This window comes from Streptomyces sp. NPDC006544, assembly GCF_040611715.1.
GTDB lineage: Bacteria > Actinomycetota > Actinomycetes > Streptomycetales > Streptomycetaceae > Streptomyces.
Genome location: NZ_JBEXOV010000015.1, coordinates 1 through 57,671 on the forward strand (window position 1 = coordinate 1; position 57,671 = coordinate 57,671).

Here is a 57,671-nt window from a genome sequence, read left to right on the forward strand (position 1 = left end):
CGTGGCGCCTGAGTACCCGTACTCAGGCGCCACGGCCGTTCCCGGGGCCAGGATCGGTGCATGCTCTGGTCAGACCCGAAGAACGAGCCTCCCGAGGACATGCGCGACGCGCAGGCGATGGTCCGGCGGATGACGGTGATCGTCGTCATCGCGATGGTCGTCGTCGTCTACGTGCTGGGCATCGGCGGCTTCTGAGCGGCTCTCCGGCGCCCCCGTGGGGCCGCCCTCCGCGGACCCGCCGACGGCCGGGGCGAGCGCCCCTACGATGTCTGGCATGACTGCCGACACCCGCCACGCCCTCGTCCTCGCCTCCGCCTCGCCCGCCCGGCTGAACCTGCTGCGGCAGGCCGGGCTCGCCCCGCACGTGATCGTCAGCGGCTTCGACGAGGACGCCCTCACCGCCGACTCCCCCGCCGAGCTGGCCCTCGCGCTGGCCGAGGCGAAGGCGGCCGTCGTGGCGGCCCTGGACGAGGCCGCGGGGGCCCTGGTGATCGGCTGCGACTCCGTGCTGGAACTGGACGGCGAGGCGCTGGGCAAGCCGGCCGACGCCGAGGAGGCCACGGCCCGCTGGAAGTCGATGCGCGGGCGCGCCGGGGTGCTGCGCACCGGGCACTGCGTGATCGACACGGCGACCGGCCGCCAGGTGTCGGCCACGGCGTCCACGACGGTCCGCTTCGGCGAGCCCTCGGACGCGGAGGTGGCGGCGTACGTGGCGAGCGGGGAGCCCCTCCACGTGGCGGGGGCCTTCACCCTGGACGGGCTGTCGGCGCCGTTCATCGACGGCATCGACGGGGATCACGGCAATGTGATCGGGATCTCCCTGCCGCTGCTGCGCTCGCTGCTGGCCGAACTGGGCTTCTCGATCACGGACTTGTGGGCTTGACGTCCCCGGATCCCTCGAGCGGCCGCGGCGCCGGCGGCGTGTCGCGCACGTCGTCGTCGGCCGGCCGGCCCGCGTCGTGGTCCCCGGCCGCCCCGTCCGCGCCCTTGGCCGCGTAGAGCGTCAGGCTCAGGACGAGCAGGCACAGGATCAGCATCATCACCGCGAAGGCCCCCCAGCCGACCAGGCCGACGACGAGGGCGCCGAGCAGCCCGTGGACGACGGCGGCGCTGACGAGGACCACGCGGGCGAAGGCGCCGGGGGCCCTGTCGCGGACCGCGGCGACGGCCAGGAGGGCGGCACAGAGCAGCAGGAAGGCGGCCGTACCGGCGCCCATCGCGTACGTCGCCGTGGACATGACGTCCGGGTCCATGCCCGCGATGGACATCGACTGGTTCGCGGTGGTGCGGCCCAGGACGATGTGGACGAAGCCGAGCACCGCCGCCTCCACGACGAGTACGACCGCGGTCGCTCCGGCCACGGATCTCCGCAGCACCACGCCACCCACACGACCCACGACGCCCCCACCCCCACAAGCACAAGCCTGTTCGACGCCTGGAGGCTACTAACGGGTAATCCTGCCGACAAGGGGCCGGGACCGCTTCGTTACGGTGGGACGCCTCGGGCGACGCCCACACGGCGGACAGGCAAAGAACGGATGGACCCTTCGTAGGGACTCGACAAAGAATCACCGGGGCCCGCTGACTCGCCGGACAGAGACCCGGGATGCGCGGCAGCGTTACTGTGCAGTCGGGGATCCCCCTTACGTGGGGCGCCACAAGGGTTTTTCGACTCCGGGTCGACTCGAGTCACACTGCGTGTGGGCAAGGTCACCATCGGGGAAGGGTCGAAAGGCCGTGTGGGCTGTCCCTAAACTCAGCTTGTTTCAAGGAGGGAGCCATCGTGCGCAAGGTGCTCATCGCCAACCGTGGCGAAATCGCAGTCCGCGTTGCTCGGGCCTGCCGGGATGCCGGGATCGCGAGCGTAGCCGTCTACGCCGACCCGGACCGGGACGCTCTGCACGTCCGAGCGGCCGACGAAGCTTTCGCGTTGGGCGGTGACACCCCGGCCGCGAGCTACTTGGACATCTCCAAGATCCTGCAGGCCGCCGCCGATTCCGGAGCGGACGCCATCCATCCCGGATACGGCTTCCTGTCCGAGAACGCCGACTTCGCCCAGGCCGTCATCGACGCGGGCCTGACCTGGATCGGCCCGCCGCCGCAGGCGATCCGCGACCTCGGCGACAAGGTCGCCGCCCGCCACATCGCGCTGCGCGCCGGCGCGCCGCTCGTGGCCGGCACGCCCGACCCGGTCTCCGGATCGGAAGAAGTCGTGGCGTTCGCCAAGGAGCACGGGCTGCCGATCGCGATCAAGGCCGCCTTCGGCGGTGGCGGTCGCGGCCTGAAGGTCGCCCGGAGCCTCGAAGAGATCCCGGAGCTCTACGACTCCGCCGTCCGCGAGGCCGTCGCCGCCTTCGGCCGCGGCGAGTGCTTCGTCGAGCAGTACCTCGACAAGCCGCGGCACGTGGAGACCCAGTGCCTGGCCGACTCCCACGGCAACGTGGTCGTCGTCTCCACCCGTGACTGCTCGCTGCAGCGCCGCCACCAGAAGCTGGTGGAGGAGGCCCCCGCGCCGTTCCTGAGCGAGGCCCAGAACGCGGAGCTGTACGCCGCCTCGAAGGCGATCCTGAAGGAGGCCGGCTACGTCGGCGCGGGAACCGTCGAGTTCCTCGTCTCCGCGGACGGCCTGATCTCCTTCCTGGAGGTCAACACCCGCCTCCAGGTCGAGCACCCGGTGACCGAGGAGGTCTCCGGCATCGACCTGGTCCGCGAGATGTTCCGCATCGCCGACGGCGAGGAGCTCGGCTACGGGGACCCCGTCCTGCGCGGTCACTCCTTCGAGTTCCGCATCAACGGCGAGGACCCGGGCCGCGGCTTCCTGCCGGCCCCGGGCACCGTCACCAAGTTCGACGCGCCGACCGGTCCGGGCGTCCGCCTCGACGCGGGCGTCGAGAGCGGCTCGGTCATCGGCCCCGCGTGGGACTCCCTGCTCGCCAAGCTCATCGTCACGGGTGCCACCCGCGAGCAGGCCCTGCAGCGGGCGGCGCGCGCGCTGGCCGAGTTCGAGGTGGAGGGCATGGCCACGGCCATCCCGTTCCACCGCGCGGTCGTCGCGGACCCGGCCTTCACGGCCGACCCGTTCACGATCCACACCCGCTGGATCGAGACCGAGTTCGTCAACGAGATCCCGGCGTTCGTGGTTCCCGCCGCGGAGGACGCCGAGGACGAGCCGGGCCGCGAGACGGTGGTCGTCGAGGTCGGCGGCAAGCGCCTCGAGGTCTCCCTGCCGTCGTCCCTGGGCATGACCCTGGCCCGTACGGCGGCCGCGGGCGGCGCGAAGCCGAAGCGCCGCGCGGCGAAGAAGTCGGGCCCGGCCGCCTCCGGCGACACGCTGGCCTCGCCCATGCAGGGCACGATCGTGAAGGTCGCGGTCGAGGAGGGCCAGCAGGTCAACGAGGGCGACCTGATCGTCGTCCTCGAGGCGATGAAGATGGAGCAGCCCCTGAACGCGCACCGTTCGGGCACGATCGTCGGCCTCTCCGCGGAGGTCGGCGCGTCGCTGACCTCGGGCGCCACGATCTGCGAGATCAAGGACTGATCCCCGCAGGCACGCGGGAACGCCGCAGGCCCCCAGGACCCGTTCGGGTCCTGGGGGCCTGCGGCGTGTGCGGGGTGAGCTGTCACCAGGTGCCGGGCGGCGCCGACCAGCTCTTCAGATAGTCCTCGAACCCTCCGTCCGCGCGGGCCTTGAACAGCATCGCCGTGCTGGTGCCCGTGGCGTAGTTGTACATGATCGCGAGGTCGTCGCGGCCGTCCTTGTTCCTGTCACCGGAGGTCAGGAGTCCGATGGAGCCGGCGTACCAGCTGCCTTCCGGGACGTCCCAGCTCTTGATGTCGTCGTTGACCCCGCCGTCGGGCCGGCCGGTCATCGTGAACAGGGCCGCGTGCCCGTTGGTGTAGTCGAACATGACGGCCACGTCGGCCCGGCCGTCACCGTTGTAGTCGCCCGAGCTGAGCTTGCTGAGGCTGTAGCTCCACTGCGCCGCGGTCCTGTTCCAGGACTTCAGGGGGGTCGCGAACCCGCCGTCGGGCTTGCCCAGCAGCGTGTACATCTCGACGGAACCGTCGCCGTGGCCGTACATGGCGAGCATGTCGTCGCGGCCGTCGCCGTTGAAGTCACCGGTGACGTGCTTGGACTCGTTCCAGCACCAGTTGCCGGCGCCGGAGCCCCAGCTGCCGAAGTGCGGGTTGAACGTGCCGTCCGCCTTCGCGAGGAAGGTGTAGCTGGCCGTGTTGCAGCCGCCGTGGTCGTACAGCATGCCCAGGTCGTCGCGGCCGTCACCGTTGAAGTCACCGGCGAAGAGCTTGGCCTTCTTCGCGTCCCAGTTGCCCGGACCGACGTACGCGCTGCGCGGCAGCTGGGTGAACGTCGCGTCGGCGTTGCCGAGGAACGTGAACATGCCGTTGGAGCCGTCGTCGTAGCCGTAGAGCGCGGCCAGGTCGTCGCGGCCGTCACCGTTGAAGTCACCGGCGACCCACTGCGCGTGGTCGTTGGCGAAGTTGTTCCAGCCGCTGTTGTACGCCAGGACGGGCGCGCTCAGCCCGCCGTTGGTCTTGGCGGGCGCGACGTAGAGCGCCGTGGTGCCGTAGCCGTAGTCGTAGACCGTGGCCATGTCCGCCCGGCCGTCACCGTTGAAGTCACCGCCCAGGTCTGTGCGCAGGTTCGCGGTGCGGTCGTTCGGCTTGTGCTCGGTGCTGACGCCCGTGGTGTGGTTGTGACGGATGTAGCCGCCCGAGAAGTCTTCGCGGGGGCCGCCGTAGACGTCGTACTCGTCCGACTGCGGGTAGCCCAGGAAGCTCTTCTCGGCGCCGAGGGCGACCCACTTCTGGCGGATCGTGCCGCGGACCGACCAGGCCTTGGCGGTGGTCGTCGTCCAGTAGATGGACGCCGTGTCGGAGGTCTGGCCCCGGTGACGGAAGTGGTTGTAGCGCCCGATGTTGTCGGTGTGCCTGATCTCGTCGGTGGTCGGGTAGCCGAGCGGGCCGCTGGGACCGCCGAGCGCGAGGTACTTCTTGTACACGGTGCCGAAGATGGACCAGGAGCCGAAGTCCGGCGTCCAGTAGATCGCGCCGCCGTCACTTCCGCTGAAGGTGCCGAACCAGCCGACGTTGTCGAAGGTCAGGCCCTCGTCGGAGGTCGGATAGCCCATGGAGCCCTTCTCGGCGCCCATGCTCATCCACTTCTCGCGGATGCCGTTCACGACCGTCCAGGCGCCGGTGCCCGGGTGCCAGTAGATGGACCCGGTGTCGCTGCCCGAACCCTCTCGGCGCAGGTGCACGAAGCGCCCCACGCCGTCGGTCGACTCGGTGATGTCGGTGGTCGGGTAGCCGAGGATCGCGGCGCCGCCCTTGGCGAGGTACTTGGCCAGGACCGGACCGCACAGCTTGCGGGCGGTGGTGGTGCCCGGCGCCGTGAAGTCCTGGCACTGGGACCACGGCGTACCGCCGAAGACCAGCTTCTTGCCGGGGCCGAAGGCCGAGCCGTTGGTCAGGACGCGGCCCGGGAACTCCCAGCTGTCGCCGTTTCCGTCGCGCGACCAGAGGTCGGCGTAGCCGTCCTTCTCGAAGTCGCCGTTGCTGGTGAGGTGGGGGTAGGCGGACCCGGTGAATCCGGTGCCGATGGAGGTCGTCCGGACGGCCGCGTCCCCGTAGACGGTCAGGTCGATCAGCGCGGGAGACGTGGTGTCGGTGGTCTTCTTGCTGGTGTACTGGTGGATCTTGCCGCTGACCGTGTCGCGGGCCCAGATCTCGGGCAGCGTGTCACCGTTGAGGTCGCCCGGGGCGATGACGGTCATGTTCTGCCAGTCGAGGTTGCCGAGCCGCTTCGGCTCGAGACCGGGCAGGTCGACCATGCCGTCCGGCTGACCGAAGTACAGCCACAGCTCGGCGCCGGCCTTGACGAGCAGGTCGGGCTTGTCGGTGTCGTCGACCTTGCCGTCACCGTTGTCGTCGTTGACGCTGCCGGTCACCACCACCTGGTCGGCCTGGTCCCAGTGCCGGTTCTCCTCGGTGTAGGTGCCCATCTCGAAGGCGTTGGCGTCGAGGGGCTCGAGGTCGCCGTCGCCCTTGCCGGGGTAGACCCACACGGTGTTGTGGCTGGCGTCGTTGTTGACCGGCCGCAGGGCGACGAGGTCCTCGTAGTAGTCCCCTTCGTTCCAGCTGCCGCGGTGGCTCAGCGACTTGGCGTTGGAGAAGGAGCCCCGCTCCAGCTTCCTCGACAGGTCGAACTGGCCGTCGCCCTTGCCGGGGTGCATCCACAGCTGGCCCGAGCCCGGGTCGACGCTCCAGATGTCGACGGAGCCGTCGCCGTTGAGGTCACCGGGCTTGTCGCGGACCGGCTGGCGCTTGGCGTAGAAGAAGTACGACTTCAGGTCGGACCGGTTGCCGGAGGCGTCCACGCTGCGGACGTACAGCATCTGCGGGCCGGCCGTGGTCGGCGTGTACTTGACGTCCACCGAGCCGCCCGGGGCCGCCGGGGCGACCTCCCGGACCTTCGGGTCGGACTCGGTCCACCACTGGTACTTGGTGATGTCCGGCTCGCCGCCCGCGTTCAGCGTGAACGTGCCCTCGGTGCGGGCGTAGGCGGTGTTGTCCGGCTGGTTCTCGGGGAACTGCGTCGAGGACACGCCCGGCAGCTGGCCGGGGCGGGTCCGGTCGATGGTGAACAGGCACTGACCGGCCCAGGGGCCGTCCGCGGCGCCGTCGTTGCCCCGCACGTCCCACCGGTAGGTAGCGCTGCCGAGCGGCGCGGCCGGGATGACGAGCTGGGCGACGTTGCCGCTGGTGACCGCGACCCGGGCCGTCTTCAGCGTGCCGTAGTCGGCGGCGTTCCAGTAGTGGAACTCGGCGGACAGCGAGTTGTCCTCGTTGTCGGCGATGCGGGCGCGCAGCACGATCTGGTCGGTCGTGCCGATCTGGCCGCCGGAGCACGGGACCGACGGGTCGGACGTGCGGTCGTACGGGGTGGCGGGCAGCGTGTTGTACCTCGTCGAGATGCGGGCGCTGTCCGGGTTGAACTTGCGCCAGGACACGTCGACGGTGTCGTTGGCGGACTTCAGACCCATGGTCCAGGCGGGCCAGTGCCAGCGGGCGGCGTCGGCGACCGCGGAGGTCACGTTCAGCTCGATGGTGTCGCCGTCACCGGGGCAGTTGCGGCCGCCGAAGGACTGGCCGGAGGAATCCACCATGCGCTTCCAGGCGGGCTGGTTGTTCCAGGTGGTGCCGCCGCCGATGGCGTCGGTGTCCCAGATCTGGAGCTCACCGGACTTGCAGCTCCAGGAACCCGCGTACTTCTGCTGGATGCGGAAGGTGGATTCGAGGATCTGCTTGTCCCACAGGGCGCCCGTGCCGACCTGGAAGAAGGTCTTGGCACAGACGGTGCCGCCGTTGGCGCCGTCCTTGGCGCAGCCGACGCGGGCGTCCTTGCTGAGCGTGCCGCCGTTCCAGTAGTTGGTGTTGGCGGAGTTGGCGAAGGCGGTGTGCTTGTAGGCGATCGCCCAGCTGGACTTCCAGTCGTCCCGCCACACCGGGTCGATGACGACCGGGTACGTGGTCTCCGGCGCCGCGAGCAGCTTGCGGTCGGGGGTGAGGGTCAGCTTGGAACCCTTGAGGTCGACGCCGAGGTCGGCCTCCTTGGTGCCGTTGGAGATGCCGTCCACGGCCGCCACCGGGTCGGCGGGGGCGGGCGCGGCCGGGGCCGGCGCGGCGGGGGCGGCCGGCGCGTCGGCGCCGGACAGGGCCTGCGGGGCGGAGGTCTTGGGGGGCGCGGCCTTGGGGGCCGCGGCCTTCGCGTCCGGGGTCGGCGTCACCGCCGTGGCTGCGGCGGCCGTCTCCGGGGTCACCGGCTTCTCGGCGCCGGAGTCCCACATCTGCGGCTTGGCCGCGCTGAAGAGGGTCTTGCCGGCGGGGTCCAGGGCGCGCAGCTCGCCGTTCGCCTCCTTCCGGAGGGTGACTCCCTTGCCTTCCAGGCCGAAGTCGAGGGAGGCGAGGGCCGGGTTGTCGGCCGCCTTGCGCGTCTTGACGACGATCTGGTGGGAGAAGCCGTTCACGTCGGCGACGACCCGGAGGTCCACGCCTTCCAGGATCTCCGCGTACGTCGCGCTGTTCCCCTGGAGCTTCGGCGCGGGCAGCGCCTTCGGCCAGGTGAGGGAGACGTCCCGGCCGTCCTTGTGCATGGTGACCAGCGGGGCCGTGCCGCCACCGGAGAAGCTGAGGCCGACGGCGGTCGCCGCGGGGGCTATCCGCCCGTTCGACTGCTTCGCCAGGGTGGTGTCCGCGTCGACGAGCTTCCCGTTGCGGTAGACGCGTACGGGCACCAGCGCGTGGTTCGCGGTGAGCGTTCCGTCCGGATTGGCCCAGACGTCGTCCGTCATCGTGCGCTTGGAGGTGAGCTCGACGGGCTTGCCCGACTTCTTCGCGTCACTCTTCGCCGTCGCCTGCGCGGCCGCCTCGGTCAGCGGCTCGTTGGCCTTGCCGGCAGCGGCGGCGGCCGGGGTCGCCGCGCCCGCGGGGGCGGCGCCGAGCAGCGTGGCAGTCAGCGCGGCGGTCAGCACGGTCGCCGTGGCGAGCGTCGGCGTCCTGCGGGAGGGCGGATCGTCGACGCGGGCGCGCGTCGGGAGTGGTCTCACTGACAGGTCCTCAAGAGTTGGTTCGGCGGCCGCGTCGGGGCGGCCTGCCCATGGACGGGACGACTTCGCACAGGCGGCTCGAGTTCGGCCTTCCCGGCGATCGGTCTCCAGTTGTTCGAATGATTTGTAGCAGCCCGGGGAAGTGGATCCGCAGGGGAGTCCCCGAGCGCTCCGACCTTGATCATTTCCCACAACTCGCGGCCGGGAAGTTCATCAGCTCAGCTGTACAACCTTTTTGTGAGTTTCCAGTCGGCATATTTTTGTCAGACTTTGCCCGCTCTTTGACCCGGGGTCACGCACAGCGAGTCCTTACGCGCTTGTTAAGTTCAGCCTTCGCTCACCAGCGCGGTGGCTCTCCACCGCGCGCGACGGCTTGGAGTGTTCGAATTTTGAGAAGATCCAAGGCGCACACCTTGCGTGCGCCTCTGAGGCGTGTCTGGCGGTGGCCCATACCAGTCCTGGCGCTCACCATGCTGACCGCCGGGCTCACCGCCACCCCCGCCATGGCGGGCGAATCCGACCTGAAACGCCCGGGCTTGCAGAAGCTCACCAAGGTCGGCGGAGCACCCGTCACCGGCAAGCCCGCGGCGGGTCCCGCCGAATCGCAGAAGAACGCGTGGAAGAATTCCGCGCCCAAGTCGGCCTGGCCGAAGGCCGGTTCGGCCGAGATCGCGCTTCCGGCCGCGTCCGCACCGCCGGTCGTCAGCCTGAAGTCGGGCCCCCAGGGCGCGGCCGGGGCCTTCGCCCTCGGCCCGGCGAACACCCCGGGCAACCCCGTCAAGGCGGGCGCGCTCCCCGTGAAGTTCGCCGCGCTCCCCGCCGCGCACGGGACGGGCCCGCAGTCCGCCCCGAAGAGCGCCGGCCGCCAGGACCCCGCGTCCGCGCCGGCGGCCGAAAGCGCACCCGCGCCGGCCGCCGGGCCGGTGAAGCTGAAGGTCGACCTGCTCGACCAGGGGGCCGCGAAGAAGGCCGGCCTGGCGAACAGCCTGCTGCTGTCCGTCAAGCGCACCGACGCCGGTACCGCGCCCGCTCCCGTCTCCGTGGAGCTGGACTACGACGCCTTCAAGAACGCGTACGGCGGCAGCTGGGGTTCCCGGCTGCGCTTCACGGCCGTTCCCGCGTGTGCGGTGACCACTCCGGACAAGCCGGAGTGCAAGGGCAGCGTCCCGGTCACCACCAAGAACGACCCGGTGACCGGCAAGCTCGTCGCCGAGTTCACGGCGCCCGCCTCGGCCCCGGCCCCGGTCACCCCCGCCGGCGACGCCGACATGAAGCTGTCCGCGGCGTCTTCCGTCACCGCGGCCGGCTCGGGCACCTCGGGCATGATGCTGGCCGCGAGCCCGGGCGCCGACGGCGCGAACGGCACGTTCAAGGCCACCTCGCTGAGCGCGTCGGGTTCCTGGCAGGCCGGCGGCTCCGCCGGTGACTTCTCCTGGTCCTACCCGATGGACATCCCCGCCTCGCTCGGCGGCCCGAGCCCCTCGCTCTCCCTCGGCTACTCCAGCGCGCAGATCGACGGCCGCACCTCGGCCTCGGCGCAGCAGACCTCCTGGGTCGGCGACGGCTGGGACCTGGCCTCGAACTACATCGAGCGGGGCTTCGTCCCGTGCAGCCAGGACAAGAAGGAGGGCTCCGGGTTCAACAACCCGAAGGACGACACCGGCGACCTCTGCCACGGCGCGCCGATGGTCACCCTGTCGCTGAACGGCGGCTCCACCCAGCTGGTCCTGGACGACACCACCAAGAAGTGGCGTCCGGCCAAGGACGACGGCTCGCGGGTCGAACTGCTCCAGGGCGCCCAGAACGGTGACAAGGAGGGTGACCACTGGAGGTTCACCAACCCCCAGGGCATCCAGTTCTACTTCGGCCTGAACAAGCTCTCCGGCTGGGCGACGGGCAAGCCCGTCACCAACTCCGCCTGGACCGTCCCGGTCTACGGCAACCAGCCGGGCGAGCCCTGCTACAACGCGGTGTTTGCCGACGCGGTCTGCGACCAGGCGTACCGCTGGAACCTCGACTACGTCGTGGACCCGCGCGGCAACGCGATGACCTACTGGTACCAGAAGGAGGTCAACCACTACGGGTCGAACTACAAGATCGCGGGCGGTTCGACCGCCCGGGCGTACGACCGTTCCGGCTGGCTGGACCACATCTCGTACGGCCTGCGCAACGACAACCTGTTCGCCGAGGCCCCGGCCCAGGTGAACTTCACCGTCGCCGAGCGCTGCCTCGTCACGGCGGACTTCAACTGCGACCCCGCGAAGCTGAAGCCGGAGGTCGCCTGGGACATCGCCAAGATGTGGCCCGACACCCCCGGTGACCAGCTCTGCGCCGCCGGCGAGGAGTGCAAGGGCCGGTTCACGCCGACCTTCTTCACCCGCAAGCGCCTGACCGAGGTCAGCACCTCGGTCTGGAACGGCACCAAGCGCAACCCGGTGGACTCCTGGCAGCTGACCCAGGACTTCCCGATGACCGGCGACGGCACGGACTACCCGTTGTGGCTCGGCGAGATCAAGCACACCGGCAAGAACGGGGCCGACACCCCGATGCCGCCGGTGAAGTTCCGCGGCAAGCAGCTCCCGAACCGCGTGGACGGCCTGGGCGACGGCAAGCCGCCGTACCTGCGCTACCGCATCGAGGCCATCGACAGCGAGACCGGCTCGACGATCCTGGCGCACTACGCCGAGCCGGAGTGCCGCGCGGCCAACCCCCGCGTGATGCCGGCCTCGCCGGAGTCGAACACGCTGCGCTGCTACCCGGTGGTCTCCGAGATCCCGGACCCGAACGACCCGAAGCGCGAGAAGAAGCTCTACGTCACCGACTGGTTCCACAAGCACATCGTGGACTGGGTCCAAGAGGAGGACCGCAACGGCAACTCGCCGACGCGGCGCACCGAGTACCAGTTCCTCGGCAACCCGGCGTGGGCCTTCGACGACGAGACCGAGACCATGCGGCCGAAGACCCGCACCTGGTCCCAGTGGCGCGGCTACGAGCGGGTCCGCACCTTCATCGGCTCGGCGCCGGACAAGCGCTCGCAGACCGAGACGCTGTTCTTCCGGGGTCTCGACGGTGACCGGCTCGCCCCCTCGGGCGGCAAGAAGTCGGTCAAGGTCAAGGACTCCGAGGGCAACGAGATCGCGGACCACCGCCTCTACGCCGGCCAGACCCGCGAGGTCCTGGCCTACAACGGCGAGGGCGGCGCCCTCGAGGCGGCGACCACGTACACCCCGTGGATCTACGGCCCCACGGCCACGCGCCTGCGCAAGGGCGCGACGGCCGACGAGGACCTGGAGCCGCAGCAGGCGTTCGTCCAGCAGACGACGAACGTCAACTCCCGGATCCTGCTGTCGGAGGGGCGCGGGTGGCGCCGGACGGCGATGGAGACCAAGTACGACAACCGCGGCTTCGCCGAATGGGTGTCGAACAAGGGCGACGTCGCCGACCCGTCGGACGACAGTTGCACCCGTTACGAGTACGACTCGGACGAGACGCGCTGGATCATCGCGCGGCAGAAGCGGGTGGAGAACGTCGCCAAGGCGTGCGACGCGGCGACCGTGCAGCGTCCTGCGGACGTGACGTCGGACTCCCGGATGTACTACGACGCGGCCGGCAACCTGAAATCCGCTGAGTCGCTGTCCGGGTACTCCGGCGGCAACCCGGTCTACACAACGGACGGCAGCGCGACCTTCGACGTCTACGGGCGAATGAAGTCCTCGACGGACGTGTTCGGCAAGACCTCGAAGGTGGACTACACGCCCGCCTCGGGTCAGATCGTCACCAAGGTCGTCACCACCAACTCCGCCGGTCACACCTCGACGACGGAGACCGACCAGGGCCGCGGTTCGGTCCTGGTCAAGCAGGACACCAACGGCCGCCGCCAGGTGATGCAGTACGACGGCCTCGGCCGGCTGCTGAAGGTCTGGTCCCCGGACCGCGACCCGCTCTCGAAGTCGCCGGACGGCGAGTTCTCGTACGACGTCCGCACCGACGGCCCGGTCGTCATCTCCACCAAGAGTCTGCTGGACGACGGTACCTACCGCACCAGCTACGACATCTACGACAGCAGCCTGCGCATCCGCCAGACCCAGATGGAGGCGCTGGGAGGCGGTCGGCTCATCTCCGACACCTTCTACAACAGCCTCGGCCAGGTCTGGAAGAGCAACGGCGCCTACTACACGGCCGGTGAACCCTCGGGCGTCCAGTGGGCCCCGAAGGACAACGAGGTCACGTCTTCGACGGTGACCGAGTACGACGGCTCCGGCCGCTCGACCGCGCAGATCTCGCGCAAGTTCGGCCTGGAGACCTCCCGTACGACCACCTCGTACGGCGGCGACAACATCACCGTCGACCCTCCGAAGGGCGAGACCCCGACCCGGGCCTTCCTGGACGGTGAGGGCCGCAAGACGGAGCTTCGTTTCTTCCGCTCGGACTCACCGACGGGCGCATACGACAAGACCTCGTACGCCTACAACCAGCGCGGAATGCTGGAGTCCGTCGTCAGCCAGGCCGGCGACAAGTGGAGCTTCGAGTACGACATCCGCGGTCGCCAGACCAAGCAGACGGACCCCGACAAGGGCACGTCGACGATGACGTACGGCCAGGGTGACCGACTGGCGACTCTCACGGACGGCAGGGGCAAGGTCACAGCCCCGGAGTACGACGATCTGGGACGCGTCATCGCCACCCATGAGGGTTCGGCGACGGGCCCGAAGCTGACCTCGACCACGTACGACACCCTGCCGGGTGCCGTCGGCCTTCCGGTCGCTTCGACCCGCTATGTCAACGGCAACGCCTACACGCAGGAGGTGACCGGCTACGACAGCGAGTACCGCCCGACGGGGTCGAAGATCACCATTCCTGCCTCGGAGGGTGCCCTGGCCGGTTCGTACAGTTTCACCAGTGGATACCGGCCCAACACCGGCCTGACCGCCTGGTCGAGCCAGCCTGCCGTCGGTGGCCTGCCCGCCGAGATGACCACCATGAAGTACAACCACCTCGAACTGCCCACCATCATGGGTGTTCAGGGGAAGACCTTCGTCGGCAAGGTCGACTACTCGCCCATGGGCGACGTGCTGCGCACGGAGTCCGGCCCGGCCGGATCCCAGGTCTACTCGACCAACTTCTTCGACGAGCAGACACGCCGACTCACCCGGACGGTCAACGACCGGGAGAAGTCGCCGAGCCGGATCAACGACACGTCGTTCGACTACGACGCCGTCGGCAACATCTTGAAGGTCACTGACAAGGAGGGTTCGGAGGCCACTCCGACCACCGACGTCCAGTGCTTCGCGTACGACTACCTGCGCCGTATGAACGACGCGTGGACCGCGACGGACGACTGCGCGGCTCAGCCGGGCGCAAACGGTCCCGACTCGAAGCCCCAGGTCGGCGGTCCGAGCGCGTACTGGAGCTCGTACAGCTTCGACGCGGCGGGCAACCGCACCAAGGAGGTCCAGCACTCCCCCACCGGTGACCTCACCAAGGACGTCACCCGTGCGTACACCTACGGCACGCCCGGCCAGGCCGGCGCCAACGGTCTGAAGAAGGTTGACACCACCGGACCCGGTGGATCCCGCACCGAGTCCTACTCGTACGACGAGGCGGGCAACACCAAGACCCGCACCATTCAGGGCGAGACACAGAACCTGGAGTGGGACGCCGCGGGCCAGGTGTCGAAGGTAACCAAGGGCGCGGAGACGACGGAATTCGTCTACGACTCCGAGGGCAACCGGCTGATCAAGCGCGAGCCGTCCGGTACCACGCTCTACCTGCCGGGCACCGAGGTGAAGCTCACAGTGGCGGGCAAGTTGGAGAGCACCCGCTACTACGCCCACCCGTCCGGCCCGACGATGGTCAAGACGGCCAAGGACGGCGTCGTCACGACTTCGTACCTGCTGTCCGACAAGAACGGCACGGCGACCACGGCCGTGGACGCCACCACCTCCGCTGTCACTCGCCGCAAGTTCACGCCGTACGGAGAGGCCCGCGGTGCGGTCCCGTCCGTCTGGCCGGGCAAGAAGGGGTTCATCGGCGGAGAGAGCGACGAATCCATAGGGACCGTCCATCTCGGCGCTCGTGAGTACGACCCGGCCACTGGCCGGTTCCTGTCGGTCGACCCCATAGTCGACTACAGCGAGCCCAAGCAGATGAACGCCTACGTCTACGCGAACAACTCGCCGGTGACGTTCAGCGACCCCACTGGCCTGTCGATCTCGCCGCCCACAATGCCGATCAAGGACTTCTCGGACGCCGAGGCGGCCTGGGCGAACATGATCCAGGGCAAGAGTGCACTGGACATCGCGCTCGAAGTCGCGATGGGCATCCTGAAGGACGCGTCGGGCTACAACGACATCCGCGACTGCCTGGGCGGCGACTGGGGCGCGTGCGCCGGACTTGCCCTGGACGCGGCACTGCCGTTCGCGGGACGCGCCAAGCGCATCATCAAGGCGCTGGACCGCGCGTGGGACGCCTTCAACAGCTGGTCGCACAAGCTCGCGTTGGCGCGAGACATCCTCAGGCGCGTCGAGCGCTTCCAGCAAGCGATGGCCAAGTACGCCGAGGACCTGGCCGAGTGGAAACGCCAGATAGAGGAAGCCGCCGAACGCGCGAGAAAGCTGGAGGAGGAAGCCGCGGCGGCCCGCAGAGCCCTCCAGGAGGCAGCAGCCGCAGCCGCCAAGAAGGCCGACGAAGCCAAGGCGACGGCGGCCAGGCAGGGCAAGGCCTCCGCGGCGAAGGCCAAGAAGGCCGACGGCGACGGCAAGGCCTCGAAGTCTTCTGAGACGAAGAAGGGTGACGGCCCCAAGAAGTCGGACGGCGGGGACGGCGATTCCGGCGAGACGATGCACTCCGGCGGGAACTCGGGACGCTCCGGGAACTCCGAAGCGGCATCGGGCTGCAGCACCAACAGCTTCGTGCCCGGTACGCAGGTCCTCATGGCGGACGGCAGCTCCAAGCCGATCGAGGAGGTCCGGATCGGCGACAGTGTCTTGGCCACCGACCCGGAGACGGGCGAGAGCAAGGCCGAAGCGGTCGTGGCCGAGATCAAGGGCCAGGGTGTCAAGCACCTGGTCGAGGTCACCGTGGACACCGACGGCCCCCAGGGAGCCGCCGAGGCGTCGGTCACCGCGACCGAAGGCCACCCCTTCTGGATCCAGGAGCTCGGTGAGTGGGTCGACGCGACAGACTTGAAGTCGGGTGAACGGCTCCAGACCAGCTCTGGCAGCCACCTCCAGATCACCGGGCTCAAGCGGTGGACGGTCCCTACGGCCACGGTCTACAACCTGACCATCGCCACCCTCCACACCTACTACGTGCTGACTGGGCCTGACCCGGTCCTGGTGCACAACAGCAGCAACAACTGCAATTCCATGCCTCGGAACCAGGCCGAGGACATTGCCAAGTACCTGGGCTACACCAACACCAAGAAGAAGTCGGCCGCAGGCCCGATGATCTGGGAGAACAAGAAGGCCGGTGGCGGGCAGCCCCGCTACATCACCTACGACAAGATGGGCCACAAGGGGGGCATCTTCAAGGGCGCAAACTTCAAGGACCCGTTCAAGTCGACCAAGGACACCGCGCGGGACGGGACGTACGATTTGGATGTGTCCCCCACCGGAGATGTCCTCGGCCTCAAATGGGTCGCGAAATGACCTCGGAACTCACCGTCACTCCTCGCGACGAAATGGTGGCCTCGGAACTCTCGGAGGCGCACGGCTGGGACGGCTACGCGGCAGAGCTGCGCGATCTGGTCCTCACGGCAATCGAGGCCAGCGGTGTCGACACTCTGGAAGTCAGCGAATTGCTGGTGGGCGAGCCGCTGCCCGACAAGTACTCGGGAATCCGCAACGGCCTGAACATCGCTCCGACGCCGGCAGTCGAACTCGTCCTGCGCATGGTCGCCGGATACGGGCCCTACTGCCGACTGGTCAACGGTGCAAAGCTGCACATCCAGACCGGATGGGATGGTGCCGTGTACCTCTACATGGCTCCGGAGGCGAGCGCGCGTCTGATGGAGTGGCAAGGCGATGCTTCGCGCCTCGAATGGGCCTCGGTTGGACCAGATCTCTCCGAGGTTTCGAAACCTGTCGATACCGTCGCGGATGACGCCTTCTGGGCCTCCGTGGCGGCATCGACGGGCGGTTTGGTCCTCTTGTGTGAGCGTTGGGCACACGGATCGCACGGCTGCCGATGGTTCCTTGTGACAGAGGAGAACATCGCGGAGATCGCCGAGACCGTCCGGCCCCGGTCCCTCCTGTCCGCGGTCGCCGACCCGGACCTGGGGTCCGGACCGCATCTGGTGGACGCCGACTTCACTGCCTTCAGATCGCCCCTACTGCCCGGAGAGCTGGCGTACCTGGCCTATCCGGGTGGTATCGACGATCCAGCGGACGAGTTGAGGGAGGGCTACTCGCTCGCCCTCAGGGACTCGGTGCCGGCTGAGTGGTGCGCGGTCGTACCGGACTCAGATGGAGTGGCCCGAGGGGTCTGGGAGGACCCCCGGGACGTGTAGCACGGCCATGAAGCCCCGAAGCCCCGTCAGGCAAAGCCTGGCGGGGCTTCGGCGTAACCACAGCGACGTCGCGCCGGGCTGCGGCATGACAGCGACTCGACGCAGGCGGGCGGCCCTCACCGCCGCCGCAGGTCCGCCACCCTCGCCCGCTCCCGTTCCCCCGGCTGCGCGTCGTGCAGCGCACCCGCGCTGCGCAGCTGCGCCGTCGGGCCGCCGCGGCGCTGGACCGGGAGGGGGGACTCGCGGCGGGGGCGGCGGCCCGCCATGCCGTCGCCGGACGCGCCGGGGGCCGCCGCGCCGCCCGCCACCGTGATCTGGACGCCCTGGTCCGCCAGTGCCTGGAGTTCCGTGCCCGCGCGGTCGTCGTGCGGCGGGGGCTCGTCCGTCACCAGGCGGGTCATCACATCGGTCGGCACCGTCTGGAACATGGTGTCCGTGCCGAGCTTCGTGTGGTCCGCCAGGACCACGACCTCGGCGGCCGCCTGGACCAGCGCCCGGTCCACGCTCGCGGAGAGCATGTTGGACGTGGACAGCCCGCGCTCGGCGGTGAGGCCGCTCCCGGACAGGAAGGCCCGCGAGACCCGCAGCCCCTGGAGGGACTGCTCGGCGCCGCTGCCCACCAGGGCGTAGTTGGACCCGCGCAGGGTTCCGCCGGTCATCACCACCTCCACCCGGTTGGCGTGGGCCAGCGCCTGGGCGACCAGGAGGGAGTTGGTCACCACGGTCAGGCCGGGCACCCGGGCGAGCCGGCGGGCCAGCTCCTGGGTCGTGGTGCCCGCGCCGACGACGATGGCCTCGCCCTCTTCGACGAGGGAGGCCGCGACATCGGCGATGGCGGTCTTCTCCGCCGTCGCGAGATGGGACTTTTGCGGAAAGCCGGACTCTCGCGTGAAACCGCCCGGTAGTACCGCACCGCCGTGCCGGCGGTCGAGGAGTCCTTCTGCCTCCAGTGCCCGCACGTCCCGACGTACGGTCACTTCGGAGGTCTGGACGACGCGGGCGAGCTCCCGGAGCGACACCGCTCCGTTGGCCCGCACCATTTCGAGGATCAATTGGCGACGTTCTGCAGCGAACACGAAACTGACAGTAACCCCAACGACCGTCTTCTTTCAGCTCCTTGCATCGGAATACCGAAGTTGTCCGTACTGCGACCCCGCTAGTGGTATACGCCGTCGGCCCGCCGCGCCCCTGCTCCGCGACGGGCCGGCGGCCCACTCCAAAGCCCTTGCTCAGAAGGGCCGTTACCGGTACTTAGGCCTCGCCGGCGGCCTTGCGCGTGTGCAGCTGGCGCGCGACCTCGGCGATCGAGCCCGACAGCGAGGGGTACACGGTGAACGCGTTTGCGATCTGCTCGACGGTCAGGTTGTTGTCCACGGCGATCGAAATGGGGTGGATGAGCTCGCTCGCGCGCGGCGCGACGACCACGCCGCCCACGACGATCCCGGTCCCGGGCCGGCAGAACAGCTTCACGAAGCCGTCCCGGATGCCCTGCATCTTGGCGCGCGGGTTGCGCAGCAGCGGAAGCTTCACGCAGCGGGCGTCGATCTTGCCGGAGTCCACGTCGGCCTGGGTGTAGCCGACGGTGGCGATCTCGGGGTCGGTGAAGACGTTCGACGAGACCGTCTTCAGGTTCAGCGGGGTCACCGCGTCGCCGAGGAAGTGGTACATCGCGATGCGCCCCTGCATGGCGGCCACGGACGCCAGGGCGAAGATCCCGGTCACGTCACCGGCCGCGTACACGCCGGGCGAGGAGGTGCGCGAGACCTTGTCGGTCCAGATGTGCCCGGAGTCCTTGAGCCTGACCCCGGACTCCTCCAGGTTCATGCCGGTGGTGTTGGGGACCGCGCCGACCGCCATCAGGCAGTGCGTGCCCGTGATGACCCGGCCGTCGGAGAGGGTCACCTCGACCCGGTCGCCCACCCGCTTGGCGGACTCGGCGCGGGAGCGGCCGATGACGTTCATGCCGCGGCGGCGGAAGACGTCCTCGAGGACGGCGGCGGCGTCCGGGTCCTCGCCGGGCAGCACGCGGTCGCGGGAGGACACGAGGGTCACCCGGGAGCCGAGGGCCTGGTAGGCGCCGGCGAACTCGGCGCCGGTCACGCCGGAGCCGACCACGATGAGCTCCTCGGGGAGCTCGTCGAGGTCGTAGACCTGGGTCCAGTTCAGGATCCGCTCGCCGTCGGGCATCGCGTCGGGGATCTCGCGGGGGTGCCCGCCGGTCGCGATGAGCACGGCGTCGGCCGTCAGGATCGTCTCGCTGCCGTCGGCCGCGGTGACGATGACGTCGCGCGTGCCGTCGATGCCCTGCGGGCCGCCGAGCTTGCCGCGGCCCCGGACGACGCGGGCGCCGGCCCGGGTGACGGAGGCGGTGATGTCGTGCGACTGGGCGAGCGCGAGCCGCTTGACGCGCCGGTTCACCTTGCCGAGGTCCACGCCGACGACCCGCGCGGCCTGCTCGATGTGCGGGGTGTCGTCGGCGACGACGATGCCGAGCTCCTCGTACGACGAGTCGAAGGTCGTCATGACCTCGGCGGTCGCGATGAGGGTCTTGGAGGGGACGCAGTCGGTGAGCACCGACGCCCCGCCCAGGCCGTCGCAGTCCACGACGGTCACCTCCGCGCCGAGCTGGGCCCCCACGAGGGCCGCCTCATACCCGCCTGGTCCGCCGCCGATGATCACGATCCGGGTCACGAAAACTCCGCCTCACGTCTACCCGGCCGGCTGCCGCCCCGGCCGGGGCTTCCGGGGGTCTCCCCGGGGGATGCATTCCGTGCCCCATTGTCCCGCACGCATCAAGGTGCTTCACCCCCAGGCCGCCGTACGGGCGCCGGCACGGCCCCGGCGCGGCCCCGGCGCGCGCAAGGCCAGGCCAGGGGCCTGCCGGCCGGTGGCGGGGCCCGCCGGTGTCCGGAGGGCGGGCCCGGCGGCCCGTCCCGGATGCCGGGCCCGGACCCGGCCGGACACGCGGCGGAGGTTGTCCCTCCCGTACTCTCGACCTCATGTCGCTCTACGCCGCGTACGCCGGCAACCTCGACCCGCGGCTGATGACGCGCCGCGCCCCCCATTCGCCGCTGCGCGGCACGGGCTGGATCAACGACTGGCGGCTGACCTTCGGCGGCGAGCAGATGGGCTGGGAGGGCGCGCTGGCGACGATCGTCGAGGCGCCGCGCCACCAGGTCTTCGTGGCGCTGTACGACGTCGCGCCGCTGGACGAGGACTCCCTGGACCGCTGGGAGGGCGTCGGGCTCGACATCTACCGCCGCATGCGGGTACGGGTGCACACGCTGGACGGCGAGGAAGCGGCCTGGATCTACGTCCTGAACGGCTACGAGGGCGGCCTGCCGTCCGCGCGCTACCTGGGCGAGCTGGCCGACGCCGCCGAGTCCGCGGGCGCGCCCCACGACTACGTGATGGAACTGCGCAAGCGCCCCTGCTGACGCCGGTCCGGGGCGGAGCCCCTCACGGGCCCCCGGCGACGGCGCCGCACGGCCCGCACGCCCTCGGGGGACTATTCGGCGGAAACGACAAGACAACGATCCGAACACCGTGAGCTGCGCCATCTACGCGCGTAGGCCCGGAGCGGCTACGCTCTTCCGCGTGAACGCATCTGTTACCGACCCCTTCGCCGCCGCCGACGCCGCCGCCGCCCGCCTGATCGAGCTGACCGGCGCCGAGACCCACGATGTCGCCCTCGTGATGGGCTCCGGCTGGGCCCCCGCCGCAGAGGCGCTCGGTGCGCCCGAGGCCGAGTTCCCGGTCACCGAGCTCCCCGGCTTCCCGCCCCCCGCCGTCGAGGGCCACGGCGGCAAGATCCGCTCGTACAAGATCGGCGACAAGCGCGCGCTGCTCTTCCTCGGCCGGACCCACTACTACGAGGGCCGCGGCGTCGCCGCCGTCGCCCACGGCGTGCGCACCGCCGTCGCCGCCGGCTGCAAGACCGTCGTCCTGACCAACGGCTGCGGCGGTCTGCGCGAGGGCATGAAGCCCGGTCAGCCCGTGCTGATCAGCGACCACCTCAACCTGACGGCGACCTCGCCGATCGTCGGCGCGAACTTCGTGGACCTGACCGACCTGTACTCGCCGCGCCTGCGCGCGATGTGCAAGGAGATCGACGAGACCCTCGAAGAGGGCGTCTACGTGCAGTTCCCCGGCCCGCACTACGAGACCCCGGCCGAGATCAACATGATCCGCGTCATGGGCGCCGACCTGGTCGGCATGTCCACCGTGCTGGAGGCCATCGCCGCCCGTGAGGCCGGCGCCGAGGTGCTCGGCATCTCCCTGGTCACCAACCTGGCGGCCGGCATCTCCGGCGAGCCGCTCAACCACGAAGAGGTGCTCCAGGCCGGCCGCGACTCGGCCGCGCGCATGGGCACGCTGCTGACCCAGGTCCTCGCCCGGATCTGACGAGCGAACCGACCGACCGACGAGAGGTAGTGCAGGACGTGCAGGACGCGCAGGACGATCTGATCGCACGGGCCCGGGCCTGGCTGGCCGAGGACCCGGACCCGGAGACGGCGGCCGAGCTCGCCGCACTCCTCGACGCCGGTGACACGGCCGAGCTCGCGGACCGCTTCCGCGGCCTGCTGCAGTTCGGCACCGCCGGGCTCCGCGGCGAGCTGGGCGCGGGCCCGATGCGGATGAACCGGAGCGTGGTCATCCGGGCCGCGGCGGGTCTCGCGGCCTACCTCAAGGCCCAGGGCCACGCCGGCGGCCTGGTCGTCGTCGGCTACGACGCGCGCCACAAGTCGGCGGACTTCGCCCGTGACACCGCCGCCGTCATGACCGGCGCCGGGCTGCGCGCGGCCGTCCTGCCCCGCCCGCTGCCCACGCCCGTCCTCGCGTTCGCCATAAGGCACCTGGGCGCCGTCGCCGGCGTCGAGGTGACCGCGAGCCACAACCCTCCCCGGGACAACGGCTACAAGGTCTACCTCGGCGACGGTTCGCAGATCGTCTCCCCGGCCGACGCCGAGATCGCGGCGCAGATCGACGCGATCGCCGCGCTGGCCGACGTACCGCGCCCCGACAGCGGCTGGCAGGACCTCGGCGAGGAGGTCCTGGAGGCCTACCTGGAGCGCACGGACGCCGTCCTGACCCCCGGTTCCCCCCGGGGCGTGCGGACCGTCTACACGGCCATGCACGGCGTCGGCAAGGACGTGGTCCTGGCCGCCTTCGCCCGCGCCGGCTTCCCGGCCCCGGTCCTGGTGGCCGAGCAGGCCGAGCCGGACCCGGCCTTCCCGACGGTCGCCTTCCCCAATCCGGAGGAGCCGGGCGCGATGGACCTGTCCTTCGCGACGGCCGCCCGGGCCGAGCCGGACATCGTCATCGCGAACGACCCGGACGCCGACCGCTGCGCGGTGGCCGTCCCGGACGACGCCTCGGCCTCCGGCTGGCGGATGCTGCGCGGCGACGAGGTCGGCGCGCTGCTCGCCGCCCACCTGGTGCACAAGGGCGCCGAGGGCGTCTTCGCCGAGTCCATCGTCTCCTCCTCCCTCCTCGGGCGGATCGCGCGGGCGGCGGGCGTCGGCTACGAGGAGACCCTCACCGGATTCAAGTGGATCTCCCGCGTCGAGGGCCTGCGCTACGGGTACGAGGAGGCGCTCGGCTACTGCGTGGACCCCGAGGGCGTCCGCGACAAGGACGGCGTCACGGCCGCCCTGCTCGTCGCCGAACTGGCCTCGGAGCTCAAGGAGCAGGGCCGGACCCTGACCGATCTGCTGGACGACCTGGCGATGGCCCACGGGCTGCACGCCACGGACCAGCTGTCGGTCCGCGTCGAGGACCTGTCGGTGATCGCCTCGGCGATGGCGGCGCTGCGCGCGCAGCCGCCTCTCTCGCTGGCGGGCCTGCGGGTCGCCTCGGCGGAGGACCTGAACCGGGGCACGGCCACGCTCCCGCCCACGGACGGGCTGCGCTATTACCTCGAGGGCGACTACACGGCACGGGTGATCGTCCGCCCGTCGGGTACGGAGCCCAAGCTGAAGTGCTACCTGGAGGTCGTGGTCCCGGTGGCGGACGCCGCGGACCTCGCCCCGGCCCGCGCCCGCGGCCGGGAGGTCCTCGAGGCGATCAAGAAGGACCTGGCGGCCGCGGCGGGCATCTGACCCGTCCGGCGCCCCCGCACGGCCCACCGGCCCCGGACCTCTCGGCCTCTCGGCCTCTCGGTCCGGGGCCGGTCGCCGTCCGGCGCCCCGGGGTGGGGCGCCGCCTCAGGAGCGGCCGGTGACGTGGCCGCCGTCCACGCGCAGGACGTGGCCCGTGACGAACTCCGCGTCCGCGAGGTAGAGGACCGCCTGCGAGATCTCCGCGACCTCGCCGACCCGGTCGAGCAGCGCGAGCCCCCCGAACGCGTCCACGTCGGCGCCCTCGTGCAGCGGCGTGCGCACGATGCCGGGCGCCACGAGGTTGACGCGGATGCCGTCGGCCGCGAGCTCCGCCGCCAGGCTCACCGTCAGCCCGTGCACACCGGCCTTGCTCGCCACCGGCGCCGAGGCCGGGAAGCCGGCCAGGCCGTGGTCCACCAGGACGGTGCCGATGTTGACCACCGCGGCGCCGCGCCCCTGCGTGCGCACCCCCCGTACAAAGGCCTGGGTGGTGAGGTAGGTGCCCTTGAGGTTGTGGGTCAGGAAGCCGTCCAGTTCCTCCTCGGTGACCTCGGTGAAGGGCTTGGACGCGAAGGTCCCGGCGTTGTTCACGAGGACGTCGACGGTTCCGAAGCGGTCGAGGGCGGTGCGCACGAGCGCCTCGCCGGTGCCCGGGTCGGCGATGTCGCCCGCGGCCCAGGCGGTGCGCTCCGGCCTGCCGAGGGCGGCCGCGGCCTTGGCGAGGCGGTCGGCGTCGCGGCCGTTGAGGACGACGTTGGCGCCGGCCTCCAGGAAGGCGCGGGCGATGTCCAGGCCGATGCCGCTGGACGAGCCCGTGACGAGGGCGGTACGGGCGCCGTGGACGGCGGTGGCGTGGGTCGTGACATCGGACATGGTGGAGGTGCCTTTCGTATCCGACCGGTTCGACCGGTCGGCGCGTCTCGCTGACACCGGAAACGTACGGCCCGTCAACTCATCACACCACGACCGATTTTGAAGCATGTGATAATCCACGGTTATGGATGTCGACCTGCGAGACCTGGAGCTCCTGGAGGCGATGGCCGAGACCGGCTCGCTGACCGCCGCCGCCTCACGGCTCTACGTGAGCCAGCCCGCCCTCAGCCAGCGCCTGACCCGGCTGGAGGACCGGCTGGGGATGCGGCTCTTCGAGCGCGCGGGCCGCAGGCTGGTGCCGAACCCGGCCGGCCGCAGGATGCTCGTCGCCGCGCGGCACGTCCTCGGTGAACTGGAGTCGGCCACCCGTGACCTGCGGGACATCCGTGACGGCAGGGACCGCCGGGTGCGCTTCGCCGCGCAGTGCAGCACCACTTTCCCGTGGCTGCCCCCCGTACTGCGCGCCTTCCGCGCACGGGAGCCGGACACCGAGGTGCGGATCGTCACGGTCCCCGACGACGCGCCGATCCCGGCCCTCCTCGCCGACCTCGTCGACGTCGCCCTGGTCACCAAGCAGGACGTGCAGATGGACCGGGTGCGGCTGAGCCCGCTGTTCGAGGACGAGATGGTGGCCGTGGTGCCCGCCGGGCACCCCTGGGCGTCCCGCACGCACGTGACGGCCCGCGACTTCACGGGCGTGGACCTGGTCCTCTACGACGTCTACGACCAGAGCCGCGCCCCCGCGCAACCGCTGCCGATCCCCCCGGGTGCCCGGCCCGCCCGCATCACCACCATGCCCCTGGTGACCGACCTGGTCATCGAGATGGCGGCGGGCGGACAGGGCGTGGCGATCCTGCCGAACTGGGTGGCCGCGCCGTACTCCTCCTCGCACGGCCTCGCCCTGGTCCGCATCGGGGCCCGGCCCCTGACCCGCACGTGGTTCTGCGCCACCCGCCCCGGCCCCCTTCCGCCCCGGCAGGCCGCCTTCGTGGAGGAGCTGACGGCCCACCTCACGGGCCCGCGCCTCCCCTGAAGGGGACGAGGCCGACGCCCCGGGGCGCGACCCGGCCGGGCCGGAGCTCCCCGCCCTCGCGATCCGTCAGGAAGGAGTCGGCAGGACCACGTCGCCCAGGGTCGGCACCGCTTCCGGGCGGGAGCGGACGGCTTCGCTGCACTCCCAGGCCCTCGGCGGGTCCGAGTCCGGGCCGCCCAGGACCACCGGCCCCGTTCCCGCGGACACGGCTTCGCTGTCCGACAGCGTGCACACGATCTGCGACAGGGCCACCGGCGGCAGGTCCTCCGGCTTGCGGCTGAGGCGGACCGTCCCGGCCGGGTCCCCGGGCCGCGGCGCGGCCGCCGTCAGCCCGGCCGGGACGCCGGTCGTGAAGCCCGCGTCCCGTTCCTGCGGCGACGGCTCCCGCTGCAGCGCCTCCAGCAGGGCCTGGCTGACCAGCACCACCACGTCCCGGGACGGCTTCTTCTCCGGCATCGGCACCACCCGCTCGACGCCGACCAGCTGGGCTCCGCAGACCAGTTCCACCGTGGCCCGGATGCCCTGCACCGCGGCCGACCCGGTCGACGGCTTGGCCGGGGTGTCGCAGGACACCCGCGAGGGCGCCGCGCCCACGTCCACCGGCACGGTGGACGCCTGGATGCCGCACCCGGCGAGGGCCAGCCCCGAAAGGGCGAGACCGCCCAGGGCCGCGACCGCCGGACCGCGCACCCGGCCACGGCTGCCACTGCGACTGCCACTGCCACTGCCACTGCGACTAAGACTCGTCTTCATGCGCGATCACCTTCCCCACGTCCATCGGCAGCCGCAGGGTGAACAGCGCACCGCCCTCCGCCCTGTTCGCGGCGGTGATGTCGCCGCCGTGGATGTGCGCGTTCTCCCTCGCGATGGACAGGCCCAGCCCGCTGCCGTCCGACTTGGGCCGCGAGGCGCTCGCCTTGTAGAAGCGGTCGAAGACGTGCGGCAGCACGGCCTGGGGGATGCCCGGACCGTTGTCCCGCACCGCGATGACCAGCCACTCCCCCTCGACCAGCACGGAGACCCGTACCGGCGAACCGCCGTGCTTGAGGGCGTTGCCGATCAGGTTGGCCAGGATCACGTCCAGACGCCGGGGGTCGAGGCGCGCCACGATCCCGCGCTCCGCGTCCAGTTCGACGGCGTCGAGCCAGGCCCGCGCGTCGATGCAGGCCGTCACCTGGTCGGCGACGTCCACGTCGTCCAGCACCAGCCGCGCCGTCCCCGCGTCGAAGCGGGTGACCTCCATCAGGTTCTCGACCAGGTTGTTCAGCCGCCGGGTCTCGCTCACGACCAGCGCGACCGCCGGTGCGATCATCGGGTCGAGGTCGTCGACCTCTTCCTCCAGCACCTCGGCGACCGCCGTCAGGGCCGTCAGCGGCGTGCGCAGTTCGTGGGACATGTCCGCGACGAACCGCCGGCTGGACTCCTCCCGCGCGCTCATGTCGGCCACCTTCTTCTCCAGCGCCTCCGCCGTCTTGTTGAAGGTGTGCGCCAGGTCGGCGAGTTCGTCCGTCCCCGACACCTCCAGGCGGTGGTCCAGCTCCCCCTCGCCGAGCCGCCGCGCCGCGTCGCCCAGCCGCTGTACGGGCTTGAGCACGGTCCGGGCCGCGGCCTGCGCGAGCAGCGCGGAGCCGAGCAGCGCGAGGCCGGTGGCGATGGTCAGCGACCAGGCCAGGGCGTTGAGGTCGTCGCGCTCCTGGGCGAGGGACTTGTACATGTAGCCGGTGGGGCCGCCGCCCACGATCCGGGTGCCGCCGACCAGGTACGGGTTGCCGTGCGGCTTCGTCCGCTGCCAGTACATGTGGTACTCGGCGTCGTTGACCGCCGTCGTCTTCTGCCGGTCGTTGACCGCGCGCTGGAGCGACTTCGGCACGTCGGACAACCCGAAGGCGTCGGGCCCGGCCGCGCCGGTCACCTTCGTGCCGTCCTTGCGCTCGCCCAGGAGCAGCACGCTGTAGCCGGGGCTGCTGCCCGCCATCATCTCGGCGGTGCGCTGCAGTTCCTCCTGTGTCGGATCGGCGGGCAGCGCGGCGGCCCGGTTCTGCATCTCCTGCCGGAAGTCGCCGAGGGCGGCGTCCTGGGTACGGTCCAGGACGGCCTGGCGGTTGAGCCAGTACGCGATCCCGGACGCGGAGACGGCGGTGGTCAGCGCGACCAGGGCGAACACGATGAGGAGCCTCAGCCGCAGGCTGGTCCAGCGCCGGCCCGCGAAGAGGGCTCTGATCACTGAGGGGAGTCCAGTCGGTAGCCGACGCCCCGCACCGTGCGGATCAGGGTGGGCGACGAGGGCACTTCCTCGACCTTGGCGCGCAGCCTCTGCACGCACGCGTCGACGAGGCGCGAGTCGCCCAGGTAGTCGTGCTCCCAGACGAGCCGCAGCAGTTGCTGCCGGGAGAGCGCCTGGCCGGGCCTGCGGCTGAGTTCCAGCAGCAGCCGCAGCTCGGTCGGGGTGAGCTGGAGGTCCTCCCCGTTCTTCGTCACCGTCATGGCGGACCGGTCGATGACCAGCGGGCCGAACACGGCGGTGTCGGTGGACTCCCGCTCGCCGCGGCGCAGCACGGCCCGGATGCGGGCGTCGAGCACCCGGCCCTGGACGGGCTTGACGACGTAGTCGTCGGCTCCGGACTCCAGGCCCACGACCACGTCGATGTCGTCGTTGCGCGCGGTCAGCAGGATGATCGGCAGCTGGTCGGTACGGCGGATCCGCCGGCACACCTCGAAGCCGTCGATCCCGGGCAGCATGACGTCCAGGACGATCAGGTCCGGCCGCTGCTCGCGCAGCAGTTTGAGGCCGTCCTCTCCCGTCGCCGCGGTGGCCACACGGTGGCCCTGGCGTGACAGGGAGAGTTCGAGGGCCGTGCGGATGGCGTCGTCGTCCTCGATGAGCAACAGGAAGGGCACGCGCTCATTCTGTCCCATCGCCCGTCGGGACTTCGACCGCCCTGCGGGCCCAATCCCGGACGGGGCACGCTCCGGGCGCTGGCGGGTGCGCGGCGCACGACGGGGCGGACGTCCGGCGCGCGCCCGTCCCGGTCCCTGTGACAGGCCTGTGACAGTCGAAGGACACCCCGGTTATCTCGGGGGGGCAGTCTTCTACCAACGAACGGACAGACTCCACGACGGGGGGCGCGAGATGAGCACGCTGCACGGAACCAAGACCAGCGCGGTTGTCACGCGGCTGCACGATGTGAACCGCCGGACGGCAGTCCGTACGGCGACGGCCCCTTCCCGGCGGCCGGCGCACGTGGTGGCCATCGACGCGAAGACCTACCAGCGCCCCTCCGTCCCCGTGCAGCGCACGGCGGACTCCGCGGACCGCGCGGACTCCTCCAACGAGGCCGAGTTCACTGCGTACGTACAGGAGCGGCGGGCCGCCCTCTACGCGACGGCCTTCCACCTGACCGGCGACCGCTACGAGGCCGAGGACCTGCTGCAGACCGCGCTGTTCTCCACGTACCGCGCCTGGGACCGCATCAGCGACAAGGCCGCCGTGGGCGGTTACCTGCGGCGCACGATGACGAACCTGCACATCAGCGCCTGGCGCCGGCGCAAGCTCAACGAGTACCCGACCGAGGAGCTGCCGGAGACGGCCTCGGACACCGACGCGATGGGCGGTACGGAGCTGCGCGCGGTGCTGTGGCAGGCGCTCACCCGGATCCCGGAACCGCAGCGCACCATGCTGGTGCTCCGGTACTACGAGGGCCGCACGGACCCGGAGATCGCCGAGATCCTGGGCATCAGCGTCGGCACGGTGAAGTCGAGCATCTGGCGCTCGCTGCGCCGCATGCGCGAGGACGAGGCCCTGAGCTTCGGCCGCGACGAGTCGGAGTCCTTCGAGGACCTGGTGGCGTAGGCCCCCTCCGGGCGGGCGCGGCCACCACGACGGGCACGGCACGACCACACAGACCATGGGGCCGGGGGGCCCGTCCCGCGGGGGTGGGACGGGGTCACGGGGGGCAAGGGGCGGGATCAAGCGGCCGGGGGTCCGTTTGATCCCGCCTTTTGGCGTTCACGGCGGCCGCGGGTCTCCGGGCCGGACCGGGCCCGGCCGGAGGCTACGCCGGGGCCGTGGTGCGGTGGCGGCCGGCCGCCGCGGCGGCGAGCCGGCCCAGGGCCTCGTCACGGCCGCACGGGTGGGCGCCCAGCGCGGTGTGGCGGGCCACGATGCCCCGCTCGGCGCGCATCAGCCGCCATCCCCTGCGCAGCAGGAACGGCACGGACTTGCGGCCCTCCCGCAGGTCCCGCGCCAGGCGCCGGCGGAACGTCGTCGACGGGCGGCCCCGCAGGCAGAGCGCGTCCGCCAGCAGCCCCCGCTCCTGACACCGGGCCACGATGTCCGCGGCGAAGATCCCCTCCGCTATGAACAGGGGCGTCCGGGAGATGTCCAGCGCCTCCGTCCCGGTCCGCGCGGAGGCCGCGATGTCGTAGACGGGCACCTCGGCGCGGCCGGCCGAGCACAGGTGCGCGATCGCGTCCACCGCCGCCTCCGCGTCCCAGGACAGCGGGGAGTCCCAGTCGATGTCGGCGGTGCCGTCGACGAGCGGGAGGGTGGGGTCGTCGCCGTCCTTGTAGAAGTCGTCCAGGCGCAGCACGGGCAGCCCGGAACGGGCCGCCAGCGACGACTTGCCGGACCCCGAGGGGCCGGTCAGCAGCACGACACGCGTAGGCAAAGGAGAGGAGCAGCTCACGGGACATCAGTGTGAACCATTACCTCGCGCAGGGGACCCATCCAGAGGCCCGTTGGTATCCAGGATCACACCTCCACTACGCTGCGTGCGCACGCGACTACCACTCCGTACGAGCCCACAGGCGGGAATCCATGGCACGTCACGCAGCCCCCAAAGCAGACCACTCCAAGGCGTTGCGCACCGCAGGCCTGACCCTCTCGATGGCCGGCGCGGCGCTCGCGATGGCCGCCGGCGGAGCCCAGGCGGGCGAGCTCTCGGTCCCGGCGGCGCTGTCCGGGGTGGCCGACCCGATCGCGAACCTGAAGGTGAACCCGCTGGCCAACACCGGGGTGGACCCGCTGGACAACGGCCTGGCCACGAAGGTCGCGGACTTCCCCGCGGTCGGCACGAGCATGGTCACGGGCAGTCTGACGCGCGGCTCGTCGGTCGGTGAACTGCCCACCGCGGCGGCGTCCTCGCTGCTCGGTCCGCTGCTGCCGGGCGCGGTGAAGTAGCGCCCTTGCCTCCACCGGGCTCGCGGGCCCCGCAGGGCCCGCGAGCCCGCGGAGCCCGCGCAGGACACGAAGGGCCCCGGCAGTGCGGGGGACACTGCCGGGGCCGGTCTTCGGGGGCCGGGTCTCGTACGGCCGGACGCGCTGGTGCGCGTCAGTACGAGGAGCCGCCCGCGCCCAGCGACCCGGTCGGGTGCCAGACGGTCTTGGTCTCCAGGAAGGCCGTCATGCGCGACGTTCCCGGGTCGGCGCTCCAGTCGTCCACAGGCTGTGGACGCAGGACGCGCTTGAGGTTGTCCGCCGCCGCGATCTCCAGCTCCTTGGCGAGCGCCACGTCGGCGCCCGCGAGGTCGATGGCGTTGACGTCCTGGTGCGAGGCCAGGTGCGGGCCGATCTCGGAGGCCTTGCCCGACAGGATGTTGACCACGCCGCCCGGCAGGTCGGAGGTGGCCAGCACCTCGCCGAGGGAGAGCGCCGGGAGGGGCGCCTGCTCGGAGGCGATGACCACGACGGTGTTGCCGGTGGCGATCACCGGGGCGATCACGGAGACCAGCCCGAGGAAGGACGACGCCTGCGGGGCGACGACCGTGACGACACCGGTCGGCTCGGGGGTGGAGAGGTTGAAGAACGGGCCCGCGACCGGGTTGGCCCCGCCCACGATCTGTCCGATCTTGTCGGTCCAGCCCGCGTACCAGACCCAGCGGTCGACGGCCGCGTCCACGACCGCCGCGGCCTTGGTCTTGGACAGCCCCTCGGCGTCGCCGACCTCGCGGACGAACTGGTCCCGGCGGCCCTCCAGCATCTCGGCGATGCGGTAGAGGATCTGGCCCCGGTTGTAGGCCGTCGCGCCCGACCAGCCACCGAAGGCCTTCCGGGCCGCGACGACCGCGTCACGGCCGTCCTTGCGGGAGGACAGCGGGGCGTTGGCCAGCCACTTGCCCTTCGAGTCGCTCACCTCGTACACCCGGCCGCTCTCGGATCGCGGGAACTTGCCCCCGACGTACAGCTTGTAGGTCTTGAAGACGCTCAGACGCCCGGCGGCGGAGCCGCCCTTTTCGACACTTCGCTCAGACATCGAGGTAGCCCTCCAGGCCGTGACGGCCGCCTTCGCGCCCGAAGCCCGACTCCTTGTAACCGCCGAAGGGCGAGGTCGGGTCGAACTTGTTGAACGTGTTGGCCCAGACGACACCGGCGCGGAGCTTGTTCGCGACCGCGAGGATGCGCGAGCCCTTCTCCGTCCAGATGCCGGCCGACAGGCCGTACTGGCTGTTGTTGGCCTTGGCGACGGCCTCGTCGGGCGTGCGGAAGCTCAGCACGGACAGCACCGGGCCGAAGATCTCGTCACGGGCGACGGTGTGCGCCTGGGAGACGTTCGTGAAGAGCGTCGGGGCGAACCAGTACCCGGAGGACGGCAGCTCGCACGGCGCGGACCAGCGCTCGGCGCCCTCGGCCTCGCCGGTCTCCGCGAGCGCGGTGATCCGGGCGAGCTGGGCGGCGGAGTTGATCGCACCGATGTCGGTGTTCTTGTCGAGCGGGTCGCCGAGGCGCAGCGTGGACAGGCGGCGCTTGAGCGAGTCGATCAGCTCGTCCTGGATCGACTCCTGGACCAGGAGGCGCGAGCCCGCGCAGCAGACCTGGCCCTGGTTGAAGAAGATGCCGCTGACGATGCCCTCGACGGCCTGGTCGATGGGGGCGTCGTCGAAGACGATGTTGGCGCCCTTGCCGCCCAGCTCCAGGGTGACCTTCTTGTCCGTACCGGCGACCTGGCGCGCGATGGCCTTGCCGACGGCGGTGGAGCCGGTGAAGGCGACCTTGTTCACGTCCGGGTGCTCGACGAGGGCCGCGCCCGCGTCTCCGTACCCGGTGAGGATGTTGACGACGCCCTTGGGCAGGCCCGCCTGGCGGCAGATGTCCGCGAAGAACAGCGCGGAGAGCGGGGTCGTCTCGGCCGGCTTCAGCACGACGGTGTTGCCGGTGGCGAGCGCCGGGGCGATCTTCCACGCGAGCATCATCAGCGGGAAGTTCCACGGGATGACCTGGCCGGCCACGCCCAGCGGGCGGGGGTTCGCGCCGTAGCCGGCGTGGTCGAGCTTGTCGGCCCAGCCCGCGTAGTAGAAGAAGTGCGCGGCGACCAGCGGAAGGTCCGCGTCGCGGGTCTCCCTGATCGGCTTGCCGTTGTCGAGGGTCTCCAGGACGGCCAGCTCGCGGCTGCGCTCCTGGATGATCCGGGCGATGCGGAAGAGGTACTTGGCGCGCTCGGAGCCGGGCAGCGCGGACCACTTCTCGAAGGCCTTGCGGGCGGCCTTCACGGCACGGTCCACGTCGGCGGCGCCGGCCTGCGCGATCTCGGCGAGGACCTCTTCGGAGGACGGGGAGACGGTCTTGAAGACCTTGCCGTCCGCCGCGTCGGTGAACTCGCCGTCGATGAACAGCCCGTAGGAGGGCGCGATGTCGACGACGGAACGCGACTCGGGGGCGGGTGCGTAATCGAATACAGATGCCATGGTGATCAGTCCACCGTCACGTAGTCGGGACCGGAGTAACGGCCGGTGCTCAGCTTCTGGCGCTGCATCAGCAGGTCGTTGAGCAGGCTGGAGGCGCCGAAGCGGAACCAGTGGTTGCTCAGCCAGTCCTCACCCGCGGTCTCGTTGACCAGGACCAGGAACTTGATCGCGTCCTTGGTGGTCCGGATGCCGCCGGCCGGCTTCACGCCGATCTGGATTCCAGTCTGCGCCTTGAAGTCGCGGACGGCCTCGAGCATGAGGAGCGTGTTCGCGGGGGTCGCGTTGACGCCGACCTTGCCGGTGGAGGTCTTGATGAAGTCGGCCCCGGCCATCATGCCGATCCACGAGGCGCGGCGGATGTTGTCGTACGTGGACAGCTCGCCGGTCTCGAAGATCACCTTGAGGCGGGCCGCGCTGCCGTCGGGGCGGACGCAGGCCTCCTTGACCGAGCGGATCAGCTCGTAGGTCTCGAGGTAGCGGCCGGCGAGGAAGGCGCCACGGTCGATGACCATGTCGATCTCGTCGGCGCCGGCGGCCACGGCGTCGGCCGTGTCGGCGAGCTTGACGGGCAGCGCGGCGCGGCCCGCCGGGAAGGCGGTGGCGACGGAGGCGACCTTGACGTCGGCGCCGTTCAGGGCCGCCTTGGCGGTGGCCACCATGTCGGGGTACACGCAGACGGCGGCCGTCGTGGGCGTGGTGCGGTCGGTCGGATCGGGATGCACGGCCTTGGCGGAGAGCGCCCGGACCTTGCCCGGGGTGTCCGCGCCTTCCAGCGTCGTCAGGTCGATCATCGAGATGGCCAGGTCGATGGCGTACGCCTTGGCCGTCGTCTTGATCGAGCGGGTGCCGAGGGAGGCCGCGCGGGCCTCCAGGCCGACAGCGTCGACGCCGGGCAGCCCGTGCAGGAAGCGGCGCAGCGCACTGTCGGACGTCGTCACGTCAGCGAATGCGGTGAGGGTGGTGGGCATGGTCACCACATGAGCATATCTACGCGCGTAGCGACCTGTCACCCCCTCCCCCCGATTCCACCTGATCCGCTATGGAATCGACACCTCCACTCCCTGTTACGCGGCCATGACAGGAAGCAAACGATCCGCACGCACGTGGTCCATACATTTGTTCCCAGCAGCCCCGCCCGAACCTCACCCGGACGACAACCCGACAGAGACAACGCGGCATGCGGCTCTCCTTCCTCATCCCTCGCCCCATCGCTCCAGGAGTCGTCATGCGTACCGCCGCCCGCACCGCCCTCGCCACCGCCGTGCTCGCCGGGGCCCTCCTCGCCCCCGCCGGAGCCGCCTTCGCCGCCACCGGGTCGGCGGCCGCGGCCGCGTCGTCCTCCGGGGCCGCGTCGCCCTCCGTCCCCGACCGCTACGCGGGCACCCCCGTCTCCATCGACAAGGGGATCGTCGCGGTGCTGCGCTACAGGTCCGAGGGCCCCGAGGCCTGGATCCGCGCGGTCTCCCCCGACTGGAAGCCCGGCGACACCTACACGGGTGACGTCCTGCTCACGCTGGACGACGAGCACCGCACCGGTTCGGTCGAGGGTCTGCAGCTGAAGCTCGTGGAAGGCGAAGAGATCCACGTCCAGAGCCTCGTCGTGACCAAGAACGGCAAGACCAGTTCCTACGAGCTGCCGCACGGCCAGGGTTCGGAGTGCGGGAGCGAGCCCGTTTCGCAGCCCATCGGGGCGGGCGCACTGGCCCGGCTCATGATGACCCCGAACGGCCCGGTCGCCCAGCTGGAGTTCGCCGAGGAAGGCCCCGATGCGGAGCACACGAGCCTGACGCGCGCCGTGCCCTCCCTGCCGGAGGGCGCCGGGATCATCGCCCGCATCCTGAACCCGAGCTCCGCCGAGCCGGTCTTCGAGTGGAAGACCCAGGGCGGCGACATGCCGTACGGCCACGCGGCCTTCCCGAAGCTGCCCAAGGGCTGCACGTTCGACTACACGTTCCAGAAGCCGACCCAGAAGCCGCAGCCGGACCCCAAGCCGTCCGCGAAGCCGTCCACGAAGCCGTCCGTCGCGCCCGTCGCGCCCAGGCCGCAGACCGGCGGCCAGACCACCGTCGTGCCCAAGGGCCCCGTGGCCGCGGGCGCCGAGATCACCGCCGACGACGACAACAGCATCACGACGGCCGCCGGCGCCGGGCTGGTCGCGATCCTCCTCGCGCTCGGCACCACCTTCATGGTCCGCGCCCGCAAGGCCCGCTCCCGCGGCTGACCCCGGCCCGCACAACCCGGCCTCGCGCCCCGGCGGGCCACCCACGCGGTGGCCCGCCCTTGCGCGTTCGCCGGGCCACCCGCCGTCCTTCCGCCGGCCCCGGCCGCGCGGCATCAGGGCGAACCTCGCCCCCGGGCCCCTGAAGCATGAGCAGATCTGCGCGTGGAGCCGTGTCACCCCCCTCCCCCGATTCAGGGCATTCCTTAGGGAATGCCCACTTCCGTTCCGACACCCGTTCGCCCGTTACACGCCCATGACAGGAGGCGGATCATCCGGCCGAACAAGATCAATAGATTTCTCTTCAGCAGCCCGCCACACCTGACCCGGCCGAAAGAGACCGACCAGACTCGACGCGGCATGCGACTCTCCTCCACCTTCCTGCCGATCAGGGCCCACCGGGCCGACCACGCGCTCCAGGAGTCGTTATGCGTTCCGCCCTTTCCCTCCGCACTTCGATCGTGACCGCGGCCCTCGCGGGCGCGATGCTCGTACCGGCCGCCGGCGCCGCGTTCGCCGCGCCCGCCGCGGCGCCGCAGGCGGTGACATCGACGGAGGCGGCCGCGTCCGAGACCACGAAGGTCGTCATCAGCGAGCACCTGGTCGCGCTCATGAGCAACTCCGTGGCGGACGGGCCCTCCGTGGAGATCCGGGTCGTGGACGCGGACGGCACGACGCACCCGAAGCCCCTGGCCTCGCTGAACCGGTCGCACGCGCAGGCGTCGGAACAAGGGATGGTCTTCACCCTCGCCAAGGCGGACACCGCCGAGGCGGTGCTCACCGTGTGGGATCAGCACGTCACCAAGTCGTTCCCGCTGCCGAAGGCCACGGGGCCGGCCGCCACGTGCATCTCCGCAGTCGAACGGGTCGACATCGGTGAGGGCAGCGTCGCCGACCTGACGATGTCGCCGGAGGGACCCCAGGCCGTCGCGCACTCCGCCGACCCCTCCCAGACCTGGTCACTGACGCTGACCCGCACCGACCCCACGGGCCGCGACCTGCGCATCGTGAACCCGAACGGCGCCCACCCGGTCCTGGAGTGGTGGCACCCCCAGGGCGGCGTCCACGCCCCCGTCCCGCTCGGTCACGCCGGCTTCCCCGCGCTCCCCGCGGGCTGCACGCCCACCTACAAGGTGCACGACGACGAACCCGCCCCGAAGCCCATCCCCTCAGCCGCCACCCCGGCCGCCCCGAAGCCCGCCGCGTCCGCCGCGTCCGCCGCCACCCCGGCCGCTCCGAAGCCGCAGACCGGCGGCCAGACCACCGTCGTGCCCAGGGGCGGGGTCGCGGCGGGTGCCGAGATCGCCGTCGAGGACACCGACGACACCACCACCGTGGCGGCCGGCGCCGGACTGATGGCGATCTTCGGGGCGCTCGGAGCCGTCATGGTCCTGCGCCGCCGCGCCCAGGACTGACGCCCCCCTGTTCCTCGCCTCGCCTGCGGCGGGCCACCCCTCCCGGGTGGCCCGCCCGAACACGTTCCCGGAGTGTCCCCATGGCCCACCGTGCCGCCCACCCGCTGCTCCCCGCCGTCCTCTTCGCCGCCGTCGCCGTCCTCCTGACCGGGTGCGGCGGCGGCGCCCACACCACCGGCGCCCCGCCCGCGGTCTCCGCCCCGCCCGCCGTCACCCCCACGGCCGCTCTCCCGCCCCCGGCGGCCGCCGCCCCCCTGCCCGCCTCCGAGCCGGTCCGCGTCCGGATCGCCTCGGCCGGGGTGGACACCTCCCCGGTACTGAAGCTCGGCCTGGCCGCCGACGGCACCGTCGAGGTTCCCTCCGTACCCGAGGCGGACAAGATCGGCTGGTACACCAAGGGCGTCACGCCCGGCGAGACCGGTCCCGCGGTACTGATCGGCCACTTCGACACCGCGCGCGGCCCGGCCGTGCTCAAGGACGTCTCGCGGGTCCACGCCGGCGACGAGATCAGCGTCTCCCGGGCGGACGGGAGCACCGCCGTCTTCAGGGTCCGCGAGCTGGAGCAGGTGGACAAGAAGAGCTTCCCGACCGCCAAGGTCTACGGGGACACCCCGCGCCCCGAGCTGCGCGTCATCACCTGCGGCGGCGAGATCACCTCGGGCCACCGCCCCGACAACATCATCCTGTACGCCGATCTCGTGGGCTGAGACGACGTGAGGCAGAATCGGGCGCATGAGCAGCGAGCAGCCCCATGACGAACCGGTGTACGACGACCGGGTCTACCGCTCACCCATGGCGACCGTCACGGGCGTGGTGATGCTCGCGCTGCTCGGATGGCTCTGCGGGGACGCCGTGGTCCGGGGCAGCGGCAACGCTCCCTGGCTGGCCCTCGCCGTGGCGCTGTTCCTCGCGCCGCTCATCGTGGCCTTCACCATCCGTCCGGCGGTCTTCGCCAACGCCGACCGGATGCGCGTGCGGAACCCGTTCCGGATCATCGAGCTGCCCTGGGCCGCGGTGGACGCCGTCCGCGCCCGGTTCTCCGCCGAGGTACTGGCCGAGGGGGCGAAGTACCAGCTGTGGTCCGTCCCCGTCTCACTGCGGGAACGCAAGAAGGCCAACCGGGTCCAGAACCGCCCGAACGGCCGGCTCGGCGGCATCATGGGCCGGGGCACGGCCGCACCCGCCCCGGGCGGCCGGACCCCGAACACCGAGAACCCCCAGCGGGCCGCCGCGGACCAGACCGTGGACGAACTGCGCGAACTGCAGGAGCGCGGGGCCTCGCGGCCCGGCGCCCAGGGCTCCGTGAAGGTCGCCTGGTCGTACGAGATCATCGTGCCGGCCCTGACCGGTGCGCTCATCCTGATCGTGCTGCTCGCCACGGGCTGACCGGCGCCCGACCCGGAACCGAGGACACCGGACGCTGCGTCTCCCCTGACGTGCACCGTCTCAAGGGCAGCGGCAACGCCGCCATTCACCTGCGGATCCGGTTCTTCTCCGGAGTCCTGCTGACCGCGCATCTCCTCCTCGTCGGCTGGCTGATGCTGCGCCCACTGGACGTCCCGTGGGCGGCGGCGGCCAATCTGACCCCGCTGGAGGGGATCCGGGCGGACCTCGCCTACGGGCCCCTGGAGGCGGCGCGCCGGATCGGCGGCGGGCTGGCCCTGCTGGCTCCGCTCGGGGTGCTGCTGCCGATGATCAGCGGGCGCGTGCAACTGTCTCCACTGGCCGCGTGGTCCTCGCTGGCCCGGACCGGGGCCGCCGGCGCGCTGGTCTCGGTGGGCGTCGAGATGCTTCAGACCGCGGTCCCGGGGCAAGTGGTCGACGTGGATTCGGTGCTGTTGAACACCCTCGGCGTGGTCGTGGCGCACGCGGCCGTCGTGCCGCTGCTGCGGGCGCGGCTGCGGCATGCCGGGACGGTCTCGCCCGCGGGTGCGCCGACCGGTGGCCACCTCGCCCCGGGGCTTTCCCGTCCGGGCGCTGCGACTCCGTTGCGGAGCCGCTCCCAGAGCCCCTCCCCGGGGCGGCCCCAAAGCCGTTCTCAGGGGGCGACCCCGAGAATTACCAGGGTCGGGCTCGGCCCTTGGACCGACGTTCTGTCCGCGATTCACCGGGAGTATTGAGGCATCGCGGGAAAACTTCCCGCTCATCTGACGAGGAGAGACCATGAGCGCCCTTGCCCGCCCCCGTGACGGACGATGGATCGGCGGAGTCTGTGCCGGTCTGGCGCGCCGCTTCGGTATATCCGCGAACACGATGCGTCTGATCTTCGTCGTCTCGTGCCTGCTCCCCGGCCCGCAGTTCCTGGTCTATCTGGCGCTGTGGGTGCTCCTGCCGAACGACAGGACCAGCGCCGCCGGAACCGCCGGCTGGTAGTGCCGGAGGGACGGAATTCAGCGGGTCGCCCGGACCTTCTGGATCTGCTTGTCGGTGATCTCGTGCGGGACTTCGGGAGCCTTGGACGCGCCCGTCACGTTGAGGGCCATGAGGCGGACGACGGTGTCGCCCTGGCGCACGACGACGATGTGCACCCGCGCCGTGACGCCCTGGGCGGAGGCGGTCGTGGTCCAGCTGACGCTCTGGTCCCCGCCCGCCTTGTAGTCGGCGGCCTTCACGTCGCGGTAGCTGCCGGTCTGCTTCTCGACGGTGGCGGAGAAGCCGGTACCGCAGGCGGCGACGGCGTCCTCGAGGCGGGCGATCAGCGCCTTGGCGTCGGACTCGGCGTAGGAGCTGACGGAGGCGGAGACGGCGAGGCCCACCTGCTTCTGCGAGCCGACGCCCCGGTTGACCGTCTCGCGCGCGGCCGGGTCGGGCTTGTCGCCCATGATGTCGGCGAGCGGCTGGCAGGCCTTGCGGTCGGCCTGGGGCTGACCGTCGGGGGCGTTGGGGTTCTTGGCGTCCGCGGAGATCTGATAGCCGGCGAGGTCGCCCTGCTCCAGGGCGGAACGCTCCAGCCTGCTGCCGGACCGTCGGGGCGCGCCCGTGCCCGTCGAGCCCGCTGTGCCCGGCGAGCCCGGGGACGCGGCTTGGCCCGGCGTGCTCGCGGAGCCCTTCGGGTCCGGGGACCCGGGGTCGGCGGAGGTGTGCGTACTGCTGCCGCAGCCCACCGCGGCGAGGAGGAGGGCGGGGAGCAGCACGGCCGTGGCCGTTCGTGCCTTCATGCGCATGATCGAGACCTCATACCCAGGGAGTCGGCGGGCAGTTGGCGGTGATCCTGGCACATGCCGCGACGCGGCACACACCTGCTCGAAGAGGTGTGCACCGCGTGGGCGTGCGTGCGAATCGCGTACGGATCGCGTACGAATCCGTCAGGGGACCCGGAACGGATCAGGCGCCGAGGCCGCTGGTCGGCAGACCGCCGAGCAGGCCGGTGACCGTGCCGAGCGCGGCGGCCGGGTCGGTCGCCTCGGGAGCCTTCTTGCCGTCCTCGGCGTTCACGTGCTGCTGGCTGGTGAGGCCCTGGACGGTGCCCAGCGCATCACCGAGTCCGACGGCGGGGACGGAGGCCGAGGCGGTCCCGGCGGCGACTGCGGCGAAGGCGGCACCGAGAGCGGCGACACCGATGGTCTTGGCAGCTGACTTCTTCATGAGGGATCGTCCTTGCGACGGGGAAAAGAGCGGCTCCGCAAACTAGTCACTTCAAACCGTCGGCCGCAAACATCATTAAATACGAGAAAGCGCCCGGGAATTGCTCCTCCCGGGCGCTTTCAGTCCGTCACGCCATGGCCTACGCCGAGACGGAACCGCTGGTGGAAGCGGTCTGACGGAAGAGCCATTCCGACTTCAGTTCCGCGTAACCCGGCTTGATGACCTCATTGATCATGGCCAGTCGTTCATCGAAAGGAATGAACGCGGACTTCATCGCATTGACCGTGAACCACTGCATGTCCTCCAGCGAGTAGCCGAAGGTGTCCACGAGGTGCTCGAATTCACGGCTCATGCTGGTGCCGCTCATCAGCCGGTTGTCGGTGTTGACCGTCAGCCTGAAGTGCAGCTTCCGCAGCAGGCCGATCGGGTGCTCGGCGTAGGAGAGCGCCGCGCCCGTCTGCAGGTTCGACGTCGGGCACATCTCCAGGGGGATGCGCTTGTCCCGCACGTACGAGGCCAGGCGGCCCAGCGTCACGGAACCGTCCTCGGCGACCTCGATGTCATCGATGATCTTCACGCCGTGCCCGAGCCGGTCGGCGCCGCACCACTGCAGGGCCTGCCAGATCGACGGCAGCCCGAAGGCCTCGCCCGCGTGGATGGTGAAGTGGTTGTTCTCGCGCTTGAGGTACTCGAAGGCGTCGAGGTGGCGGGTGGGGGGGAACCCGGCCTCGGCACCGGCGATGTCGAAGCCGACGACGCCCTTGTCGCGGTAGCGGTTGGCCAGCTCCGCGATCTCCAGCGCGCGGGCCGCGTGCCGCATCGCCGTGAGCAGCGCGCCGACGCGGATGCGGTTGCCGTTGGTCCGCGCACGGCGCTCGCCCTCGCGGAAGCCCTCGTTGACCGCCTCGACGACCTCTTCGAGGGTCAGGCCGGCCTCGAGGTGCTGCTCGGGCGCGTAGCGGATCTCGGCGTAGACGACGCCGTCCTCGGCCAGGTCCTGGGCACACTCGGAGGCCACCCGGAAGAGGGCCTCCTTCGTCTGCATGACGGCGCAGGTGTGCGCGAACGTCTCCAGGTAGCGCGGGAGGGAGCCGGAGTCGGCGGCTTCCCGGAACCAGACGCCGAGCTTGTCGGCCTCGGTCTCGGGAAGGTTCTCGTAGCCGGCCCTGTGAGCCAGCTCGATGATGGTCCCGGGGCGCAGTCCACCGTCGAGGTGGTCGTGCAGGAGCACCTTCGGGGAGCGGCGGATCTGATCCGGTGTGGGCAGGTTGGGGGTCTCGCTCGTCATCTGGGCACTCTAGCTCCTACGCGCGTAGAGCGCTGTTAACGGACCCCTGCCGAAATGAACCCGATATGCGGACGCCGACCCACCTCCGCCCGGAGGCGCGGTCGCCCTTCGGTGCGGACCGGGGTTCGCCGGCCCGCGCCGCGCCGCGAACCGGCGGCCCGCCCGGCCTTCCCGGCGCGCTCGCGAGCGGTGTCCTGCCGCCGCCCGGCCGCCTTCTCCCGCCTTCTCCCGCGGCTTCGCCGCGGGACCCCGGGCCGCCCGGCCTTCCACCCGGACGAGGACCCCTCTTCCGGCCGTTCGCAGGCCGAGTCGCCTCCCAGGACAAGGACGACTGCGCGAACGGGTGACGTGGGGCCCGGCGTCTGAGACTGTTTCGCCATGGCACAGCATGCGCCCCCGGCGCGCGGGGCCCGCCTGGGGCGGGCGGCCGGCGCGACCGGCTCGGTCTCCACTGTCAGTGGTGTGGTCCTCCTGCTTCCCGGAGCGTCCAGACTGTCCCCCGGCCCGGTGCGTCCGCTCGCTCGGGCCCTGGCCCGTGCGGGTGCGGCGGACGGGCTGGTCGCCCACCAGGTCGTCCACGGCGGGGGCACCCGGGAGGCGGACGCCACGTGGGCGGCGGACGAGGTGGTCCGCCGGTACGGGGACGTGCCGGTCTGCCTGGCCGGCTACGACGCCGGAGGCACGGCGGCCCTCGCGGCGGGAGGCCACGAGGCCGTCAACTCCGTGCTCGCGCTGGCCCCTTCACTGACGTACGCGTCCGCACTCGACTCCCCCGAACCGGTGAGACAGCTCTCGGGCCGCCAGGTGCTGATCGTGCACGGCACGAACGACGCGCGCAGCGACCCGGAGCTGTCCTTCCGGCTGGCGGCCCGGGCGAAGAAGGCCAACCGCACGACGTGCCGGTTCGAGGTGCACTCCGACGGGCACGGGCTGCGTGACCACCAGGCCGAAGTCGTGGCGTTGTCCGTGGACTTCGTCCTGGGATCGGTGTTCAGCGGTCCCTACTCGCGGCCGGTCACCGACGCCCTGGCGGCGCCGCCCCCGCTGGGCCTGCGCATGCCGCTGGCCTCCGGCTACGGGCGCTCGCGGCGCGGTCACCGGGGCGGCTGACTCCCCGGCCATGACCGATGCCCGGTTCGCCGCTGGAGCGGCCCGCGGGGCGTGGCCGGCCTTCGAGGACGAGGCCTGGCCCGCGTGCCGCCGCCCCGCGCCCGCGCCTGGTGCCGGCGCGGAGACACCCCCGTCATCCGTGCCGCGGCCGCTCCCGCCGCCGGGCCTCGGTCGCCGCCCTGTGCCGCTGCAGGACCGGCATGCTCGGTAACTCCAGGCGCCGGCTCTCAGCACTCGCTGTCCAGCAGGCCCAAGGGACAGCCCTCCACGCCCTGGAGACCCGGACCGCTCAGGCGCGCGAGATCCGCTTCGCCGCTGATGCCACCGCGCGACCCCAGATCATTCGGACGGCGGTCGCCGGAGCCTTTCCACCGTGATTTGTGGACCACGAGGCGTCGCTCGTCGGTCGGCACCGCGCCGCTGCACTCAGCCCGCTTCGACATGAGGATCTGCAGCGGCAGACGAGAGGTTCCGGGAGTCGGCTTCCCCCTCCGGCCGCGCCTGAGGCGTCGGGCGAAGTCGGCCAAGTCCTCGGAGTTCTCCTCGGCTACGGCGCGCTCACGCGCGTACAGACGAACCAGTTCGTGAAGCCGGAATCTGCCGGGCGCGGGAGACGTGAGGAGATGGGAGTCCACGAGCATGGCCAGGCCGGCCTCGATTGCTTCCTCTTCGCAGAAGGCAAGCTTGACCTGGGACGCTTCGAATTCTGGTTCACCGCTGAGCCCGAGGAGCCGAAACAGCCGAGATGTCGCTGCGGGCAGCGCCAGATAGGACCAGGAGAAGACTGCTCGGAGTGAGGTGGTCGGGTCCCCTGGAATGTCGAGATCATCGAGCCGGTCGGGATTCCCGGTCAGGACGTCCACCCATTCCGACATGAGGGTGTCGGAGTGACGTGCCAGACGCTCCGCCATGATGTGCAGCGCCAGCGGGAGATTGCCGCAGAGCGACACCAGCGCGGCCGCCGCTTCGGGCTCCGCGTGCACGCGGTCCGTTCCGATGATCTTCGCCAACAGGCGAACGGAGGCATTTTCCGGCAGGCAGCCCAGGTCGATCCGCACGGCTCCATCCCGGATGGTCAGGCCGGCAAGACGGGAGCGGCTGGTGACGACCGTGACGCTACCGGGGCTGTTCGGCAGCAGGGGGCGCACCTGGTCGGCGGACTGCGCATTGTCCAACAAGATGAGCATCCGCCGCCCGGCGAGTGCTGTTCGGTACGTGGAAGACAGCTCGTGGACATCCTCCGGAAGGGTGTCCGCACGGTGCCCCAGAGCGGCGAGGAAGCCACGCAGTGCGGCCGACGGAGTCATGGGCGCGTTGTCCTGGAAGCCCCTCAAGTCGACGTAGAGCTGCCCATCGGGAAACGAGCCCGCCCGTGCGTTGCTCCAGTTCAGCGCCAAGGCGGTCTTACCCACGCCGGGCATGCCGGTGATGGCCAGAAGGGCTGGAGCACTGCCGCCGAGCCGAGTGGTGAGGTGGCGGTCCAGATCCCCGCACACCCCTTCCCGGCCGATGAGCTCCGCCGCGGAGAACGGAAGCTGGGCGGGGTTCGGGCCATTGCCCGGGGAAACGCGGGAGGAGTTCCCGGTGGGTCCATGAGGCGGCTCGGAGGGCGTGGCTTCCGGCCACAGGGAGTCGCAGCGCCCCGTGCGCGGGGCCGCGTTGTCGGAGCCAGGCGTCTCGTCCTCCACGCCGGGGCGCGGTCGGGAGATCACATGACTGTTTCGAGCCAACTCCAACAATTGCTCAGTCTGCGACCTGTTCAGTTCCAGTGCCGCGGCCACCATTTCAACGGACTTGAGGCGAGGCGTGGGAGCGCCGCGCCCGCGTTCGAGGTATCGGATGGTGCGCACACTGAGGCCTGCGCGTTCCGCCAGCTCTTCCTGCGTCAGTCTGGCGGAGAGACGTAAACCCCTGACCATTTTTCCCCCGTGGTGGTGCACCCTGCTCTCGATTCTCGTGAGTTGGAACCCGACGGTAGATCCTAGGTCGGCTTCACCTTCTCGGCCAAAGGCTTTGCCGGTGACCGAGGTCCGTCTGTCAGGCTTTGCGACAGGGAAACCAGCTCCGTGTAGCGCCCGCCCTTCACGAGGAGCTCATCGTGCGTACCGTGTTCCACGATGACGCCGTTGTCGAGGACGGCGATCTGGTCGGCTTCCCTGACGGTGGACAGCCGGTGGGCGATCGTGATGGTGGTCCGGCCCGCGGACAGGCGGTCGAGCGCCCTCTGTACGGCGGCTTCCGTATGTGTGTCCAGTGCGCTGGTGGCCTCGTCCAGGATCAGCACCCGGGGGTTGCGCAGCATCGTGCGGGCGATGGCCAGGCGCTGTTTCTCGCCACCCGAAAACCGGTGACCCCTCTCCCCCACAACGGTCTGGTACCCGTCCGGAAGACCGGCTATGAGGTCGTGAATCTGCGCGGCTCGGGCCGCCGCGACCAGTTCCCCGTCGGACGCCCCCGGCCGGACGAAGCGCAGGTTGTCGGCGATGGTCGTGTGGAACAGGTGGGTGTCCTGCGACACGACACCCACGGTTTCCGCGAGTGTGGCGAAGCTGAGGTCACGAACGTCGACTCCGTCGATCGTGATCCGGCCGGCCGTGACGTCGTACAGGCGCGGTACGAGGTAGCCGAGGGTGGTCTTGCCCGCACCACTGGAGCCGACCAGGGCCAGGTGTCCGCCGGCCGGCAGGTCGATGTCGACACCTCGGAGAATCCGATCGTCACCGTGGGAAAACGAGACCGCCTCGAAGCGGACGTGCCCGCGGGCCGAGGGAAGTGCTGTCGGACAGGGGGCTTCGACCACGTCCACCGGCATGTCCAGATATTCGAAAACCCTCTCGAACAGGGCGAGTGAGCTCTGGATGGTGATGCCGACCTGGAGCAGTTGCACCGATGGACCGAAGAGAGCCTGCTGGACGGTGGTGAAGGCCACCAGCGTTCCCACCGAGATCGACCAGCCGCCCTGGCCCGCCATCCCCGCCGCCCAGTAGATTCCGATGGGCATGGCGGCCATGATGATCTGAAGCGTCGACTGACGCCATCTGCCGGCCATCGACGCCTGAACGTTGAGATCGGTCAACACCGCAGACTCGCGGGCGAATTCCTTGGTGAGCGTACCGGTGCGTCCCGAGACCCGTCCCAGCAGGAAGCCGTTTACGGACAGCGTCTCTTCTACAAAGGTGGACATGACCGCGAGCTGTTTCTGCCGGCGAAGGGTGAACTCCCTCCGCTCCTCACCTACGTTGCGGGTGATCCATACGAAGAGTGGAAGCATCAACAGTGAGACCACGGTGAGCCGCCAATCCAGCGTGAGCATGGCCACCAGACTGGCTGTCAGCGTCGTGACGCTGCTCACCACGGTGGTGCTCACGCTGGTGACGGTGGCCGTCATGCCGCCGATGTCGTTGGCGATCCGCGACTGGACTTCGCCGTTGCGGGTCCGGGTGAAAAAGGCCAGGGACATGCGCTGCAAGTGGGTGTAGACCGCGTTCCGGAGGTCGTTCATGACGTGCTGGCCGACGGAGAGCGAAAGATAGGACTGAAAGATTCCCAGGACCGTCACGGTTCCCACGATCGCCAGCATTCCGCCGGCCAGCACTGACAGCAGACCATTGCGACGCTCCGGCAGGGCGACGTCCATGATGCTACGGAGCAAGAAGGGGGAAATCATTCCCAGTACGGCCGAAATGACGATGAGCGAGAAAACCGCCGCGAGCCTGCCGCGGTAGGGCGCGAAGAGCCGGAAGATTCTGCGCAGCGGTATGCGCGTGGGCTTGGCAGCCGATGGCATGACGTCTGTTCTCCTTGGGGGCGGCACAGGCCCGGATGGCGGGTCTGCCGGCCCTGGAAGGACCCGCCATCGGGTGTTCGTTCCGTAGCTCCTACGCCAGGGTCAGGAAGCCCTCACGCACCATCGTCTTGACCAGAAGCTGTCGCCCCGGTTCGTCCAGCAGCCCCGGAAGGGACCGTGCGGTGAACGACGGTTCGGTTCCCTCGGCCATGAACCGGACCTCGTCGGCCACGTGGACCGGGAGCTCGACCAATTTGTTGTGGAAATGGAGCTGCACCGTCTTGTCCGACTTCCGCATGTCCCAGCGGATGCCCGGACGGCGGCGGACGGCGGTGTCCAGGCCCAGGGCGCCCAGTTGCTCCAGGTCGGTCAGGTGGTTGCGCAGATCGGGCGAGTTGATCGAGATCGCCTGCGTGATGGCGTTCTCCATCATTCCCGCCGGGGACAGCTTCTCCGCCAGGAGGGCGATCAGCTGGGTCAGGCCTTCCTCGGACTGCCGGCTGAGTTCCTTGTCGGAGACGAATCCCAGCGGCAGTCCCTGACGGAACCTCACATCACTGTTGAGCAGCTGTTCGACGGCCTCGATCAGGAGGTTCGCCCGCAGAACCGGCCGGGCGCCGAAGGTGAGGTGCAAGGATGCGCTGTCGGTGGACCGCGCCGCGTGCACGGTTCCGCGCGGCAGGTACAGCAGGTCCCCGGGGTGAAGATCGAACTCGTGCTCCGGTTCACCGTACTCATCGACGGGAGCCTGGTGGTTCTGGTGCTTCAGGGGAAGCTCATGACGGGTGCCGTAGAGCGCCCACCGCTTGACGCCGTGCGCTTGCGCGACGAAGACGTCGTGGTTGTCCTGGTGGGGCTTGAAACCTTGGACCTTTCCGCCGGGCGTGAGATAGGTGTTGACCTGGAACTTGGCGTTCGTCTCGGCCCCCAGGGCATGGACGAATCGCTTCAGCGGCGCCCAGCGACCGTGCAGCCCGTCGATGATGATGGTCGCGCCGTCGCGGTAGCTCGCGTAGACCGCTTCCTGCGCGTTGGTGTGACCATGCGGGCCGAAAGCGAGCCGGTCGTCCAGCGAGACGATGCTGCCTTCGGAGGCCACCCGCACATCTTCGTTGTGGAGGCTGGAAAGGGAGAGGATCTCGTCCACGTCGTCGAGTGTCAGCAGATCGGCGTAATACGCACGGTTCTCGCGTCGGATCAACAGGGGCTTTTTCTCGAAGTACTCGCTTTGGAACCGCGCCATGTCCAGCGGGGCTACCAGCCTTGACAAGCCGAGAGCCGGCTGCGCGGTCGACTCGTCGCTCTTCCGATACACAATGGTTTCCACGCGCACACCTCTCACTATGAAACGCAAATCGATGCCTAGCGGTCGGCACAACCTGCGGGATCCGGGACGAAAGTCCCGGATCCCGCAGGTGGACTGCGACTTAGATGTCGTTGTCGTCGAGGCCGTGGTCCTTGCCGAACGCGGCGAGCTCGAAGTCTCCGCGACCCTTATTGGAGTCGCCCCACGGCCAGCTCATCTGGCCGACAGTTTCGTCGGGCCGCACAACCTGAATATCGGCAGCATTCAAAGTATTTGACATGCCTAACTCTCTCCTCTGATGAGATGGCGACAGATCGAATATACGATCGAAATCCATATTTGCTTGAGCTGCGCTATGAGTCCAGGCAAAATCACCGGCAAATGCACGTCCGTGCCGGTAATTCCCATGGCAGCACCCGCGCCGGTGGAGCCGACGGCGGTCAGGGTGTCGACCGGAGTCCGGGACCGGTCAAAACGGGAGCTGACGTCCCCGTACGTGAGGGAGCCCCTGCGGTTCACACGAGACCGCGGCCGAACGCGGCACGGGGCCCGCACCGTTTTGCCGGAACCGGCAACATGCCGGGTAGAACCGGCAAAGCTCCCTACGGGTAATAGATATTCCCTGCCGGTGTACGGATGCGGGCACACCAAAGAGGCAGGCCCGAATCCAGTGGATTCGGGCCTGCCTCAAGACTTCTGGGAGTTACCTTCGAACGCGGCGCCCACAAGAGGGGTGGGGGAAATTGGTTACAGCAACAGCGGCCAACCGCGCCCGGTTTCCAGCCCGCCCGCTTCCCACGCTTCCCGCATTTCCCGCGCTTCCGAGATGGCGCTCCCCCGGGCAGCGGGGCGGCCGCGCGGGCCGGCCGCGCCTGCCGCGCCGTCCCCTCACGGCCGGATGGCACGGCGGCTCCGGCGCGGCCACCAGAGGCGTGCGCACCCGCACGACGGGGCGCGACACCGTGACGGCGAAGCGCGGACCCGGGACGCCCGCGCCCTCCCCCGAGAACGCCGTGTCACCACTGTGCCGGTTCGGCATATGCTCGCGAAGATCTCAGGGCATCGTCTTGGTGCCTTGCGGGAACACGAGGGGTTTACGAAACGGGGCAGGCCGGGACGATATGGATATGCCAGCGGACGAAGCGGACCAACTGAGCCCCGCTGCCCGGCGCCTGTACGGGTACGCGGCCGAGCGGCGCGCCTTCTCCGAGGCGGAGGCCGCCGAAGTGCTGGGCGACCCGGCTGCCGTGGCCGCGGCCATCGCCGAGCTGGCGCGGGCCCACCTGCTCCAGCCCCGCCCGAACGCCGCGCCCGGGGCCACGGCCGACGGTCCTGCGGGCGGCCCGGCCGAGGTCCCGCCGCCGCAGCGCTGGAGCGCCGTGTCCCCGCGGACCGCCGCCGCCCGCACGCTGGCCCCGCTGGCCTTGCAGGTGCGCGAGACCCATGACGAGATGGACCGCCTGCGTGCCCGCCTCGAGGCCCTGGTCCCGCAGTACGAGGCCGGCTCCCGGCACCGCGACCGCGACGGCGTGGAGAGCCTGGAGCTGATCACCGACCGGGGCGTGCTGGAGGACCTGCTCCGCTCCTTCGCCGCGTCGGCCGAGTGCGAGATCCTCACCTGCCACCCGGGCGGCGGCCGGCCGCCCGCGATCCTCGCGGAAGCGGTCCTGCGCGACGAGAAGATGCTGGCCCGCGGCGTGCGGCTGCGCACGATCTACCAGCACACCGCCCGCTACTCCCATGCGACGGCCGCGTACGTGGAGCGGGTCACCGCCCTCGGCTCGCAGGTCCGTACCGTCGGCGACGGCCTGATGCGGATGATCCTCGTCGACCGGCACACCGGGCTGATGGAGGTCCACGACGACGAGAAGGCGGCGCTGCTGGTGCGCGATCCGAGCGTCGTCCGCTTCATGGTGCAGGCCTTCGAGCGCTCCTGGGCCGAAGCCGATCCCTTCACCACCACCGTCGGCCCGGACCGGGCCCGTTCCATCTCCGAGGAGCTCCGCCAGACCATCGTGCGGCTGCTCGCGGAGGGGATGGAGGACAAGGTCATCGCGAGGCGGCTCGGCATGTCCGAGCGGACCTGCCAGCGCCACATCGCCGAGATCATGCGCGCGGTGGGCGCCAAGTCCCGCTTCCAGGCGGGGTTCCTGCTGTCGGCGACGGCCGGAGCCCCGCTCACGCGCCCGGCTGAAGCTCCGGAATGAGCCGCCCCCGGCGGGAGAGCAGGAACCGCTTGAACTCCGCGACCGGCGGCGTGTCCGGGTGCCCGTCGAGCCAGGCCACCCCGATCTCGCGGACCGCGCGCGGAGCCGTGACCGTCAGCTCGACGACCCCCGGCCGGGCCACGGCGGGCGGCGGCAGCAGCGCCACGCCGAGCCCGGCCGCGACGAGTCCGCGCAAGGTCTCGGCCTCCTCCCCCTCGAAGGCGACCCGGGGCGTGAACCCGGCCTCCGCGCACAGGTCGTCGGTGATGCGGCGCAGTCCGTAGCCGGGCTCCAGCGTGACGAAGGTTTCCTCAGCGGCCTCGGCGAGGCGGATCCGCTTGCGGGTGGCGAGGCGGTGGTCGTCGGGGACCACCAGGCGCAGCCGCTGCTCGTCGAGGCGACGGGCCACCAGGTCGGGGGCGTCGGGCAGGGGCGAGGTCAGGCAGAGGTCGAGCTCGCCCGCCCGGAGCCGCTCCAGCATCGCTTCGCCGTAGTTCTGGACCAGGGAGAACCTGACGCCCGGGTGGTCGGCCCGGAAGGCGCGGATCAGCCCCGGCACCGTCTCGGGACCCAGGGTGTGCAGGAAGCCGAAGGCGACCTTCCCGAAGGAGGGGTCCGCGTCCTGCTGTACGGACCCGGCGGCGCGGGCGATGTCGGCCAGCGAGCGCTCGGCGGAGGCGAGGAAGGTCCGGCCTGCGGTGGTGAGGGCGACGCTGCGGCCCTTGCGGGCGAACAGCGTCACGCCCAGGTCCTGTTCGAGCCGGACCATGGCCCGCGACAGGGTGGACTGGGGAACGCCCAGCTCGTGCGCGGCGCGGGTGACGTGCTCGTGCCGGGCCACCGCGGCGAACTGCGCGAGGCGAGGAGCCAGCGCGTGTGTCACGGCCATGTCTTCTTCGTAACGGCTCATCGATAGCCACCCATCTGACCTCTACTGATGCACTGGTGGATCGATTATCGCGATGTTGTGCATTGGACGCATGAAAAGGACGGCTCTACCGTCGTAGACATGCCTCCCGCTCATACCGGGGCGCCCACCACCGTGGGTGCCTCCCTCCCGTCGTCCCCTGCCGCACCCGCGACGCCCGCCGCCGTGACGTCCGGGTCCGCGTCCGCGTCCGTCCCCGAACCGCACGCGCCCGGCCGCCCCGGCTACCGCCGCATGAGCCTCGCGCTGTTCGCCGCCGGACTGGCCACCTTCGCCCTCCTCTACTCCACCCAGGCGCTGCTGCCCGCGATCTCCGACGGCTTCGGCGTGACGGCGGGTCAGGCCAGCTGGACGGTCTCGGCCGCCACCGGCGCGCTCGCCCTGTTCGTCCTGCCGCTCAGCGCCCTGTCCGAGCGGTTCGGCCGGACCCGGATGATGACCTGGTCGATGGTGGTGGCCGTGGGCGTCGGCCTCCTCGTCCCCTTCGCGCCGAGCCTGGAGTGGCTGATCGCGCTGCGCGCGGTCCAGGGCGCCGCGATCGCCGGGATCCCGGCCTCCGCGATGGCCTACCTCGCGGAAGAGGTCAAGCCGAAGGCCCTGGTCGCCGCGATCGGCCTGTTCGTCGCGGGCAACTCCATCGGCGGCATGAGCGGCCGCATCGTCACCGGCTGGGCGGCACAGGCCTGGGGCTGGCGCGGCGGACTGCTGACCGTCGCCCTGATGTCCCTGGCCTGCGCGGCGGCCTTCCTGGTCCTTCTCCCCCGGGCCCGGTTCTTCCGGGCGGCGTCGCTGAACCCGCGCGCCGTGGGACGTACCGTCTCCGGCCACCTGCGCGATCCGCTGCTGCTGCGGCTGTACGGGATCGGCGCGCTGTTCATGACCGTGTTCGGGGCGGTGTACACCGTCATCGGCTACCGGCTGGTGGACGAGTTCTCCCTCGGCCAGGGCATCGTCGGCTCGGTCTTCCTGGTCTACCTGGTCGGCACGGTCTCCTCGGCGGCCGCCGGACAGCTGGTCGCCCGCACCGGCCGGCGCGGGGCCCTGTACCTGGCGGTGACCACGACGGCCCTGGGCCTGTTCCTGTCCCTCGCGGACTCGATCACCGCGATCGTGCTGGGCCTGGTCCTGATCACGGCGGGCTTCTTCGCGGGCCACGCGGTGGCCTCGGCGGCGGTGAGCCGCACGGCGAAGACGGGCCGCGCGCAGGCCTCGGCGCTCTACCAGTCGGCGTACTACATCGGCTCCAGCGCCGGCGGCACCCTCGGCGCGCTCGCCTACCACTCGGCGGGCTGGGCGGCCACGGTCACCCTCGCGCTCCTCGCGGTCGCGGGCGTCGTCTCGATCACCCTGTACGGCTCCCACGCGGCCCGCGCCGCCCACGCGGCGGCGCTTGTGGCCCGCTGAGCCCCGGCCCGCCGGTGGGCGGGGAACGACCGAGGAGTCCTTCGCCGCGAGGTGACCGGCCACCCCGTGTACTGGACGCGCGGCCGAGGCGGCCGGGATCCGCGCGGAGCGGGTGCGCGTCACGGCGCTCGCCGAAACGGCCTCATCCCCCTTGACGGCAAGCCGGTGGTCCCGGTCCTCGAGGTCTCCCTCGGCCTACCCTGGGACCGCGCGGCCCTCGGGGAGCGTGCGTACGGGCAGGTCCACCCCGTCACCCCGGAGGAGCGTGCGGGTGAGGGCGTCCCGCGCTGGAGCATCGCACCGTACGAAGCGGAAGAAGGGGCCCCACGTGTCGCCGACCCACGTGTACCGGGTGACCAAGTACGACCCCGCCGACCGTGCCCCGGACGGGACCTACCACGGTCCGCTGGACACCGACAGCGACCACGGGCCGGTGGACGCCGCGTACCTGGCGGCCGTGCGGGCGTTCGCCGAGGAGAGCGGGGTGCAGCGGCTCGCCGTGCGGGAACCGGGGATCGGCGGCGGCTCCCTGCCCTTCCGTCCGGGCCCGGCGGCGCGGGAGCACCCCCTGGACGGCCTGTTCCCCGCGGACCTGACGGGTTTCCACGACGGCGCGGTCGTCGCGCTGCCGCTCGCGCTGGAACTCCTGCGCCGCATGCTCGGCGGCAGCAGCGTCTGGTGCCGCCTGGCGACGGAGGACGGCTTCGCCGTGCAGGTCGGCTGGGACCAGTACGTCTACGTCACCACCCGCGCCCCCTGCCCGGGCGCCGTGGCCCGCACCCGGGAGCTGGGGCTCTTCGCGGATCCGATCGAGGCCTCGCCGTACGATCCCGCGTTCGACGACGCGTACGAGCTGCGTCCCGCAGACCAGGAGTTCTGGGAGCGGGTCCGGGCGAGCGCGGCGCGCGGCGGGGCGGGGCTGCTGGAGGAGATGTACGTCGACGGGGCCTCCCGCTGGCACCCCCTCGGGGGCGGAGGCCCGCTCGACTCCGTGCGCGCGGCGCTCGCGCCGCGCGCTCTGCTGAACGTCTGGCCCGCGCTGTCCACCGATATCGCCGGGCTGCTCGCCGCACTCCCCGAGGAGTTCACCTCCGAATGCGTCTGGGAGGACGCGGACGGCCGGATCTCGAACGGTCTCGTCGACGAGGACGACCGTGCGGAGCTGGCACGCCTGCTCGCCGGTGCCCGGGCCGCCGCCCTGCTGCCGATCTGCGTGGACGAGCACGATCCCCTGTTCACGGGTGTGCTGCCGGACCCGGACGGGGTGGTGCGGGCCCGGTGGCAGCTGTAGGTGAGTTGCCCCGCGCAGGGTCGGGCCGCGTGCCCGGCTGCGGTTGTCAGACCCCTCGGGTAGGTTCCGAGGTATCGGGAACTAGCAGGGGGATCAGCGGACATGACGGAAACCACCGGCCTCGGACCGGACCTGGACGAGGCGCTCGGCCGGTACCGCGTCGAGCTCACCGGCTACTGCTACCGCATGCTCGGCTCCTCCTTCGACGCCGAGGACGCGGTGCAGGACACGTACGTCCGCGCCTGGCGCAGCTTCGACAAGTTCGAGGGCCGCTCCTCGCTGCGGTCCTGGCTGTACCGGATCGCGACGAACGTCTGCCTGGACCTGCTGAGCGCGGGGAACAAGCGGGCCCGCCCCATGGACCTCACCTCCCCGCAGCACCAGGCCTCCGCCGTGCTCAACGAGCGGCCCGAGGTGACCTGGCTGGAGCCGGTCCCGGACGGGCGGGTGCTGCCGCAGACCGCCGACCCGGCGGAGACGGCGCTGGCCAGGGAATCCGTGCGGCTCGCCTTCGTGGCGGCCCTCCAGCACCTGCCGGCCAAACAGCGGGCGGTGCTCATCCTGCGCGAGGTCCTCGCCTGGAAGGCCGACGAGGTGGCCACGCTGCTGGACACCACGGTCGCGTCGGTGAACAGCGCGCTGCAGCGGGCCCGGGCCACGCTCGCCGCCACCCGGATCCGCGAGAGCGAGGCCGCGGACCCGCTGGACGGCGACCAGGCGAAGCTGCTGGAGCAGTACCTCTCCGCCTTCGAGGCGTACGACATCACCCGCCTCACCGCCCTCCTGCACGAGGACGCGGTGCTGTCGATGCCGCCGTTCGACCTGTGGCTGCGGGGCCACGAGGACATCGCCGCCTGGCACCTCAACCAGGGCATCGGCTGCAAGGGCTCCCGCCTGCTCCCGACCACGGCGAACGGCATGCCGGCCTTCGGCCAGTACCGGCCGCGCGAGGACGGGCAGCCGGGCTGGACCCCGTGGGCGCTGCAGGTGCTGGAGGTCTCAGACGGGAAGATCGTCGGGCTCAACGCGTTCCTGGACACCGCCCGGTTCTTCCCGCTCTTCGGCCTCCCCGAGCAGCTCGAGGAGGCCCACGAGGTACAGCAGGGCGCGTAGCGGGGGCCCGGCCCGCACCCGGAAGGGGACGCCGAGGCGCCGGGCTGTCAGGGCTGCGCGCGCGAGGGCCTGGACGGTCGCGAGGGTGGGCGCGGTGACTGCGGTCGCCTCGCACACCACTGCGTCGGGCCCGTCCCGGCACAGCGCGGACACCCGCGCGCACAGCTCGGCGGTATCCGGCTCCGGACCTTCCAGGGTCAGGGTTCTGGTATCCACGTGAGGCAGACCCCCGGCCCCGCCGGAACTCATCGGTGGGGCCGGAGGAAGCCGCCTACGGCTGCGCTCCGTGCTCCTCGTTCGGTCCGTCACCGGTCCCCGCATGCGGAACGGGACCGGTGGGCGTCCACCGGTCCCGTTCGCCCGAAGGGGAAGCCGCAGGTCAGGCGATGCGGTCCAGGACGATCGGCGTGGCGGAGTAGGACGTGCCCGCCGCCGCGATGTCGAAGGTGCCGTCCAGCGCCGCGAGGGCGTAGCCGAACTTCTCCGGGGTGTCGGTGTGCAGGGTCATCAGGGGCTGGCCCGCCGTGACCGTGTCGCCCGGCTTCGCGTGCAGCTCGATGCCCGCGCCCGCCTGCACCGGGTCCTCCTTGCGGGCGCGGCCGGCGCCCAGGCGCCAGGCGCCGACGCCCACCCCGTACGCGTCCAGACGGGTCAGGACGCCCGAGGCGGTCGCGGTGACCACGTGCTGCTCGCGGGCCACGGGCAGGGCCGCGTCCGGGTCGCCGCCCTGGGCCGCGATCATCCGGCGCCACACGTCCATGGCGGAGCCGTCGGCCAGGGCCTTCGCCGGGTCGGCGTCCTTGATGCCCGCCGCGTCCAGCATCTCCCGGGCCAGCGCCAGGGTCAGCTCGACCACGTCCGAGGGGCCCCCGCCCGCCAGGACCTCCACGGATTCGCGGATCTCCAGCGCGTTGCCGGCGGTGAGGCCCAGCGGGGTGGACATGTCGGTGAGCAGGGCAACCGTCTTGACGCCCGAGTCGGTGCCGAGGCCCACCATGGTCCGCGCCAGCTCGCGCGCGTCCTCGATGTTCTTCATGAACGCGCCGGTGCCGACCTTCACGTCCAGGACGAGCGAGCCGGTGCCCTCGGCGATCTTCTTCGACATGATCGAGGAGGCGATCAGCGGGATCGCCTCGACGGTGCCGGTGACGTCGCGCAGCGCGTAGAGCTTCTTGTCCGCCGGTGCGAGTCCGTCGCCGGCCGCGCAGATCACGGCGCCGGTGGTGTCGAGGACGTGCAGCATCTCCTCGTTGGAGAGCAGGGCGCGCCAGCCCGGGATGGACTCCAGCTTGTCCAGGGTGCCGCCGGTGTGGCCGAGGCCGCGGCCCGAGAGCTGCGGTACGGCCGCGCCGCAGGCCGCGACGAGCGGGGCCAGCGGCAGGGTGATCTTGTCGCCGACGCCGCCGGTGGAGTGCTTGTCGGCGGTCGGGCGGGAGAGGGAGTCGAAGTTCATGCGCTCGCCGCTCGCGATCATCGCGGCGGTCCAGCGGGCGATCTCGGCCCGGTTCATGCCGTTCAGCAGGATGGCCATCGCCAGTGCCGACATCTGCTCGTCGGCGACCACGCCGCGCGTGTACGCGTCGATGACCCAGTCGATCTGCTCGGGGCTCAGTTCGCCGCGGTCCCGCTTGGTGCGGATGACGGAGATGACGTCCATGGAAGTGCTTCCTTCTACGCGCATAGAGATGAGGAGAGGGGTCCCCGGTGGGGGAAGGACGGCGGCCCCCCGCCCGGCAGGGCGGAGGGCCGTCACCGCGGCTATCTCAGATGGTCCGGCCCGAAGGCCTGGGGCAGCATCGCGGAGAGCGGCAGGACGCCCTGCGGTGTCTCCACCTGGAGTTCGGCGCCACCGAACTCGAACAGCAGCTGCCGGCAGCGGCCGCAGGGGACGAGGATCTCGCCCTTGCCGTCCACGCACGTGAAGTGCGTCAGCCGGCCGCCGCCCGTGGCCTGGAGGGAGGAGACCAGACCGCATTCGGCGCACAGGCCGAGGCCGTAGCTCGCGTTCTCGACGTTGCAGCCGACCACGGTGCGGCCGTCGTCGACCAGCGCCGCCACTCCGACCGGGAAGCCCGAGTACGGGGCGTACGCGCGGGACATGGCGTCCCGCGCGGCCTCGCGCAGGGCGTCCCAGTCGGCGGCGCCGCTCACGTGCCCGCTCACTTGCCCTCGCCCTTGCGGTACGGCAACCCGTCCGCCTTGGGCATCCGCAGGCGCTGCGCGGACAGCGCGAGCACCAGCAGGGTCGTCAGGTACGGGGCGGCGTCCACGAACTGGCTGGGCACCGCGTCGGTGGTCGCGTACCAGACGAACAGCAGCACGGCGAAGACCGCCGAGACGCCGGCCTGGACGTACTTCTTCTTGTAGAGCTGCCAGGCGACGACCAGGACGAGCAGGATCGCCAGGAGCAGCAGCATCGCGTGGACGTTCTCGGCGCCACCGCGCAGCTTGAGGCTGTCGGTGAAGCCGAACAGGCCGGCGCCCAGCGCCATGCCGCCCGGCATCCAGTTGCCGAAGATCATGGCGGCGAGGCCGATGTAGCCGCGGCCGCCGGTCTGGCCCTCCTGGTAGATCGGGCTGGCCACGATCGAGAGGAACGCGCCGCCGAGGCCCGCCAGGGCGCCCGAGACGATCACGGCGATGTACTTGTACTTGTAGACGTTGACGCCGAGCGATTCGGCGGCGACGGGGTTCTCACCGCAGGAACGCAGCCGCAGCCCGAAGGTGGTGCGCCACAGCACCCACCAGGTGCCGGGGATCAGCAGAAGCGCCACGACCGTCAGCAGCGACAGGCCGGTGACCAGGCCGCCGATGACGCCGGCGAGGTCGGAGACGAAGAACCAGTGTTTGCCCTGGAGCGTCACCATCCAGTCCGACAACCCCGGCACTGTGATCTCGTAGATCGGTTCGACGCGCGGGGACTGCTTGGAGGAGCCGCCCGGGGCGTCGGCGAACGTGAAGTTCGACAGGTACTGGGTGAAGCCCAGCGCCAGGATGTTGATGGCCACACCCGAGACGATGTGGTTCACGTTGAAGGTGACCGTGATGATCGCGTGCAGCAGGCCGCCGACGGCGCCGCCGATCAGGCCGGCCATGACGCCGGTCCACGGGCCCCACTGGTAACCGGCCCAGGCGCCGAACCAGGTGCCGAGGATCATCATGCCCTCGAGGCCGATGTTGACGACGCCCGAGCGCT

General features: G+C 70.9%; 44 protein-coding genes (1 of these 44 running past the window's edge). 22 read left to right on the top strand and 22 right to left on the bottom strand.

Annotated elements, in window-relative coordinates:
* The first annotated feature begins 60 nt into the window (after positions 1-60).
* Entirely contained in the window at positions 61-195 is a 135-nt protein-coding gene (locus ABZY44_RS10035; protein ID WP_356651844.1) for a hypothetical protein, read from the top strand.
* A gap of 79 nt (positions 196-274) precedes the next feature.
* On the top strand, positions 275-883 hold the full coding sequence (locus tag ABZY44_RS10040; RefSeq protein ID WP_356651846.1) for a nucleoside triphosphate pyrophosphatase: 609 nt from the start codon (positions 275-277) through the stop codon (positions 881-883).
* On the opposite strand, the gene ABZY44_RS10045 is transcribed toward ABZY44_RS10040, so the two are convergent.
* Positions 864-1,361, bottom strand: coding sequence for a hypothetical protein (locus tag ABZY44_RS10045; protein ID WP_356651848.1), 498 nt, complete (start codon positions 1,359-1,361; stop codon positions 864-866). The genes ABZY44_RS10040 and ABZY44_RS10045 overlap by 20 nt on opposite strands.
* Positions 1,362-1,783: 422 nt before the next feature.
* Here ABZY44_RS10045 and ABZY44_RS10050 point away from each other — a divergent pair, with 422 nt between their 5' ends.
* Complete coding sequence (locus tag ABZY44_RS10050) at positions 1,784-3,538, top strand: biotin carboxylase N-terminal domain-containing protein (RefSeq protein ID WP_356651850.1); 1,755 nt, start codon at positions 1,784-1,786, stop codon at positions 3,536-3,538.
* An 82-nt stretch (positions 3,539-3,620) separates the two neighbouring features.
* Here the strand turns inward: ABZY44_RS10050 and ABZY44_RS10055 are convergent, their stop codons facing one another.
* Complete coding sequence (locus ABZY44_RS10055) at positions 3,621-8,627, bottom strand: FG-GAP-like repeat-containing protein (RefSeq protein WP_356651852.1); 5,007 nt, start codon at positions 8,625-8,627, stop codon at positions 3,621-3,623.
* Between the two features lie 470 nt (positions 8,628-9,097).
* On the opposite strand from ABZY44_RS10055, the gene ABZY44_RS10060 reads away from it, so the two are divergent.
* Together ABZY44_RS10060 and ABZY44_RS10065 are read left to right on the top strand one after the other, a co-directional pair.
* The gene (locus ABZY44_RS10060) at positions 9,098-16,276 is read left to right on the top strand and encodes a toxin C-terminal domain-containing protein (RefSeq protein ID WP_356651854.1); all 7,179 of its coding nucleotides are present in this window, start codon (positions 9,098-9,100) and stop codon (positions 16,274-16,276) included.
* Complete coding sequence (locus tag ABZY44_RS10065) at positions 16,273-17,136, top strand: hypothetical protein (RefSeq protein ID WP_356651856.1); 864 nt, start codon at positions 16,273-16,275, stop codon at positions 17,134-17,136. The genes ABZY44_RS10060 and ABZY44_RS10065 overlap by 4 nt, the downstream gene beginning before the upstream one ends.
* A 116-nt stretch (positions 17,137-17,252) precedes the next feature.
* Here ABZY44_RS10065 and ABZY44_RS10070 read toward each other — a convergent pair whose 3' ends face one another.
* Positions 17,253-18,212 carry a DeoR/GlpR family DNA-binding transcription regulator gene (locus tag ABZY44_RS10070; RefSeq protein WP_356651858.1) on the bottom strand — a complete coding sequence of 320 codons (960 nt, stop codon included), beginning with the start codon at positions 18,210-18,212 and terminating at the stop codon, positions 17,253-17,255.
* 175 nt (positions 18,213-18,387) lie between these two features.
* Positions 18,388-19,827 (bottom strand): NAD(P)H-quinone dehydrogenase, encoded by a 1,440-nt coding sequence (locus tag ABZY44_RS10075; RefSeq protein WP_356651860.1) that lies wholly within the window; start codon positions 19,825-19,827, stop codon positions 18,388-18,390.
* 308 nt (positions 19,828-20,135) lie between these two features.
* Between ABZY44_RS10075 and ABZY44_RS10080 the strand changes: the two genes are divergently transcribed.
* The 3 genes from ABZY44_RS10080 to ABZY44_RS10090 all read left to right on the top strand — a co-directional run bounded on the left by ABZY44_RS10080 (position 20,136) and on the right by ABZY44_RS10090 (position 23,237).
* The gene (locus tag ABZY44_RS10080; protein ID WP_356651862.1) at positions 20,136-20,573 is read left to right on the top strand and encodes a gamma-glutamylcyclotransferase; all 438 of its coding nucleotides are present in this window, start codon (positions 20,136-20,138) and stop codon (positions 20,571-20,573) included.
* Positions 20,574-20,733: 160 nt separating this feature from the next.
* Positions 20,734-21,540 carry a purine-nucleoside phosphorylase gene (locus tag ABZY44_RS10085; protein ID WP_356651864.1) on the top strand — a complete coding sequence of 269 codons (807 nt, stop codon included), beginning with the start codon at positions 20,734-20,736 and terminating at the stop codon, positions 21,538-21,540.
* A gap of 38 nt (positions 21,541-21,578) precedes the next feature.
* Complete coding sequence (locus ABZY44_RS10090; RefSeq protein ID WP_356652009.1) at positions 21,579-23,237, top strand: phospho-sugar mutase; 1,659 nt, start codon at positions 21,579-21,581, stop codon at positions 23,235-23,237.
* A 105-nt stretch (positions 23,238-23,342) separates the two neighbouring features.
* Here ABZY44_RS10090 and ABZY44_RS10095 read toward each other — a convergent pair whose 3' ends face one another.
* Positions 23,343-24,110: an SDR family oxidoreductase gene (locus ABZY44_RS10095; protein WP_356651866.1), complete on the bottom strand. Its 768-nt coding sequence runs from the start codon at positions 24,108-24,110 to the stop codon at positions 23,343-23,345.
* A 124-nt stretch (positions 24,111-24,234) separates the two neighbouring features.
* On the opposite strand from ABZY44_RS10095, the gene ABZY44_RS10100 reads away from it, so the two are divergent.
* Positions 24,235-25,143 (top strand): LysR family transcriptional regulator, encoded by a 909-nt coding sequence (locus ABZY44_RS10100; protein WP_356651868.1) that lies wholly within the window; start codon positions 24,235-24,237, stop codon positions 25,141-25,143.
* Positions 25,144-25,209: 66 nt separating this feature from the next.
* Here the strand turns inward: ABZY44_RS10100 and ABZY44_RS10105 are convergent, their stop codons facing one another.
* The 3 genes from ABZY44_RS10105 to afsQ1 are packed head-to-tail and all read right to left on the bottom strand — an operon-like array spanning position 25,210 to position 28,041.
* Entirely contained in the window at positions 25,210-25,896 is a 687-nt protein-coding gene (locus tag ABZY44_RS10105; protein ID WP_356651870.1) for a hypothetical protein, read from the bottom strand.
* Positions 25,880-27,367 carry a HAMP domain-containing sensor histidine kinase gene (locus ABZY44_RS10110; RefSeq protein ID WP_356651872.1) on the bottom strand — a complete coding sequence of 496 codons (1,488 nt, stop codon included), beginning with the start codon at positions 27,365-27,367 and terminating at the stop codon, positions 25,880-25,882. Before ABZY44_RS10110 ends, ABZY44_RS10105 begins: the two co-directional genes overlap by 17 nt.
* The gene (gene afsQ1 / locus ABZY44_RS10115; RefSeq protein ID WP_254382550.1) at positions 27,364-28,041 is read right to left on the bottom strand and encodes a two-component system response regulator AfsQ1; all 678 of its coding nucleotides are present in this window, start codon (positions 28,039-28,041) and stop codon (positions 27,364-27,366) included. Before afsQ1 ends, ABZY44_RS10110 begins: the two co-directional genes overlap by 4 nt.
* A 232-nt stretch (positions 28,042-28,273) precedes the next feature.
* On the opposite strand from afsQ1, the gene ABZY44_RS10120 reads away from it, so the two are divergent.
* Complete coding sequence (locus tag ABZY44_RS10120; protein WP_356651874.1) at positions 28,274-28,993, top strand: SigE family RNA polymerase sigma factor; 720 nt, start codon at positions 28,274-28,276, stop codon at positions 28,991-28,993.
* Positions 28,994-29,195: 202 nt separating this feature from the next.
* Here the strand turns inward: ABZY44_RS10120 and ABZY44_RS10125 are convergent, their stop codons facing one another.
* Positions 29,196-29,828 (bottom strand): ATP-binding protein, encoded by a 633-nt coding sequence (locus ABZY44_RS10125; protein WP_356651876.1) that lies wholly within the window; start codon positions 29,826-29,828, stop codon positions 29,196-29,198.
* Positions 29,829-29,959: 131 nt separating this feature from the next.
* On the opposite strand from ABZY44_RS10125, the gene ABZY44_RS10130 reads away from it, so the two are divergent.
* Entirely contained in the window at positions 29,960-30,322 is a 363-nt protein-coding gene (locus ABZY44_RS10130) for a hypothetical protein (protein WP_356651878.1), read from the top strand.
* 151 nt (positions 30,323-30,473) lie between these two features.
* Here ABZY44_RS10130 and ABZY44_RS10135 read toward each other — a convergent pair whose 3' ends face one another.
* From ABZY44_RS10135 to deoC, 3 genes are read right to left on the bottom strand one after another with little or no spacing between them, the layout of a single operon-like run.
* Positions 30,474-31,394 (bottom strand): aldehyde dehydrogenase family protein, encoded by a 921-nt coding sequence (locus ABZY44_RS10135; RefSeq protein WP_356651880.1) that lies wholly within the window; start codon positions 31,392-31,394, stop codon positions 30,474-30,476.
* Positions 31,387-32,823 carry an aldehyde dehydrogenase family protein gene (locus ABZY44_RS10140; protein ID WP_356651882.1) on the bottom strand — a complete coding sequence of 479 codons (1,437 nt, stop codon included), beginning with the start codon at positions 32,821-32,823 and terminating at the stop codon, positions 31,387-31,389. Before ABZY44_RS10140 ends, ABZY44_RS10135 begins: the two co-directional genes overlap by 8 nt.
* Before the next feature lie 5 nt (positions 32,824-32,828).
* Positions 32,829-33,791, bottom strand: a complete 963-nt coding sequence (gene deoC, locus ABZY44_RS10145; RefSeq protein WP_356652011.1) for a deoxyribose-phosphate aldolase — start codon at positions 33,789-33,791, stop codon at positions 32,829-32,831.
* 257 nt (positions 33,792-34,048) lie between these two features.
* On the opposite strand from deoC, the gene ABZY44_RS10150 reads away from it, so the two are divergent.
* From ABZY44_RS10150 to ABZY44_RS10175, 6 genes are all read left to right on the top strand, one after another.
* On the top strand, positions 34,049-35,044 hold the full coding sequence (locus ABZY44_RS10150) for a hypothetical protein (RefSeq protein ID WP_356651884.1): 996 nt from the start codon (positions 34,049-34,051) through the stop codon (positions 35,042-35,044).
* Positions 35,045-35,469: 425 nt separating this feature from the next.
* Complete coding sequence (locus tag ABZY44_RS10155) at positions 35,470-36,456, top strand: hypothetical protein (RefSeq protein WP_356651886.1); 987 nt, start codon at positions 35,470-35,472, stop codon at positions 36,454-36,456.
* 80 nt (positions 36,457-36,536) lie between these two features.
* Positions 36,537-37,163 (top strand): class F sortase, encoded by a 627-nt coding sequence (locus ABZY44_RS10160; RefSeq protein WP_356651888.1) that lies wholly within the window; start codon positions 36,537-36,539, stop codon positions 37,161-37,163.
* A gap of 25 nt (positions 37,164-37,188) precedes the next feature.
* On the top strand, positions 37,189-37,842 hold the full coding sequence (locus tag ABZY44_RS10165; protein WP_356651890.1) for a PH domain-containing protein: 654 nt from the start codon (positions 37,189-37,191) through the stop codon (positions 37,840-37,842).
* An 83-nt stretch (positions 37,843-37,925) separates the two neighbouring features.
* A complete protein-coding gene (locus tag ABZY44_RS10170; RefSeq protein WP_356652013.1) occupies positions 37,926-38,576 on the top strand; it encodes a VanZ family protein in 651 nt (216 codons plus the stop codon).
* 43 nt (positions 38,577-38,619) lie between these two features.
* Positions 38,620-38,829, top strand: a complete 210-nt coding sequence (locus ABZY44_RS10175; RefSeq protein ID WP_356651892.1) for a PspC domain-containing protein — start codon at positions 38,620-38,622, stop codon at positions 38,827-38,829.
* A 17-nt stretch (positions 38,830-38,846) separates the two neighbouring features.
* Here the strand turns inward: ABZY44_RS10175 and ABZY44_RS10180 are convergent, their stop codons facing one another.
* The 3 genes from ABZY44_RS10180 to ABZY44_RS10190 form a co-directional block, all read right to left on the bottom strand.
* Positions 38,847-39,614 (bottom strand): hypothetical protein, encoded by a 768-nt coding sequence (locus ABZY44_RS10180; RefSeq protein ID WP_356651894.1) that lies wholly within the window; start codon positions 39,612-39,614, stop codon positions 38,847-38,849.
* A 166-nt stretch (positions 39,615-39,780) separates the two neighbouring features.
* Positions 39,781-40,041 carry a hypothetical protein gene (locus tag ABZY44_RS10185; protein WP_356651896.1) on the bottom strand — a complete coding sequence of 87 codons (261 nt, stop codon included), beginning with the start codon at positions 40,039-40,041 and terminating at the stop codon, positions 39,781-39,783.
* Positions 40,042-40,180: 139 nt separating this feature from the next.
* Positions 40,181-41,329, bottom strand: a complete 1,149-nt coding sequence (locus tag ABZY44_RS10190) for an adenosine deaminase (protein ID WP_356651898.1) — start codon at positions 41,327-41,329, stop codon at positions 40,181-40,183.
* A gap of 378 nt (positions 41,330-41,707) precedes the next feature.
* On the opposite strand from ABZY44_RS10190, the gene ABZY44_RS10195 reads away from it, so the two are divergent.
* Entirely contained in the window at positions 41,708-42,439 is a 732-nt protein-coding gene (locus tag ABZY44_RS10195; RefSeq protein WP_356651900.1) for an alpha/beta hydrolase, read from the top strand.
* Between the two features lie 227 nt (positions 42,440-42,666).
* Here ABZY44_RS10195 and ABZY44_RS10200 read toward each other — a convergent pair whose 3' ends face one another.
* The 3 genes from ABZY44_RS10200 to ABZY44_RS10210 all read right to left on the bottom strand — a co-directional run bounded on the left by ABZY44_RS10200 (position 42,667) and on the right by ABZY44_RS10210 (position 47,553).
* Entirely contained in the window at positions 42,667-44,379 is a 1,713-nt protein-coding gene (locus ABZY44_RS10200; protein ID WP_356651902.1) for an NB-ARC domain-containing protein, read from the bottom strand.
* Between the two features lie 41 nt (positions 44,380-44,420).
* Entirely contained in the window at positions 44,421-46,226 is a 1,806-nt protein-coding gene (locus ABZY44_RS10205; RefSeq protein ID WP_356651904.1) for an ABC transporter ATP-binding protein, read from the bottom strand.
* Between the two features lie 91 nt (positions 46,227-46,317).
* The gene (locus tag ABZY44_RS10210; RefSeq protein WP_356651906.1) at positions 46,318-47,553 is read right to left on the bottom strand and encodes a cupin domain-containing protein; all 1,236 of its coding nucleotides are present in this window, start codon (positions 47,551-47,553) and stop codon (positions 46,318-46,320) included.
* Positions 47,554-48,659: 1,106 nt separating this feature from the next.
* On the opposite strand from ABZY44_RS10210, the gene ABZY44_RS10215 reads away from it, so the two are divergent.
* Entirely contained in the window at positions 48,660-49,739 is a 1,080-nt protein-coding gene (locus tag ABZY44_RS10215) for a helix-turn-helix transcriptional regulator (RefSeq protein ID WP_356651908.1), read from the top strand.
* Here the strand turns inward: ABZY44_RS10215 and ABZY44_RS10220 are convergent.
* Positions 49,711-50,649 carry a LysR family transcriptional regulator gene (locus ABZY44_RS10220; protein WP_356651910.1) on the bottom strand — a complete coding sequence of 313 codons (939 nt, stop codon included), beginning with the start codon at positions 50,647-50,649 and terminating at the stop codon, positions 49,711-49,713. The two genes, ABZY44_RS10215 and ABZY44_RS10220, sit on opposite strands and share 29 nt — an antisense overlap.
* Positions 50,650-50,748: 99 nt before the next feature.
* On the opposite strand from ABZY44_RS10220, the gene ABZY44_RS10225 reads away from it, so the two are divergent.
* The 3 genes from ABZY44_RS10225 (at position 50,749) to ABZY44_RS10235 (ending at position 54,475) form a co-directional block, all read left to right on the top strand.
* A complete protein-coding gene (locus ABZY44_RS10225; protein WP_356651912.1) occupies positions 50,749-52,071 on the top strand; it encodes an MFS transporter in 1,323 nt (440 codons plus the stop codon).
* A 328-nt stretch (positions 52,072-52,399) separates the two neighbouring features.
* Positions 52,400-53,362, top strand: a complete 963-nt coding sequence (locus ABZY44_RS10230) for an RNA-binding protein (RefSeq protein WP_356651914.1) — start codon at positions 52,400-52,402, stop codon at positions 53,360-53,362.
* A 102-nt stretch (positions 53,363-53,464) separates the two neighbouring features.
* Positions 53,465-54,475 (top strand): sigma-70 family RNA polymerase sigma factor, encoded by a 1,011-nt coding sequence (locus ABZY44_RS10235; protein ID WP_356651916.1) that lies wholly within the window; start codon positions 53,465-53,467, stop codon positions 54,473-54,475.
* A gap of 379 nt (positions 54,476-54,854) precedes the next feature.
* Here ABZY44_RS10235 and ABZY44_RS10240 read toward each other — a convergent pair whose 3' ends face one another.
* The 3 genes from ABZY44_RS10240 to ABZY44_RS10250 form a co-directional block, all read right to left on the bottom strand.
* Positions 54,855-56,132 (bottom strand): thymidine phosphorylase, encoded by a 1,278-nt coding sequence (locus ABZY44_RS10240; protein WP_356651918.1) that lies wholly within the window; start codon positions 56,130-56,132, stop codon positions 54,855-54,857.
* A gap of 101 nt (positions 56,133-56,233) precedes the next feature.
* Positions 56,234-56,638 carry a cytidine deaminase gene (locus tag ABZY44_RS10245; protein ID WP_356651920.1) on the bottom strand — a complete coding sequence of 135 codons (405 nt, stop codon included), beginning with the start codon at positions 56,636-56,638 and terminating at the stop codon, positions 56,234-56,236.
* Positions 56,635-57,671, bottom strand: partial view of an ABC transporter permease gene (locus ABZY44_RS10250; RefSeq protein ID WP_356651922.1) — the 3' portion only. 229 nt of this gene lie beyond the right edge of the window; 1,037 of the gene's 1,266 nt are visible here — the last part of the coding sequence; its start codon lies off the right edge, out of view; the stop codon is at positions 56,635-56,637. Before ABZY44_RS10250 ends, ABZY44_RS10245 begins: the two co-directional genes overlap by 4 nt.

Bases quoted from the DNA above. Each gene is read 5' to 3' on its own strand.
- ABZY44_RS10160 (WP_356651888.1), top strand. From the start codon at position 36,537: ATGGCCCACCGTGCCGCCCACCCGCTGCTCCCCGCCGTCCTCTTCGCC.
- ABZY44_RS10155 (WP_356651886.1), top strand. From the start codon at position 35,470: ATGCGTTCCGCCCTTTCCCTCCGCACTTCGATCGTGACCGCGGCCCTC.
- ABZY44_RS10165 (WP_356651890.1), top strand. From the start codon at position 37,189: ATGAGCAGCGAGCAGCCCCATGACGAACCGGTGTACGACGACCGGGTC.
- ABZY44_RS10150 (WP_356651884.1), top strand. From the start codon at position 34,049: ATGCGTACCGCCGCCCGCACCGCCCTCGCCACCGCCGTGCTCGCCGGG.
- ABZY44_RS10130 (WP_356651878.1), top strand. From the start codon at position 29,960: ATGGCACGTCACGCAGCCCCCAAAGCAGACCACTCCAAGGCGTTGCGC.
- ABZY44_RS10120 (WP_356651874.1), top strand. From the start codon at position 28,274: ATGAGCACGCTGCACGGAACCAAGACCAGCGCGGTTGTCACGCGGCTG.
- ABZY44_RS10095 (WP_356651866.1), bottom strand. From the start codon at position 24,110: ATGTCCGATGTCACGACCCACGCCACCGCCGTCCACGGCGCCCGTACC.
- ABZY44_RS10180 (WP_356651894.1), bottom strand. From the start codon at position 39,614: ATGAAGGCACGAACGGCCACGGCCGTGCTGCTCCCCGCCCTCCTCCTC.
- ABZY44_RS10175 (WP_356651892.1), top strand. From the start codon at position 38,620: ATGAGCGCCCTTGCCCGCCCCCGTGACGGACGATGGATCGGCGGAGTC.
- ABZY44_RS10205 (WP_356651904.1), bottom strand. From the start codon at position 46,226: ATGCCATCGGCTGCCAAGCCCACGCGCATACCGCTGCGCAGAATCTTC.
- ABZY44_RS10035 (WP_356651844.1), top strand. From the start codon at position 61: ATGCTCTGGTCAGACCCGAAGAACGAGCCTCCCGAGGACATGCGCGAC.
- ABZY44_RS10135 (WP_356651880.1), bottom strand. From the start codon at position 31,394: ATGTCTGAGCGAAGTGTCGAAAAGGGCGGCTCCGCCGCCGGGCGTCTG.
- ABZY44_RS10195 (WP_356651900.1), top strand. From the start codon at position 41,708: ATGGCACAGCATGCGCCCCCGGCGCGCGGGGCCCGCCTGGGGCGGGCG.
- ABZY44_RS10215 (WP_356651908.1), top strand. From the start codon at position 48,660: ATGCCAGCGGACGAAGCGGACCAACTGAGCCCCGCTGCCCGGCGCCTG.
- ABZY44_RS10235 (WP_356651916.1), top strand. From the start codon at position 53,465: ATGACGGAAACCACCGGCCTCGGACCGGACCTGGACGAGGCGCTCGGC.
- ABZY44_RS10185 (WP_356651896.1), bottom strand. From the start codon at position 40,041: ATGAAGAAGTCAGCTGCCAAGACCATCGGTGTCGCCGCTCTCGGTGCC.
- ABZY44_RS10100 (WP_356651868.1), top strand. From the start codon at position 24,235: ATGGATGTCGACCTGCGAGACCTGGAGCTCCTGGAGGCGATGGCCGAG.
- ABZY44_RS10240 (WP_356651918.1), bottom strand. From the start codon at position 56,132: ATGGACGTCATCTCCGTCATCCGCACCAAGCGGGACCGCGGCGAACTG.
- ABZY44_RS10225 (WP_356651912.1), top strand. From the start codon at position 50,749: ATGCCTCCCGCTCATACCGGGGCGCCCACCACCGTGGGTGCCTCCCTC.
- ABZY44_RS10190 (WP_356651898.1), bottom strand. From the start codon at position 41,329: ATGACGAGCGAGACCCCCAACCTGCCCACACCGGATCAGATCCGCCGC.
- ABZY44_RS10105 (WP_356651870.1), bottom strand. From the start codon at position 25,896: ATGAAGACGAGTCTTAGTCGCAGTGGCAGTGGCAGTGGCAGTCGCAGT.
- ABZY44_RS10220 (WP_356651910.1), bottom strand. From the start codon at position 50,649: ATGAGCCGTTACGAAGAAGACATGGCCGTGACACACGCGCTGGCTCCT.
- ABZY44_RS10080 (WP_356651862.1), top strand. From the start codon at position 20,136: ATGTCGCTCTACGCCGCGTACGCCGGCAACCTCGACCCGCGGCTGATG.
- deoC (WP_356652011.1), bottom strand. From the start codon at position 33,791: ATGCCCACCACCCTCACCGCATTCGCTGACGTGACGACGTCCGACAGT.
- ABZY44_RS10060 (WP_356651854.1), top strand. From the start codon at position 9,098: ATGCTGACCGCCGGGCTCACCGCCACCCCCGCCATGGCGGGCGAATCC.
- ABZY44_RS10040 (WP_356651846.1), top strand. From the start codon at position 275: ATGACTGCCGACACCCGCCACGCCCTCGTCCTCGCCTCCGCCTCGCCC.
- ABZY44_RS10065 (WP_356651856.1), top strand. From the start codon at position 16,273: ATGACCTCGGAACTCACCGTCACTCCTCGCGACGAAATGGTGGCCTCG.
- ABZY44_RS10140 (WP_356651882.1), bottom strand. From the start codon at position 32,823: ATGGCATCTGTATTCGATTACGCACCCGCCCCCGAGTCGCGTTCCGTC.